The organism is Fusicatenibacter sp. (genome assembly GCF_977045365.1).
In genome coordinates this window covers 1-51,940 of the sequence record NZ_CDRRUH010000015.1, presented here as the reverse complement: position 1 = coordinate 51,940, position 51,940 = coordinate 1, and the positions used below count along the sequence as shown (strand labels likewise).

Annotated in this window: 44 protein-coding genes and 2 tRNA genes; 38 read left to right on the top strand and 8 right to left on the bottom strand. The window is 48.6% G+C overall.

The annotated features are described in order from the left end of the window. Window positions 1-471: 471 nt before the first annotated feature. Window positions 472-2,475, top strand: a complete 2,004-nt coding sequence (gene uvrB / locus ACY2VW_RS05450; protein ID WP_461877341.1) for an excinuclease ABC subunit UvrB — start codon at window positions 472-474, stop codon at window positions 2,473-2,475. Between the two features lie 209 nt (window positions 2,476-2,684). Here the strand turns inward: uvrB and ACY2VW_RS05445 are convergent, their stop codons facing one another. Beyond that, the gene (locus ACY2VW_RS05445; RefSeq protein WP_055218399.1) at window positions 2,685-2,903 is read right to left on the bottom strand and encodes a helix-turn-helix domain-containing protein; all 219 of its coding nucleotides are present in this window, start codon (window positions 2,901-2,903) and stop codon (window positions 2,685-2,687) included. A 172-nt stretch (window positions 2,904-3,075) separates the two neighbouring features. On the opposite strand from ACY2VW_RS05445, the gene ACY2VW_RS05440 reads away from it, so the two are divergent. Then, window positions 3,076-3,441, top strand: a complete 366-nt coding sequence (locus tag ACY2VW_RS05440) for a hypothetical protein (protein ID WP_461875066.1) — start codon at window positions 3,076-3,078, stop codon at window positions 3,439-3,441. A 77-nt stretch (window positions 3,442-3,518) separates the two neighbouring features. Here the strand turns inward: ACY2VW_RS05440 and ACY2VW_RS05435 are convergent, their stop codons facing one another. Further along, window positions 3,519-3,737 (bottom strand): helix-turn-helix domain-containing protein, encoded by a 219-nt coding sequence (locus ACY2VW_RS05435; RefSeq protein ID WP_055218403.1) that lies wholly within the window; start codon window positions 3,735-3,737, stop codon window positions 3,519-3,521. 284 nt (window positions 3,738-4,021) lie between these two features. On the opposite strand from ACY2VW_RS05435, the gene hrcA reads away from it, so the two are divergent. The 13 genes from hrcA to ACY2VW_RS05370 all read left to right on the top strand — a co-directional run bounded on the left by hrcA (window position 4,022) and on the right by ACY2VW_RS05370 (window position 20,208). After that, window positions 4,022-5,080, top strand: a complete 1,059-nt coding sequence (gene hrcA / locus ACY2VW_RS05430) for a heat-inducible transcriptional repressor HrcA (RefSeq protein WP_461875064.1) — start codon at window positions 4,022-4,024, stop codon at window positions 5,078-5,080. A gap of 49 nt (window positions 5,081-5,129) precedes the next feature. Beyond that, a complete protein-coding gene (gene grpE / locus ACY2VW_RS05425; RefSeq protein ID WP_461877340.1) occupies window positions 5,130-5,741 on the top strand; it encodes a nucleotide exchange factor GrpE in 612 nt (203 codons plus the stop codon). A gap of 66 nt (window positions 5,742-5,807) precedes the next feature. Beyond that, window positions 5,808-7,682 carry a molecular chaperone DnaK gene (gene dnaK / locus ACY2VW_RS05420; protein ID WP_461875062.1) on the top strand — a complete coding sequence of 625 codons (1,875 nt, stop codon included), beginning with the start codon at window positions 5,808-5,810 and terminating at the stop codon, window positions 7,680-7,682. Window positions 7,683-7,907: 225 nt separating this feature from the next. Further along, window positions 7,908-9,116, top strand: coding sequence for a molecular chaperone DnaJ (gene dnaJ / locus ACY2VW_RS05415; protein WP_117761695.1), 1,209 nt, complete (start codon window positions 7,908-7,910; stop codon window positions 9,114-9,116). A 167-nt stretch (window positions 9,117-9,283) separates the two neighbouring features. Then, window positions 9,284-10,060 (top strand): phosphoribosylformimino-5-aminoimidazole carboxamide ribotide isomerase, encoded by a 777-nt coding sequence (gene hisA, locus ACY2VW_RS05410; protein ID WP_461877339.1) that lies wholly within the window; start codon window positions 9,284-9,286, stop codon window positions 10,058-10,060. 458 nt (window positions 10,061-10,518) lie between these two features. Then, on the top strand, window positions 10,519-11,046 hold the full coding sequence (gene hpf, locus ACY2VW_RS05405) for a ribosome hibernation-promoting factor, HPF/YfiA family (protein ID WP_055218411.1): 528 nt from the start codon (window positions 10,519-10,521) through the stop codon (window positions 11,044-11,046). A 190-nt stretch (window positions 11,047-11,236) separates the two neighbouring features. Next, entirely contained in the window at window positions 11,237-13,807 is a 2,571-nt protein-coding gene (gene secA / locus ACY2VW_RS05400) for a preprotein translocase subunit SecA (protein WP_461877338.1), read from the top strand. Between the two features lie 141 nt (window positions 13,808-13,948). Continuing rightward, a protein-coding gene (prfB, locus tag ACY2VW_RS05395) for a peptide chain release factor 2 (RefSeq protein ID WP_461877342.1) occupies window positions 13,949-15,056 on the top strand; the annotation gives its coding sequence in 2 pieces (ribosomal slippage) (window positions 13,949-13,999 and window positions 14,001-15,056; 1,107 coding nt in all). 97 nt (window positions 15,057-15,153) lie between these two features. After that, complete coding sequence (locus ACY2VW_RS05390; RefSeq protein WP_461877337.1) at window positions 15,154-16,407, top strand: SPFH domain-containing protein; 1,254 nt, start codon at window positions 15,154-15,156, stop codon at window positions 16,405-16,407. A gap of 58 nt (window positions 16,408-16,465) precedes the next feature. Continuing rightward, entirely contained in the window at window positions 16,466-17,575 is a 1,110-nt protein-coding gene (locus tag ACY2VW_RS05385) for a TFIIB-type zinc ribbon-containing protein (RefSeq protein ID WP_461877336.1), read from the top strand. Next, entirely contained in the window at window positions 17,572-18,420 is an 849-nt protein-coding gene (locus tag ACY2VW_RS05380; RefSeq protein WP_461877335.1) for a TPM domain-containing protein, read from the top strand. The genes ACY2VW_RS05385 and ACY2VW_RS05380 overlap by 4 nt, the downstream gene beginning before the upstream one ends. A 93-nt stretch (window positions 18,421-18,513) precedes the next feature. Further along, a complete protein-coding gene (locus ACY2VW_RS05375) occupies window positions 18,514-18,960 on the top strand; it encodes an ACT domain-containing protein (protein WP_022461318.1) in 447 nt (148 codons plus the stop codon). Window positions 18,961-18,990: 30 nt separating this feature from the next. Further along, window positions 18,991-20,208 (top strand): homoserine dehydrogenase, encoded by a 1,218-nt coding sequence (locus tag ACY2VW_RS05370; protein WP_461877334.1) that lies wholly within the window; start codon window positions 18,991-18,993, stop codon window positions 20,206-20,208. Between the two features lie 101 nt (window positions 20,209-20,309). Here ACY2VW_RS05370 and ACY2VW_RS05365 read toward each other — a convergent pair whose 3' ends face one another. Together ACY2VW_RS05365 and ACY2VW_RS05360 are read right to left on the bottom strand one after the other, a co-directional pair. After that, entirely contained in the window at window positions 20,310-21,128 is an 819-nt protein-coding gene (locus tag ACY2VW_RS05365; protein ID WP_461877332.1) for a DUF975 family protein, read from the bottom strand. A 19-nt stretch (window positions 21,129-21,147) separates the two neighbouring features. Further along, window positions 21,148-21,627 (bottom strand): hypothetical protein, encoded by a 480-nt coding sequence (locus tag ACY2VW_RS05360; RefSeq protein ID WP_055218430.1) that lies wholly within the window; start codon window positions 21,625-21,627, stop codon window positions 21,148-21,150. A gap of 209 nt (window positions 21,628-21,836) precedes the next feature. On the opposite strand from ACY2VW_RS05360, the gene ACY2VW_RS05355 reads away from it, so the two are divergent. From ACY2VW_RS05355 to ACY2VW_RS05340, 4 genes are all read left to right on the top strand, one after another. Continuing rightward, window positions 21,837-23,981, top strand: a complete 2,145-nt coding sequence (locus ACY2VW_RS05355; RefSeq protein WP_022461314.1) for a Tex family protein — start codon at window positions 21,837-21,839, stop codon at window positions 23,979-23,981. A gap of 66 nt (window positions 23,982-24,047) precedes the next feature. Beyond that, entirely contained in the window at window positions 24,048-24,812 is a 765-nt protein-coding gene (locus ACY2VW_RS05350) for a YlmH family RNA-binding protein (RefSeq protein ID WP_461877331.1), read from the top strand. A gap of 163 nt (window positions 24,813-24,975) precedes the next feature. Continuing rightward, a complete protein-coding gene (trpS, locus tag ACY2VW_RS05345) occupies window positions 24,976-26,061 on the top strand; it encodes a tryptophan--tRNA ligase (protein ID WP_022461312.1) in 1,086 nt (361 codons plus the stop codon). A 102-nt stretch (window positions 26,062-26,163) separates the two neighbouring features. Further along, window positions 26,164-26,859: an anaerobic ribonucleoside-triphosphate reductase activating protein gene (locus ACY2VW_RS05340; protein WP_118666412.1), complete on the top strand. Its 696-nt coding sequence runs from the start codon at window positions 26,164-26,166 to the stop codon at window positions 26,857-26,859. A gap of 8 nt (window positions 26,860-26,867) precedes the next feature. Here the strand turns inward: ACY2VW_RS05340 and ACY2VW_RS05335 are convergent, their stop codons facing one another. Next, on the bottom strand, window positions 26,868-28,049 hold the full coding sequence (locus ACY2VW_RS05335; protein ID WP_461877330.1) for a DUF6128 domain-containing protein: 1,182 nt from the start codon (window positions 28,047-28,049) through the stop codon (window positions 26,868-26,870). A gap of 107 nt (window positions 28,050-28,156) precedes the next feature. Here ACY2VW_RS05335 and tadA point away from each other — a divergent pair, with 107 nt between their 5' ends. From tadA to ACY2VW_RS05245, 18 genes are all read left to right on the top strand, one after another. Next, window positions 28,157-28,705, top strand: a complete 549-nt coding sequence (tadA, locus tag ACY2VW_RS05330) for a tRNA adenosine(34) deaminase TadA (protein WP_461877329.1) — start codon at window positions 28,157-28,159, stop codon at window positions 28,703-28,705. Window positions 28,706-28,873: 168 nt separating this feature from the next. Next, window positions 28,874-28,959 (top strand) — tRNA-Ser (locus ACY2VW_RS05325). 114 nt (window positions 28,960-29,073) lie between these two features. Further along, window positions 29,074-30,507 carry an RsmF rRNA methyltransferase first C-terminal domain-containing protein gene (locus tag ACY2VW_RS05320; RefSeq protein ID WP_119221711.1) on the top strand — a complete coding sequence of 478 codons (1,434 nt, stop codon included), beginning with the start codon at window positions 29,074-29,076 and terminating at the stop codon, window positions 30,505-30,507. Window positions 30,508-30,697: 190 nt separating this feature from the next. Beyond that, window positions 30,698-31,987, top strand: a complete 1,290-nt coding sequence (locus tag ACY2VW_RS05315) for a PcsB-like coiled-coil domain-containing protein (protein ID WP_461877328.1) — start codon at window positions 30,698-30,700, stop codon at window positions 31,985-31,987. Window positions 31,988-32,223: 236 nt separating this feature from the next. Then, window positions 32,224-32,297, top strand: a tRNA-Pro gene (locus ACY2VW_RS05310). Between the two features lie 145 nt (window positions 32,298-32,442). Next, entirely contained in the window at window positions 32,443-33,228 is a 786-nt protein-coding gene (locus ACY2VW_RS05305; protein ID WP_461877327.1) for a Cof-type HAD-IIB family hydrolase, read from the top strand. A gap of 226 nt (window positions 33,229-33,454) precedes the next feature. Further along, window positions 33,455-34,345, top strand: coding sequence for a hypothetical protein (locus ACY2VW_RS05300; protein WP_461877325.1), 891 nt, complete (start codon window positions 33,455-33,457; stop codon window positions 34,343-34,345). A gap of 22 nt (window positions 34,346-34,367) precedes the next feature. Then, entirely contained in the window at window positions 34,368-35,216 is an 849-nt protein-coding gene (locus ACY2VW_RS05295; RefSeq protein WP_461877324.1) for a hypothetical protein, read from the top strand. Between the two features lie 39 nt (window positions 35,217-35,255). Further along, window positions 35,256-36,119, top strand: a complete 864-nt coding sequence (locus ACY2VW_RS05290) for a hypothetical protein (RefSeq protein WP_461877323.1) — start codon at window positions 35,256-35,258, stop codon at window positions 36,117-36,119. After that, a complete protein-coding gene (locus tag ACY2VW_RS05285) occupies window positions 36,116-36,904 on the top strand; it encodes a hypothetical protein (RefSeq protein ID WP_461877322.1) in 789 nt (262 codons plus the stop codon). The genes ACY2VW_RS05290 and ACY2VW_RS05285 overlap by 4 nt, the downstream gene beginning before the upstream one ends. A gap of 34 nt (window positions 36,905-36,938) precedes the next feature. Further along, window positions 36,939-37,718, top strand: a complete 780-nt coding sequence (locus tag ACY2VW_RS05280; protein WP_461877321.1) for a signal peptidase I — start codon at window positions 36,939-36,941, stop codon at window positions 37,716-37,718. Window positions 37,719-37,742: 24 nt separating this feature from the next. Next, window positions 37,743-39,476, top strand: a complete 1,734-nt coding sequence (locus ACY2VW_RS05275; RefSeq protein WP_461877320.1) for a hypothetical protein — start codon at window positions 37,743-37,745, stop codon at window positions 39,474-39,476. A 21-nt stretch (window positions 39,477-39,497) separates the two neighbouring features. After that, window positions 39,498-41,609 carry a hypothetical protein gene (locus tag ACY2VW_RS05270; RefSeq protein ID WP_461877319.1) on the top strand — a complete coding sequence of 704 codons (2,112 nt, stop codon included), beginning with the start codon at window positions 39,498-39,500 and terminating at the stop codon, window positions 41,607-41,609. After that, window positions 41,606-42,220, top strand: a complete 615-nt coding sequence (locus tag ACY2VW_RS05265) for a signal peptidase I (RefSeq protein WP_461877318.1) — start codon at window positions 41,606-41,608, stop codon at window positions 42,218-42,220. Before ACY2VW_RS05270 ends, ACY2VW_RS05265 begins: the two co-directional genes overlap by 4 nt. Then, window positions 42,220-42,903, top strand: a complete 684-nt coding sequence (locus ACY2VW_RS05260) for a PilZ domain-containing protein (RefSeq protein ID WP_461877317.1) — start codon at window positions 42,220-42,222, stop codon at window positions 42,901-42,903. The genes ACY2VW_RS05265 and ACY2VW_RS05260 overlap by 1 nt, the downstream gene beginning before the upstream one ends. A 9-nt stretch (window positions 42,904-42,912) precedes the next feature. Beyond that, the gene (locus ACY2VW_RS05255; protein ID WP_461877315.1) at window positions 42,913-43,920 is read left to right on the top strand and encodes a hypothetical protein; all 1,008 of its coding nucleotides are present in this window, start codon (window positions 42,913-42,915) and stop codon (window positions 43,918-43,920) included. A 265-nt stretch (window positions 43,921-44,185) separates the two neighbouring features. Further along, window positions 44,186-45,001 (top strand): hypothetical protein, encoded by an 816-nt coding sequence (locus ACY2VW_RS05250; RefSeq protein ID WP_461877314.1) that lies wholly within the window; start codon window positions 44,186-44,188, stop codon window positions 44,999-45,001. A 117-nt stretch (window positions 45,002-45,118) separates the two neighbouring features. After that, window positions 45,119-46,111, top strand: coding sequence for a hypothetical protein (locus ACY2VW_RS05245; protein WP_461877313.1), 993 nt, complete (start codon window positions 45,119-45,121; stop codon window positions 46,109-46,111). A 271-nt stretch (window positions 46,112-46,382) separates the two neighbouring features. Here the strand turns inward: ACY2VW_RS05245 and ACY2VW_RS05240 are convergent, their stop codons facing one another. Further along, complete coding sequence (locus ACY2VW_RS05240; RefSeq protein ID WP_461877311.1) at window positions 46,383-46,745, bottom strand: Abi family protein; 363 nt, start codon at window positions 46,743-46,745, stop codon at window positions 46,383-46,385. Continuing rightward, window positions 46,718-47,167: an Abi family protein gene (locus ACY2VW_RS05235; RefSeq protein WP_461877310.1), complete on the bottom strand. Its 450-nt coding sequence runs from the start codon at window positions 47,165-47,167 to the stop codon at window positions 46,718-46,720. Before ACY2VW_RS05235 ends, ACY2VW_RS05240 begins: the two co-directional genes overlap by 28 nt. Before the next feature lie 650 nt (window positions 47,168-47,817). Here ACY2VW_RS05235 and ACY2VW_RS05230 point away from each other — a divergent pair. Continuing rightward, window positions 47,818-49,890: an ATP-binding protein gene (locus ACY2VW_RS05230; protein ID WP_461877309.1), complete on the top strand. Its 2,073-nt coding sequence runs from the start codon at window positions 47,818-47,820 to the stop codon at window positions 49,888-49,890. 296 nt (window positions 49,891-50,186) lie between these two features. Here the strand turns inward: ACY2VW_RS05230 and ACY2VW_RS05225 are convergent, their stop codons facing one another. Further along, window positions 50,187-51,509, bottom strand: coding sequence for an RNA-binding domain-containing protein (locus tag ACY2VW_RS05225; protein WP_461877307.1), 1,323 nt, complete (start codon window positions 51,507-51,509; stop codon window positions 50,187-50,189). Window positions 51,510-51,940 lie beyond the last annotated feature (431 nt).

Sequence of the window (51,940 nt, the reverse complement as noted above, 5' to 3'; positions counted from 1 at the left end):
AGATACGCAGGAAATCATAGAAGACTGTCTGGATGTATTGGAACCATTTATTGAAGAAGTTATTCCAAAAGAGCGGAAAGATCAGTATTATGATTATTCAGAAGTGATTGAAATAGACTTAATCCTGGAGGAATATTTCCACGCAGCATGATAAAAAATAGAATAGTAGTAAGAGAGAAAAGTACAAATAAGAATCGAACATTTGTACTTTTTTCTTGCCTTCATCTATATACTTTCAAAAAAATGTCTGATATAATAGGGACTGTTACAAGAACAAACAGTAAAAATATGACAGAACCGGAGCCTAGTATCATCAGGTATTTCCGGGTGCTGTTTTATCCGCAAAAATCAGTTTTGTGACTTTTATTCGTAACGAGGTGAGAAACACATCTATTCACCATAAAAATGAGCTTTTCGTTACGAATCTGGATACGAATTTTTGGCTGATATTGGTCATAGTAAAAGTCACAAATGGAGGGATTTACCATGAATGAGTTCAAATTAAAAGCCCCATATAAGCCAACCGGAGACCAGCCACAGGCAATTGCAGAGCTTGTGAAAGGGTTCAAGGAAGGCAATCAATGCCAGACTTTACTAGGGGTTACGGGTTCTGGAAAGACTTTTACGATGGCAAATGTGATTCAGCAATTACAGAAGCCGACACTTGTCATCGCTCATAATAAAACACTTGCAGCTCAGTTATACGGAGAGTTCAAGGAGATGTTCCCCGATAACGCAGTGGAATATTTTGTATCCTACTACGACTACTACCAGCCGGAGGCTTACGTGCCGTCTTCGGATACGTATATTGCGAAGGACTCTGCGCGGAACGATGAGATTGATAAGCTGCGGCTTTCCGCGACTTCTGCACTGAGTGAGCGGAACGATGTCATTGTGGTTTCCAGTGTTTCGTGTATCTATGGAATCGGAAGCCCGAAGGACTACATGGAGATGATTATTTCGCTCCGCCCGGGAATGGAAAAGGACCGGGACGATGTGATCCGGCAGTTGATTGATATTCAGTATGACCGGAATGATATGGATTTCCACCGCGGTACGTTCCGCGTGCGCGGTGATGTATTGGAGATTTTTCCGGCGGAGGAGACGGACAAGGCGGTGCGCGTCGAGTTCTTCGGGGATGAGATTGACCGTCTGGTGCAGATCGATACGCTGACGGGTGAAATCTTATGTGAACTGAACCATATCGCAATCTTTCCTGCCTCCCACTATGTTGTGCCGATGGACACGATCCTGAAAGCAACAGGCGAGATTGAAAAGGATATGGAAGAGCAGGTGAAGTTCTTCAAGCACGAGGGAAAACTGATCGAGGCCCAGCGCATCGAGGAGCGGACCAATTTCGATATTGAGATGCTCAAAGAAACCGGCATCTGTTCCGGCATCGAAAACTATTCGCGTTACCTCTCCGGATTAAAGCCAGGCGAGCCGCCCTACACACTGATGGACTATTTCGGAGATGATTTCCTCATCATCGTGGATGAGTCGCATAAGACTGTTCCGCAGATCCGCAGTATGTATGCCGGCGACCAGTCGCGGAAATCGACGCTGGTGGACTATGGATTCCGTCTGCCGTCCGCAAAAGACAACCGCCCGTTGAACTTCGGCGAGTTCGAGGACCGGATCGATCAGATCCTCTTCGTATCTGCCACGCCGGGCGACTACGAGGCAGACCACGAGCTGCTGCGCGCCGAACAGATCATCCGCCCGACCGGCCTTCTCGACCCGGATGTCGAAGTGCGCCCGGTGGAGGGACAGATCGACGATCTGATTTCGGAAGTAAAGAAAGAAACCGCAAAACACAACAAAGTTCTCGTGACGACGCTGACGAAGCGTATGGCAGAGGATCTGACCGACTATATGAAAGAGGCCGGCATCCGCGTGCGCTACCTGCACTCCGATATCGACACCCTGGAACGGACCGAGATCATCCGTGATATGCGTCTCGATGTCTTCGATGTGCTCGTCGGCATCAACCTTCTGCGTGAGGGTCTCGACATCCCGGAAATCACACTCGTGGCGATCCTGGATGCCGATAAAGAAGGTTTCCTGCGTTCCGAAACCTCTCTGATCCAGACCATCGGCCGTGCCGCACGAAACAGCGAGGGCCATGTTATCATGTACGCCGATGTGATGACCGATTCTATGCGCCTGGCCATCGACGAGACGAAGCGCCGCCGTGCCCTGCAGGAAGCCTACAACAAAGAACACGGCATCACTCCGACCACCATCAAAAAAGCCGTCCGCGATCTCATCAGCATCTCGAAAGAAGTGGCAAAGACCGAAGACAAGATGGAAAAAGACCCGGAGTCCATGAGCCGCGAAGAACTGGAAAAACTGATCGGTCAGGTACAGAAACAGATGAAAGCCGCCGCCGCCGAACTCAATTTCGAAATGGCCGCCGAGCTGCGTGACAAAATGATCACACTGAAGAAGAGCCTGGATGACATGGAAGAATAAAAAATCAGAAATAAAAAAGAAGAAAAGAGCATGAAAAAAGCGTGCCGGAAAAGCGACAGAAAACTTTCCGGCACGCTTTTTTGCGTCCGATTTTGATTCCTTCTTGTTCAGAATTGACGCAAAATAAGAATACCATTATAATATAAAATACGACCAAACAGTCGTATCAAAACGCAAACACAAAAATAAAAAAGACAACAATAAAAAAATCAATCGCCGAATTTTCTCTTTTTACTGGAGACACCCAGCAGATAGTCGACCGAGCAGTCATAGAACCGTGCAAGCTGGATCACATAGTCGATCGGGATGTCGCGGATTCCTTTTTCGTAGCGGGAATAGACGTCGCGGTTGCATTCGAGCAGGGCAGAAATCTCTTTGATGGTGAGATCCTGATCGATCCGCATATCTTCAATTCTCTGGTATTTCATACGTTGTACCATCCTTTCAGATTCAAACCCATACTACCAAACGGTTGGATGGACAAAGTTAAATCAGATCATATGGTCGCAAATTGGAGAATGGGGCAGGAGAGAGAAACGGCGGGTGAAGACAGCCTGTGCAGAAAACAGAAAAATATGTACGGCAGAAATGGGGGAACGAATGGGAAAAGCAGAAAGAATAGAAATAGAAGATTTTGTCCAGAATATAGTGGAACGGATGGAGACGCCGGAAGCGTTTGAAAAAATGATCAGCCGGGAGGAAGGCTGTGAAGCGCAGGGGCAGGAGAACCGTCTGAGGGATGTGCTGAAGAAGGAATGGCCGGTGGACGAAAAGGGAGAGCGCATCTATCAGATCACTAATATATATGAAGAAAAAGCGGAAGAACTCCTCATTGTAGAACTGTATACCGGCATCCACCTGGAAAACGGAGTCCCGTGCGGGCATTTTACGCTGTATCTCTGCGGGGAGCCGGACGGATGGAAACTCAGCGAAACGCGGATGATGGAATATCTGCAGAATCTGTAAACGAAAAAGCAAAACAGGGAGGACAGGGAAAAGAAAAACTGTCCTCCTGCTTTTGCTGCGGCGGAGACACCGGAAAGTCAGGATCCATACGGCCGCTTCTCATCGCTGATGCCGACCAGATAATCCAGACTGACCTGATACAGCTCCGCCAGACGGATGGCAATGGAGATCGGCAGCTGCCGGACGCCTTTTTCATACCGGGTATACACATCGCGGTTGCAGCCGAGATAGTCGGCAACCTGGCGGATCGTCAGATCGTGGTCCGTGCGCAGATCCTCCAGTCTCTGATATTTCATGATTCATCACCTCTGAGAAAATGCTACTAAATGGTCGTATCGAAATGGCGGAATCCTACCATACGGCTATAGCGCCTTTGAAACAGCAGAATGCAATAAAAAAGAAAAGTCAGATTCCTTTTCAGAAAGAAAACGGTTTATACTTTTTTCACAATTTCTTCATAGAAAAACCGGGAAAAGGTGTTGACAAACAAAAGGCAGAGTGCTATCTTAAGAGCATAGATGTTAGCACTCCACTGAAACGAGTGCTAACAGGACTATACAACAGGAAGGAGCTTATCTTAGTGGATACAGAATTGGATGAAAGAAAAAGAAAAATATTAAAAGCGATCATCCAGACGTATCTGGAAACGGGCGAGCCGGTCGGCTCAAGAACGATTTCCAAATACACGGATTTGAATTTAAGCTCCGCCACAATCCGGAATGAAATGTCCGATCTGGAAGAGATGGGTTACATCTTACAGCCCCACACTTCTGCAGGACGCATTCCTTCCGATAAAGGCTACCGCCTCTATGTAGATGAGCTGATGCGGGAAAAAGAACAGGAAGTTGCAGACATCAAAAACATGGTCATTGAAAAAACGGACCGCATGGAGAAAGTTCTGCAGCAGGTTGTCAAAGTCCTCGCTTCATCTACCAACTATGCAACGTTGATTACGGGACCGGAATATCACAGAAATAAAGTGAAATTCATCCAGCTCTCAAAAGTCAATGAAGAGCAGCTCCTGGCCGTCATCGTCGTAGAAGGCAACCTGGTGAAAAACCAGATGATCGACCTCGATGAGACCATCAACGATGAACAGATATTAAAGCTGAACCTGCTTCTGAACACACAGCTCAATGGCCTGACCATTGAAGAAATCAATCTTGGCATGATCAGGAAAATGAAAGAGCAGGCAGGCATCCACTCCGGCATCATCAGCAAAGTGGTCGATACCGTAGCGGAAGCCATCGCAGTCAGCGAAGAAGATGTGCCGGTGTACACCAGCGGCGCAACCAACATTTTCAAGTACCCTGAGCTTTCCGACAGCAGCAAAGCCAGCCAGCTGATCTCCACATTCGAGGAACGGCAGAAACTGGTCGATATGATCAAAGGAGCTGCCGAGGAGCAGGATGGAGAGGAAAATACCGGTATTCAGGTATACATCGGAAATGAATCTTCGATGGAACCCTTACGGGACTGCAGCGTGGTCACCACCACATACGATATGGGAAACGGTATGCGCGGAACAATCGGTATCGTGGGACCAAAGCGGATGGATTACGAAAATGTGGTAGATAACCTGAAAACATTAAAAGTTCAACTGGACGCCGTCTTCAAAAAGCCGGACACAGGTGAGTAGAAAGGTGGAATGATCCGTGAGCGAAGAAAATAGAAAGAAAGAGGAAACCATGGAAGAACCTACACGCGAGATGGAAAAAGAAACCGGAGCAGAGACCGATCTGCCGGAAACCGAACCGGCTGCGGAGCAGGAAGAAGCAAAGAAAGCAGCAGAGGCAAAAGAAGCGGAAGCTGCAGAAGAAACTGCTGAGGATGGCAAAGAACGAAAGTTTTTCAAAAAGAAAAAAGATAAAAAAGATGAGAAAATCGAAGAGCTGACTGACCGCCTGACCCGTCAGATGGCAGAGTTCGATAACTTCCGCAAACGCACCGAAAAAGAAAAAGCAAATATGTATGCCATTGGAGCAAAAGACATCATCGAGAAGATTCTTCCGGTTGTTGACAGCTTCGAGCGCGGACTTGCAACGGTGGAAAAAACGGAGGAAGATCCGTTCGCAGACGGCATGAATAAAGTATACAAACAGTTTACCACAGCACTCGATGAACTCGGTGTAACCGTGATCGAGGCCGTTGGAAAGGAATTCGATCCGAACCTGCACAACGCAGTGATGCATGTGGAGGATGAGGAAGCCGGCGAGAACATCGTCGTAGAAGAGTTCCTGAAGGGCTACATGTACAAAGGTTCCGTAGTCCGTCACAGTATGGTCAAGGTGGCTAACTAAGCCTTGAAGATAAATAAATAGAAATTAAACCATTTTTTAGCATAATTCATTGAGGAGGAAACAACAATGGGCAAAATTATTGGTATTGACTTAGGAACAACAAACAGCTGTGTAGCCGTTATGGAAGGTGGAAAACCAACCGTTATCGCAAACGCAGAAGGTGAAAGAACAACTCCATCTATCGTAGCATTCACAAAAACAGGTGACCGTCTGGTCGGCGAGCCGGCAAAACGTCAGGCTGTAACAAACGCAGACAGAACCATCCGTTCCATCAAACGTGAGATGGGTACTGATTATAAAGTAGACATCGAAGGAAAGAAATACTCTCCGCAGGAGATCTCCGCTATGATCCTTCAGAAACTGAAAGGTGATGCAGAGAACTACCTTGGCGAGAAAGTAACAGAAGCAGTTATCACAGTTCCGGCTTACTTCAATGACGCACAGCGTCAGGCAACCAAAGATGCCGGTAAAATCGCAGGTCTTGATGTAAAACGTATCATCAACGAGCCTACCGCAGCAGCTCTGGCATACGGACTGGATAACGAGAAAGAGCAGAAGATCATGGTATACGACCTTGGCGGCGGTACTTTCGATGTTTCCATCATCGAGATCGGTGACGGTGTTATCGAAGTTCTTTCCACAGCAGGAAACAACCGTCTGGGCGGCGATGACTTCGACCAGAAAGTAACAGATTACATCCTCGCTGAGTTCAAGAAACAGGAAGGCGTCGATCTTTCCAATGATAAAATGGCTCTGCAGAGAATCAGAGAAGCAGCAGAGAAAGCAAAGAAAGAGCTTTCCAGCGCAACCACAACCAACATCAACCTGCCATTCATCACTGCAACGGCAGATGGCCCGAAACATCTCGATATGAACCTGACAAAGGCTAAATTCGATGAGCTGACCCACGACCTGGTAGAGAAAACCGCAGAGCCGGTACAGAGAGCACTCTCTGATGCAGGCCTTCAGGCATCCGAGCTTTCCAAAGTCCTTCTGGTAGGCGGATCTACCCGTATCCCGGCTGTACAGGATAAAGTAAGACAGCTGACCGGACACGAGCCGAGCAAGAGCCTGAACCCGGATGAGTGCGTAGCACTTGGTGCTTCCGTACAGGGCGGTAAACTTGCAGGAGATGCCGGCGCAGGCGACATCCTTCTTCTGGATGTAACTCCGCTGTCTCTGTCCATCGAGACCATGGGAGGTATTGCAACTCGTCTGATCGAGCGTAACACCACAATCCCGACCAAGAAGAGCCAGATCTTCTCCACCGCAGCTGATAACCAGACAGCAGTAGATATCAACGTAGTACAGGGTGAGCGTCAGTTCGCGAAAGACAACAAATCCCTCGGCCAGTTCCGTCTGGATGGAATCCCGCCAGCAAGAAGAGGCGTTCCGCAGATCGAGGTTACCTTTGATATCGATGCCAACGGTATCGTAAATGTATCTGCAAAAGACCTGGGAACAGGAAAAGAGCAGCACATCACCATCACCGCAGGCTCTAACATGTCCGACAGCGAGATCGACAAAGCAGTCAAAGAAGCTGCTGAGTTCGAAGCTCAGGATAAGAAACGCAAAGAAGCAATCGACGCAAGAAACGATGCAGACTCTATGGTGTTCCAGACCGAGAAAGCAATCGAGGAAGTCGGCGACAAGCTGGATGCAAACGATAAGACAGCAGTAGAAGCTGACCTGAATGCACTGAAAGACCTCATTGCAAAATGCAATCCGGAAGAGATGACAGATGCACAGGTAGCTGACCTGAAAGCAGCTCAGGAAAAACTGATGACAAGCGCTCAGAAACTGTTCGCAAAACTGTATGAGCAGCAGCAGGGCGGCGCAGCAGGTGCCGGAACAGCTGGTGCAGGCCCGGATATGGGAAATGCAGGAGCAGCAGGCGGCCATGACGACGACGTCGTAGATGCTGACTACAAAGAGGTTTAATTTTCGGCATGTCACACTCCGTGAAAATACCGACTGTGAGTTGAAACAATAAGTAAATAAACGCAAAAAGCCCTGTGAGGCGAATGTTTGCAGGGGACGGAAAACACATTCCGCCCCCTGTATTTATGCTGGTATTGCTTTCGGAAAAGTGCTATACTGGAGCGTGCGGAAAAACATTTCTGCAAAGATGAAATTTGTGGAACAGAAATGAAAAGGTGAACATAAATGGCAGAAAAAAGAGATTATTACGAGGTCCTCGGCGTAGACCGCGGAGCGGACGATGCAACATTAAAAAAAGCATACCGTAAACTGGCCAAGAAATACCATCCGGATATGAACCCGGGCGACAAAGAGGCCGAGGCAAAATTTAAAGAGGCGACAGAAGCCTATGGCGTGCTGAGTGATCCGGACAAACGGCGTCAGTACGATCAGTTTGGCCACGCTGCATTTGAAAACGGCGGTGGCGGCGCAGGAGCCGGTGGATTCGGCGGCTTCGACTTTGGTGGCGGAGATATGGGTGATATCTTCGGCGATATTTTCGGCGACCTGTTCGGTGGCGGCGGAAGCAGAAGAAGAGCAAACAATGGACCGATGAAGGGAGCAAACCTCCGCGCTGTTGTCCACATTACGTTTGAGGAAGCTGTTTTCGGATGCCAGAAAGAGCTCGAGATCAACCTGAAGGATACCTGTACAACGTGCCACGGAACCGGCGCAAAACCAGGAACTTCACCGGAGACATGTTCCAAGTGTAACGGAACCGGTCAGATTACGTACACGCAGCAGACCATGTTCGGCTCTGTGAGAAACGTGACGACCTGTCCGGACTGTAACGGAACCGGAAAGATCATCCGCGATAAATGTACCGCATGCCATGGCACAGGATACACATCCAGCAGAAAACGCATTCAGGTCAACATTCCGGCCGGAATCGACGATGGACAGAGTATCCGGATCCGTGAAAAAGGTGAGCCGGGCGTAAACGGCGGACCGAGAGGAGATCTGCTTGTCGAGGTTCAGGTAACCCGTCATCCGATCTTCCAGAGACAGGATATGAACATCTTCTCCACTGCACCGATTACGTTTGCCCAGGCAGCACTCGGCGGCGATGTGAAGATCAGCACCGTTGACGGAGACGTTCTCTACACTGTAAAACCGGGAACCCAGACCGATACGAAGATCCGCCTGAAGGGAAAAGGCGTTCCGTCCCTTCGTAACAGCAATGTGCGCGGTGATCACTACGTAACACTCGTAGTCCAGACTCCGACGAAACTGAATGAGAAAGCAAAAGAAGCCCTCCGTGCCTTCGATGAAGCCTGCGGAAACCGCCCGGCAGCAGAAGAAAAAGCAGCCGACGGCGAAACCGCAGAGCAGCCGAAGAAGAAAAAAGGCTTTATGGATAAAGTGAAAGAGGCCTTTGAGGACATCGATAAATAAAGAACGGCGGCAAGCCGGAAAAGAAAGAAGAATCTGTGGAAAAAGCAGGTTCTTCTTTCTTTTCTATGAAAGAACCATGAAAATTCGGTGAATTTATACACAGAATGGTCGGATTTTGATATAATGTGGAAAACTTAAGGGGAGAGAAAAGAAAGGAAACGGGGAAAATGAGATTTCGACCATGTATTGATATTCATAACGGAAAAGTAAAACAGATTGTCGGGGGATCGCTGAAGGATCAGGGAAATCAGGCGAGCGAGAATTTTGTCTCGGAGCAGGATGCGTCGTACTATGCGCAGCTGTATGGAGAGCAGGGCATTACGGGGGGCCATGTAATTCTGTTGAATAAGAAAGGCACCGAGTTTTATGAGGAGACCAAGCGGCAGGCTTTACTGGCACTCTCGACGTATCCGGGCGGACTGCAGGTCGGGGGCGGCATTGATGCGGAGAATGCGTGCGAGTTTCTGACAGCGGGGGCAAGCCATGTGATTGTGACTTCGTATGTGTTCCGTGACGGCCATGTGTTCTATGAAAATCTGGACAAGCTGGTGACGACGGTAGGAAAGCAGCGGCTGACACTGGATTTAAGCTGCCGGAAGCAGGACGGAAAATACTATATCGTGACGGACCGCTGGCAGAAGTTCACGGACGAAGAAGTGACAGAGGAACTGCTGCATCACCTGTCAGAATACTGTGATGAGTTCCTGATCCATGCCGTGGATGTCGAGGGAAAGGCTTCCGGCATTGAGATGGAGCTGGTGGAACTGCTTGCGAAGATGAAAGATTTTCCGGTGACGTACGCCGGCGGTGTGGGAAGTTTTGAAGACCTGGAGCTGCTCAAAAAACTGGGAAACAACCACGTCGATGTGACAATCGGCAGCGCACTGGATCTGTTCGGCGGCAAAATGAAGTTTGAAGACGTGCTGGCAGTATGCCGCCGGTAGTGGAAACGGACATTCACCCGCGCCATTCGCAAAACCGCGCTTTCAGCGCTCTCCGCTGCTGCGCAGCTCCTTTTTGCTCATAACTATAGCAATCCCCGAAAATAATGCAAAAAATTCAGCACCGCAGAGCGTGAATTACTGCGTCACAGATTTTCGTCGTACCCCGGTACGCCTTCAAATCTGTTCCTTGCAATTCGCGCTCTGCAGCACTGCCTTTTTTGCATTATTTTCGGGTCTTGCTATAGGCGCTCCCTTTGTATCTTATTCTCGACAGATTTTCATGCGAGCATGAAATCTGTCAAAAATAAGATACAAGTGAACTGTAACAGAAAAAACTCTAAAATATTCATGAATTTTCTAAATACTATTGCAAATATAGACAACTATTGCTATAATTAGAGTTACTTACAGGGGAAGTGAAAAACCTGTAAAATTTGAAAGCAAAGGGGTTGGGCATAATGAAAATTACCATCAGCGGAAAAAATATTGACGTGACAGAGGGATTAAAAGCCGCGGTCAATGAAAAACTTGGCAAACTGGAGAAATATTTTACGCCTGACACAAATGTCATTGTAACCTTAAGTGTAGAGAAAGAAAGACAGAAAATTGAGGTTACCATTCCGGTAAAAGGAAACATCATCCGTTCCGAGCAGGTAAGCAACGATATGTACGTATCCATCGATCTGGTAGAAGAAGTCATTGAACGCCAGCTTCGCAAATACAAAAACAAAATTGCCGACAAACAGCAGGAAGCAGGAAACTTCCAGAAAGAATATCTGGAGCATGACTATCTGGAGGACGAAGATATCCAGATCATCCGTACCAAAAAATTCGGCATGAAACCAATGTATCCGGAAGATGCCTGCGTACAGATGGAACTTCTTGGACACACCTTCTTCGTATTCCGCAATGCAGAGACCGACGAAGTAAACGTTGTTTACAAGAGAAAGAACAACACCTACGGTCTGATCGAGCCGGAGTGCTAAAAGTAAATAAAGAGTGAACAGTCACCCTGTTTTCAGCTTAGAAAAGCTGTGAAACAGGGTGATTTTTTCGCGGAAAGGGCCGGGCGGGGAAATGTTTACGAAAAATTCATTGTTATCTTGTGCCAGAAGTGGTAGAATAATACCATATGTTAATATGGTAATTAATAGAGAAAGCAGGAGCAAACATTCTATGAAATTCACAGAAAAACTTTTTGGTACGCACAGTGAGCGCGAGCTGAAACGAATCTATCCAATCGTAGACAAAATCGAAGCTCTCCGCCCGACCATGCAGGCACTGACCGATGAAGAGCTGCGTGCCAAGACAAAGGAATATAAAGACCGCTACAACGGAGGCGAATCCCTGGATTCCATTCTTCCGGAAGCATTCGCAACCGTCCGCGAGGCAGCAAAACGTTCCCTCGGTATGGAGCACCACCGCGTACAGCTCATCGGTGGTATTATCCTCCATCAGGGCCGTATCGCCGAGATGAAAACCGGTGAAGGTAAAACCCTCGTTTCCACCCTTCCGGCTTACCTGAACGCACTGACCGGACGCGGTGTCCACATCGTTACCGTCAACGACTACCTGGCAAACAGAGATGCTGAGTGGATGGGCAAAGTTCACAGATTTCTTGGCCTGACCGTCGGTGTTGTCTTAAACGATATGAAGAACGATGAGCGTCGCCAGCAGTACGCATGCGACATCACCTACATCACCAACAACGAACTTGGTTTCGATTACCTGCGTGACAACATGGTCATCTACAAAGAGCAGCTCGTACAGAGAGAGCTTGCTTACTGCATCATCGACGAGGTTGACTCCGTCCTGATCGACGAGGCAAGAACACCTCTGATTATTTCCGGACAGAGCAGCAAATCCACGAAGCTGTACGAGACCGCGGATATTCTGGCACACCAGATGCAGCGCGGTGAGGCAAGCGGCGAGATGACCAAGATGACCGCCATCATGGGCGAGGAGATCGAGGAGACCGGAGACTTCATCGTCAACGAGAAGGACAAATTTGTTACCCTGACCGATGACGGTGTGAAGAAAGTCGAGAACTTCTTCCATATCGAGAACCTTTCCGATCCGGAAAACCTGGAGATCCAGCACAATGTGATCCTGGCGCTGCGTGCCAACTATCTGATGCACCGCGACAAGGACTATGTAGTCAAAGATGACGAGGTTCTGATCGTCGATGAGTTCACCGGACGTATCATGCCGGGCCGCCGTTATTCCGATGGTCTGCATCAGGCAATCGAGGCAAAAGAGCACGTAAAAGTAAGAAGAGAGAGTAAGACTCTGGCAACGATCACGTTCCAGAACTTCTTTAACAAATACGAGAAAAAAGCCGGCATGACCGGTACTGCCCTCACCGAGGAGCAGGAGTTCCGTGATATCTACGGCATGGACGTTATCGAGATCCCGACCAACCGTCCGGTCATCCGTGTGGATATGGACGATGCCGTATACATGACGAAAAAAGAGAAATTCCACGCAGTCGTAGAGGAAGTCAAAGAGGCACATGCTGTGAACCAGCCGGTTCTGGTTGGTACCATCACCATTGAGACTTCTGAGCTGATCAGCAAAATGCTTCGCCGCGAGGGAATTCCGCATCAGGTCTTAAATGCGAAGTTCCATGAGCTCGAGGCAGAAATCGTAGCCCATGCCGGCGAGGCAGGAGCCGTTACCATCGCGACCAACATGGCCGGCCGTGGTACCGATATCAAGCTGGACGATGTGGCAAAAGCTGCCGGCGGCTTAAAGATCATCGGCACCGAGCGTCATGAGTCCCGCCGTATCGACAATCAGCTCCGCGGTCGTTCCGGCCGTCAGGGAGACCCGGGTGAGTCCCGTTTCTACATTTCCCTGGAAGACGATCTGATGAGACTCTTCGGTTCCGAAAAACTGATGGGCATTTTCAAATCCCTCGGCGTACCGGAAAATGAGCAGATCGAGCACAAGATGCTTTCTTCTGCAATCGAAAAGGCGCAGAAGAAGATCGAGGGCAACAACTACGGAATCCGTAAAAACCTTCTTGACTACGACCAGGTCAACAACGAGCAGCGAGAAATTATTTATAAAGAGAGACGCCGCGTGCTGGACGGCGAGAGCATGAGAGATACCATCTTCAAGATGATCGCCGATACCATCGACAATATCGTAGATCTCTGCATCGGCGAGAATACCGAGCAGTCCGAATGGGATCTGACGGAACTGAATGAGATGCTGCTTTCCGTCATACCGGTGAAGGCAGTGACAAAAGAGCGCGTAGAGAAGCTGTCAAAAAACGAACTGAAGCAGAAGCTAAAAGAGGAAGCTGTCAAGCTCTATGAGGAAAAAGAAGCAGAATTCCCGGAGGAGGAGCAGATTCGTGAGCTTGAGCGTGTCGTTCTCCTGAAAGTAATCGACCAGAAGTGGATGGATCATATCGATGATATGGATCAGCTCCGCGAGGGTATCGGTCTGCAGGCATACGGTCAGAGAGACCCGAAGGTTGAGTACAAGATGGCAGCTTACGACATGTTTAACGAAATGCTCGAGTCCATCCAGCAGGATACCGTCCGTCTCCTGTTCCATGTACGTGTTGAGCAGAAAGTAGAACGTGAGCAGGTGGCAAAAGTGACCGGAACCAACAAAGACGAGTCCGGCCCGAGAAAACCGGTACAGCGCGCAGAGCGTAAGATCTATCCAAACGATCCATGCCCGTGCGGAAGCGGCAAGAAGTACAAACAGTGCTGCGGAAGAAAACCGGTTTGATAAAAGCAGAACAGCAGTGAGACGGATGAGCACGATCCGTTTGACAAAGCACGCAGCTTCCCTACCAGAAGCTGCGTGTCATACAAAATATAAAACAGAAAGCAGGTGAAGCTTGTGGTAGTTGAATTAGACCAGTTCAAAATGGAACTTGGCACATACGATAAACCATTAGTGGAAGTGAGGGATTCACTTTGACCTCGCTAACAAAGAGCAGAGGATCGAAGAATTAGAGCGTAAAATGGAGGAACCCAATTTCTGGGACAACCCCGAAGAAGCGCAGGAGCAGATGAAACAGCTGAGCAGCATGAAAGAGGACAGAGATACGTATCAGAAACTGATATCCGCCAAAGAAGATATGGAAACTCTGATCGAGATGGGACAGGAGGAGGATGACGATTCCGTTGTTCCGGAAATTGCGGAAATGATGGAAGAGTTCAAGGCATCCTTCGATGCCATCCGCATCAAAACCCTGCTGTCCGGCGAATTTGACAAGGACAATGCGATCATCAAACTGAACGCAGGTGCAGGCGGAACCGAGGCGTGCGACTGGTGCGGCATGCTGTACCGTATGTACACCAGATGGGCAGAACGCAAAGGCTTTACGATCGAGGAACTCGACTTCCTGGACGGTGATGAGGCCGGTGTGAAGTCCGTGACATTCCAGGTCAACGGCGAAAACGCTTACGGTTATCTGAAATCCGAAAAAGGCGTTCACCGTCTCGTCCGTATTTCACCGTTCAACGCGGCAGGAAAACGCCAGACATCGTTCGTATCGTGCGATGTTATGCCGGATATCGACAAAGAGATCGATGTTGAGGTTCGTGATGAGGATATCCGTATCGATACGTACCGTTCCAGCGGTGCCGGCGGACAGCACATCAACAAGACGTCATCGGCGATCCGAATCACGCATATGCCGACCGGCATCGTGGTTACATGCCAGAATGAGCGTTCCCAGTTCCAGAATAAGGACAAGGCAATGCAGATGCTGAAAGCAAAACTGTATATGCTGAAACTCCAGGAGCAGGCAGACAAGCTGAGTGACATCCGCGGCGAAGTAACCGAGATCGGCTGGGGCAACCAGATCCGTTCTTACGTTATGCAGCCATACACCATGGTCAAAGACCACCGTACCAACGCAGAGACCGGAAACGTCGATGCAGTCATGGACGGCGGAATTGATCTGTTTATCAACGCATATCTGAAGTGGATTGCACTCGGAACCGGAGCAAAAGAGGAAGAAGCATAATTCGGCTGTGGGCAGAGCACAGTGACAAGTAAAATAAGGAGCATTTTCACCAATGGGGACGGAAATGCTCCTTTCATGTTTACAGGAGGTAAAACATATGGGTATTATCAGAGCAGCAGTCAACGCAGTGCACGGCGGTCTCGCCGATCAGTGGCTGGAGACCGTGGAGCCGTATGAGATGGGGGAACATACGGTATTTACAGAGGGAATTCTGGTCAGAAAAGGCCAGAACAGAAAGGGAAGCCAGACGATTTCCAACGGATCGGTGATCCATGTCTATGACAATCAGTTCATGATGCTGGTGGACGGCGGAAGGATTATTGATTACACCGCAGAGCCGGGCTACTTTACCGTAGACCAGTCATCGTCTCCGTCGATGTTCAGCGGATCGCTTGACGCAGCCGTAAAAGATACGTTTGAGCGCCTGAAGTTCGGCGGCCAGACCCCGCATGAGCAGAGAGTTTTCTATATTAATCTGCAGGAAATCAAGGGAATCAAATTCGGAACGAGAAATCCGGTCAACTATTTCGACCAGTTCTACAATGCCGAGCTGTTCCTTCGGGCACACGGTTCCTATTCCATCCGCATCGTCGATCCGCTCCGCTTCTACGCAGAGGCTGTGCCGAGAAACGCATCCCGCGTGGAGATCGAGGATATCAACGAGCAGTATATGAACGAATTTTTAGAGGGCCTGCAGTCCTCGATCAATCAGATGGCAGCCGACGGCATCCGCATTTCGTTCGCAGCATCCAAGAGCGCAGAGCTGTCCCGCTACATGGCAGATGCGATGGATGAGAGCTGGCGGGCAATGCGCGGCATGGAGATCCAGTCCGTGGCAATCGCAAGCCTTTCCTACGATGAAGCCTCCCAGAAACTGATCCAGATGCGCAACGAAGGTGCGATGATGTCTGATCCATCAATCCGTGAGGGCTATGTACAGGGAGCGATGGCACGCGGTATGGAGAAAGCAGCAGCCAACCCAAACGGAGCCATGAACGGCTTTATGGGTGTTCAGATGGGCATGAATGCCTTCGGTTCCTCGTTTGCATCGGCGTCCGCTTCGAATCAGCAGCAGATGCAGCAGCAGGCGGCAGCCAAGGCACAGCAGGAAGCTGCAAAAGGAGTATGGAAATGCGCATGCGGAACGGAGAACACCGGCAATTTCTGCTCAAACTGCGGAAGTGCAAAGCCGATGGTGTGGATCTGCGGCAAGTGCGGAACGGAGAACAGCGGTAAATTCTGTTCGAACTGCGGCAGCCCGAAACCGGAAGCGGCAGGAAAATGGGTCTGCGCATGTGGAACTGAGAATACCGGCAAGTTCTGCTCGAACTGCGGAAAACCAAGACAGTAAAAGAAAAAACAGATAACCATCCAATACAACAGCGGCTCCGGGGAAGGAGGGATAGAATATGGAGGTTATTACATACAAATGCCCGAACTGCGGAGGCGATCTGACCTTCGATCCGGCAAGCGGAAAGTATAAATGCGAGTACTGCCTGTCCTCGTTTACACAGGAAGAAGCCGAAAAGGCGAACCCGAAAGCAGCGGAAGCGCTGAACGGGGAGGACGATGCTGCCGGTGCACAGGAAGCATCCGATGCACAGAAGGAAAGCAGTACGGAGGAAACAAAAGGGGAAACAGAGCAGGGCGAAGCAGTTGTCTACACCTGCCCGAACTGCGGCGCCGAGATTGTGACCGATGCGACGACGGCAGCGACATACTGTTTCTACTGCCACAACCCGGTGGTGCTTTCCGGCCGGCTCTCGGGAGAATATATGCCGGATTTCGTGCTGCCGTTTAAGATCAGCAAGGAGCAGGCAATCGGGAAATTTTTGTCATTTGCGCGGAAGAAACGCTTTATTCCGAAGGACTTTTTCGAGAAAAACCAGGTACAGAAGATGACGGGTGTCTATTTCCCGTACTGGATTTACGGCGGAGACTTTGAGACGGATTACATGGCACGCGGCCGGAAGGTGAGAGTCTGGCAGACCGGTGATGTGGAGTACAAAGAGACCAGCATCTACGATGTCCGCCGGGAGGGCGAGGTCCGCGTAGACGGTCTGTCGCGCAATGCACTGAACAAGGCCGACCGCGATCTGATCGAATGCGTGCAGCCCTATCGTCTGGAGGAGATGCAGCCGTTTTCCATGGGCTATCTTTCCGGATTTCAGGCGGAAAAACGTGATATCGAACAGGCGCAGATCGCACCGGAACTGAAAAAAGAACTGGAACAAATGGCGCGCGGCGCAATGCGGAACGAGGCGAATGAGTATCTCTCCCTCGAGCAGGAGAAAATGAAGCTTTCTCCAAAGCGGGAGGACTGGCGTTACGTACTGTTTCCGGTCTGGACACTGACGTATCCGGGAAAAGACGGAAAGGTTTATTACTATGCGATGAACGGCCAGACCGGCACGATCAACGGTGATTTTCCGTTTGAGCGGAAAAAAGCGCTGCTGACGTCGGTTGTGAGTGCACTTTTTGTACTGATCTTTATGCTGGTGGGAGGGTATTTCTCATGAGAAGAATGAAAAAAGCGAGACAATATCTGCTCGGCATTTTTGCAGCCCTTCTGCTGTGCGGGATTTTTTCTGTGAATACCGTAAAAGCGGACACCCAGTATGTCTATGACAACGCATCGCTTCTTTCGGATGAGGAGGAGCAGGATCTCGAGCGGTCCTGTGCGGAGTTTGAGAGCAATACGGACATTCATATGGTGATCCTGACCGAGTACAGCAGCGGCTCCGAGGACTGCCAGGCGATTGCGGATGATTTCTATGATAAAAAGTATCCGAAGGAGCCGAACGGTGTCTGCTTCCTCATCGATATGGGACAGCGCCAGATTGTGATTTCAACGTCGGGCATTATGCAGTATTATATGTCGGACGCGGAAATCGACGACATTCTGCAGGCTGCGCAGAGCTATGCCAAAGAGGGCGACTATGCGGGGACGTTTGCAAAAATGATTACGATGACGCAGGAGTGCTTCGAACGAGGTGTTTCCGATGCGGACTATCTGATTACAGAAGACGGCTCGATCATTCATTACCGTAAAATTAACAGTACCGAGGCAATGATTGCTGTCCTTTTAGCTGCTGTGACAGGATTTGGTGTTTATTTTGGAATCAGGAAGAGCTACAGACGAAAGAAAAACCGCGGTGCAAAGGGCTATGCGGATCTGAAACGTGTAAAAATCCGGGACAGAAGGGATGCACTGATTGACCGCCATGTGTCGATGCACAAGATCCCGAGGGACGATGGAAACCACGGAGGCGGCGGTTCCGGCGGCGGAGGAGGCGGTGGCGGAAGCCACGTTCACACATCCTCCAGCGGAAACAGCCACGGCGGCGGAAGTATCGGATTCTAAAAAATCCCTTGCGTTCTGTGTCGGAATATGGTACGATCTTTCCTGTGAAAACAAATGTATTTCCTGGAAAGAATGTAAAGATAGAGGATTGCCATGAGAGAAGAGAAAACAAAGTATTATGTTATTAAAGAAAAAGCGGTTCCCGAGGTCCTTTTGAAGGTCATCGAGGCCAAGCGGCTGATGGATATGCAGGAGCTTACCGTGCAGCAGGCAACGGAAAAAGCAGGAATCAGCAGGAGCTCTTTCTATAAATACAAAGATGATATTCTTCCTTTTCATGACAATGCAAAAGGAAAAACGATTACGTTTATTCTGCAGATGGACGATGAGCCGGGACTGCTTTCCGATGTGCTGAAGATTATCGCCGAGTTTCACGGAAACATTCTGACCATTCATCAGACGATTCCGTTAAACGGCGTGGCGTCACTGACGATCAGTGTGGATATCGCGGAAGACCGGGGAGACGCCTCGGAGATGATCAACGAGATTGAGTCCAGACAGGGAGTTCATTATTTTAAAATCTTAGGACAGGAGTCCTGAAAAAGAAAAAGCAAGAGAGGAACAAAAGAGATGATTCAGATTGCAGTATTAGGATATGGCACCGTTGGTTCCGGCGTGGTAGAAGTCATCAACACGAACCATGACAGCATCAACAAGAGAGCAGAGAACGAGATTAATATCAAATACGTTCTGGATTTAAGAGATTTCCCGGGAGATCCAGTAGAAAAAGTGCTGGTACACGATTACGAAGTGATCGCAAACGATCCGGAGGTTGATATTGTTGTCGAGGTCATGGGCGGCGTTGAGCCGGCTTACACCTTCACAAAACGTGCGCTGGAGGCTGGAAAGAGCGTCTGCACATCCAACAAAGAGCTGGTGGCAAGACACGGTACCGAGCTTCTTGCAATTGCAAAAGAGCACGGCGCAAACTATCTGTTTGAGGCAAGCTGCGGCGGCGGTATCCCGATCATCCGTCCGTTAAACTCATCCCTGACTGCAGATGAGATCGATGAAGTAACTGGTATCTTAAATGGTACCACGAACTATATCTTAAGCAAAATGGCAAGCGACGGTTCCGATTTCGCGGATGTATTAAAAGAGGCACAGCGCCTCGGATACGCAGAGCGCAACCCGGAAGCAGATGTAGAAGGCTACGATGCGTGCCGTAAAATTGCGATTCTTTCTTCTCTTGCTTATGGAAAAGAAGTCAATTACGAAGAGGTTTACACCGAGGGAATCACCAAGATCACCGCAGAGGATATCAAATATGCGACCTCGATGGGAACCGCAATCAAACTGCTCGCAACAAGCCGCAAGGTGGGTGATCAGTATTACGCCATGGTAAGCCCGGTGATGATTGACGCGAAAAACCCGCTGTACAGCGTAAACGGTGTATTCAATGCCATCTTCATCCACGGAAATGTACTGGGTGATGCCATGTTCTACGGAAGCGGAGCAGGAAAACTCCCGACCGCAAGTGCCGTTGTTGCCGATGTTGTAGACTGCGCAAAGAACAAAGGCAGAAACATCATGATGAGCTGGAGCGGGGAGAAACTGAACCTGCTGCAGATCGACGATGTGAAGAGCCGCTTCTTCGTCCGCGTATCCGGCCACGCCGCAGAGCGCCAGAGTGAGATCGAGGAGCTGTTCGGAAAAGTAGAAATCGTAGCAGTTCCAAGCCTGGCTGAGGAATTTGCATTCATCACAGGCGAAATCACAGAGCAGGAGTACAGAGAAAAAGCAGAGAAACTCGACGGAATCCAGAGCAGAATCCGTGCGAGAATCTAAGATCCCGGAATAGACATAAATAAAAGAAAGACGTTTCACAGCCGTAAAGCAAATGGTGTGAAACGTCTTTTTGATTCGTATTAGATTGATTTAAAAACTTTTTAAAGATCGGTACCGCTTCCAAAGGAATCCCTGTCATATCCCACCGGTTCCGATGCCGGATACAGGACATCCTTCCGTTCCTGATAGAACGCAGCCATCGTGATCTGCATATACGGCATTACCCATAAAAAGCCGATGGCGCAGGAGCAGGATGCGAGGATCTCAAGTCCTAAAAAGCTCAGGAGCAGCAGAATGTAGCGGAAGAAGTTCTTCTTCATCAGCACAAAGCTCTGACGGATCGCCTGGATCGGGCCGATGCCGGGAGCGTCGTTCATCACGAAGGTGGAAAGGGAAAACGGAACCAGCACCAGCGTGGAAACGAGAGAGCCGATCAGCTTATAAACGTAAACATTCATGAGCGAAGAAAGCTCGGCATCAATGGAAAGTGCTGTTCCAAGCGTCAGTTCCGCACTCGGGGAGGAAAGATACTGGAAGCCCGGAATGCTGGAAATCAGGGCGATCACGGAGCTGATGCCGTTGATGATAAGGAACATCAGCACGTACTGGTCCGGGTGGTGATAGAAAGCGTAGAGCATATCACCGACGGAAATCGGTTCCCCGCGCAGCGTCGAGAGGCAGATTTTTAAGTAGCCTGCCTGGAAGAGGCTGAGGAGCAGGGAAAACAGGAACAGCGTCAGATTCAGGAAAATGATATCGTACAGCGTTGTGCCTGAAAAAATCAGCGTCGGGATGAGGGAGCAGGAGAAGGTGAGAAACAGGTTGATCGCGGTTGCGCCCACCAGCGTGCCGCATCGGCCTGCCATGGCCTCACGGGCCTGCTTTTTCAGTTCTGAAAATTTCTGTTTTTGTCCGTTCATGAAAAATCCTTTCTGGTACCTAGATGGTATTTCCGTCGGTGGTTGTTCCGTTGTCCGGTGTCATCTGGTATTCCTGCATGTACTGATTGTAATACCGCTCGAGCAGGTTGGTGCTGCCGCCGCTGACCATGTTGAAAAGCAGGAAAGAAGCATACATGCAGATACCGACAATTATGCCGATGGTACAGCCCGCCAGACCGGCTTTTGCCGTGCCGCTCATGCGTCCTGCGCCGCGGCTTAAAAGGGCGAAGATCACGCCGAGCGAGCCGAAAAACAGGGAACCCATGTTGAGCATGAACAAAAAGGAGCAGATCGCCATGACCATCGAAGCGGCCGCAAGGGCCTGCGAACCCGTCCTGCGCGGCGGCTGTACGGGAGGCTGCTGCTGGTAATGCTGATACGGTCCGGGACGCTGGCCCTCAGGCACGCCGTACGGATGGGAGGACTGATAGGAATCTCCGGACTCATTGGTGTTTGGATCGTAATTTTCTGGTGTCATAAAATGTCCTTTCTTCTGCAAAAAAGCGCGGTTTCACACGCAGTCTGTCAAAAAAGCTATAGTAAAGATTTTATCATGTAAGGTTGACAAAAACAAGACCTATTGATAAGGTAATAGAGTGGCTGTTCCGCCAAGGGTCCCGCTTTTTATGCGGGAAAAACAGAGAAGGAACAGCGTGTTTTGGAAGAGACAACAGGAGGAATTTACCTATGGATATGAATCAGGTATTGGCAGCCGAGCTGAACGTCAAACCGTGGCAGGTAGAAGCTGCAGTGAAACTGATTGACGAGGGAAACACGATCCCTTTTATTTCACGATATCGAAAAGAAGCAACAGGTTCCTTAAACGATGAGATACTGCGAAATCTGTACGACCGTCTGATGTACCTGCGCAGTTTAAATGACCGCAAGGCCGTTGTCCTGGCGAGCATCGAGGAGCAGGGCAAGCTGACCGCAGAACTGAAAAAATCCATCGAAGAGGCCGCAACTCTCGTGGTTGTAGAGGATTTATACCGCCCGTACCGCCCGAAACGCCGGACGCGTGCGACGATCGCAAAAGAAAAAGGATTGGAGCCGCTGGCGAATATCATTCTTCTGCAGATGACAAAAGAGCCGCTCGAAAAAGAGGCAGAGGCTTTTGTTTCAGAAGAAAAGGAAGTCAAAACGGCAAAAGACGCCATTGCTGGTGCCTGCGACATCATCGCCGAGAGCATTTCCGATGAGGCCGATTACCGTATGGAGATCCGCCGCAGAACCGAGGCGAAGGGCCTGATCGTCTCGACAGCAAAGGATGAGAAAGCAGAGTCCGTTTACGAGAATTACTATGAGTTTTCCGAGCCGGTATCGAAAATTGCCGGACACCGTGTGCTGGCACTGAACCGCGGTGAGAAAGAAAAATTCCTGAACGTCAAAATTGAGGCGCCGACGGAAGAAATCCTGCGTTATCTCGAGAAAAAAATCATCACCAAAGAGAATCCGCAGACAAAGCCGGTTCTGCAGGCGACCATCGAGGATGCCTACAACCGTCTGATCGCTCCGGCCATCGAGCGTGAGGTCAGAAATCAGCTCACCGAAAAGGCAGAGGACGGTGCGATCAAGGTCTTTGGAAAGAACCTTGAGCAGCTTCTGATGCAGCCGCCGATCGCAGGCCAGGTTGTCCTTGGATGGGACCCGGCGTTCCGTACGGGATGCAAGCTGGCCGTTGTCGATGCGACTGGAAAAGTGCTCGATACCACCGTGGTTTACCCGACCGCGCCGACGAACGAGAAGAAGATTGCGGCAGCGAAAGCCACTGTAAAAGATCTGATCCACAAATACGGCGTCACCCTGATTTCTGTCGGAAACGGAACTGCAAGCCGTGAGTCCGAGCAGATCATCGTCGAGATCTTAAAAGAGATCCCGGAGAAGGTTGCGTATGTGATCACAAACGAGGCAGGAGCGTCCGTTTACTCCGCAAGCAAGCTGGCAACCGAGGAATTTCCAAACTTTGATGTCGGACAGCGAAGCGCCGCTTCCATCGCACGCCGTGTGCAGGATCCGCTGGCAGAGCTTGTCAAAATCGATCCGAAATCCATCGGTGTCGGCCAGTATCAGCACGATATGAACCAGAAGAAGCTCGGCGAGGCGCTCGGCGGTGTCGTTGAGGACTGCGTGAATAAAGTCGGTGTCGATCTGAACACGGCATCCGCGTCGCTGCTGGAATACATTTCCGGTGTCAGCAAGGTGATAGCAAAAAACATCGTGGCATACCGCGAGGAGAACGGCCGTTTCGAGAGCAGAAAAGAGCTCCTGAAAGTGGCAAAACTCGGACCGAAGGCGTTTGAGCAGTGCGCGGGCTTTATGCGCATCACCGGCGGCAAAAATCCGCTGGACGGCACAAGCGTTCATCCGGAGAGCTATGAGGCAGTAGAGAAGCTGTTTGCAAAGTTAAATATGAAGACAGAGCAGATCAGCGAGGGACCGACGGCGTTCTTCATCAAAGATTACAAAAAGATGGCAGAGGAGATCGGTGTCGGCGAGATTACGCTGCGCGATATCATCAAAGAGCTGCAGAAGCCTGGCCGTGACCCGCGTGACGAGATGCCGCGCCCGATCCTGCGCACCGACGTGCTCGATATGAAGGACCTGAAGGTCGGCATGATCTTAAAGGGAACCGTGCGCAACGTCATTGACTTCGGTGCATTCGTCGATATCGGCGTGCATCAGGACGGACTCGTCCACATTTCCCAGATGACGAAACGCTTCATCAAGCATCCGCTGGAGGCTGTGAGCGTCGGCGATATCGTGGAAGTGAAGGTCATCAGCCTTGATCTGGCGAAGAAGCGGATCGGGCTGTCGATGCTGCTGGATAAATAAAGTGTGATACGTGGGCTGCCCGAAAGAAAACAGGGGCAGCCCGCGGTGTATCAAAGGGGGATTACCATGAATGAGGAAGAAGTGCTGGTCGGACGGATTCAGGATCTGGCAGAGCAGTGTTATCACAGGGATGTTCCGTCACACACGGAGTTTCTGACGCTGGCGGAGCAGGATCTGTTCTACCGTACGGTAAATAAAATCCCGGGCGTGCGTTACGTGCTGTCCGGCGGATACGAGGCGGCAGAGCGGAAAGCGGCGCTGTTTCTGCCATCCTATGCAGAGGACGGTGATGCGTCGATGCTTTCGATCGCAGTCGTGCGCATCAGCCCGCTGAATGAAAAATTTGCGGATGCGCTGTCACACCGTGATTTCTTAGGATCACTGATGAATCTCGGCGTGGAGCGGTATAAGCTGGGAGACATTCTGATCGATGGAAACCAGGCGTATCTGATCTGTATGGCGGATATGGCGGACTACATCTGTGCGGAGCTGAAAAAAGTGCGCCATACGAGCGTGTACTGTGAAGTCGAGGCGGGACTGCCGGAGGAGCTGACGGAGCCGAAAACCGAGCGGAAAGAAGGCTCCGTCGCTTCCGTGCGGCTCGATGCGGTGCTGTCGCTGGCGTTCAGCAGTTCGCGGAGCAAAATGGTGCCGCTGATCGAGGGCGGCCAGGTGTTTATTAATGGAAAACTGGTGACGTCGCCGAGCGCGTCATTAAAAGAGGACGATCTCGTGACCGTGCGCCATATGGGAAAATTCCGCTATGTTGGCGTGCAGAATCAGACGAAAAAGGGAAGGCTGTACGTGGCTGTTGAACGATTTGTCTCATAATAGATATTTTGAGGGATTTTACCGGAAAAGACCATTGACAGTGTTTGTAAAAAGACGGTATTATAGAGGGTATGTAGAAGGTCCGCAGTTATGAGAATTTTCATGAAATTTTTCATACAGAAGCGGACTGCGAAGATTACGTATCAGGAAGGCAGGAAGAAAAATGGGAAAAATTATACTGACCGGTGACAGACCGACCGGCAAGCTGCATGTAGGACATTACGTTGGTTCACTGCGCCGCCGCGTAGAGCTGCAGAACTCCGGTGAATTCGATAAAATTTACATCATGATTGCAGACGCACAGGCGCTGACCGACAATGCGGACAACCCGGAGAAGGTGCGCCAGAACATTCTGGAGGTAGCACTGGATTACCTTTCCTGCGGACTTGATCCGGAAAAGAGCACCATCTTTATCCAGTCTCAGATTCCGGAACTGTGCGAGCTTTCTTTCTATTATATGAATCTCGTTACGGTTTCCAGACTGCAGAGAAACCCAACCGTAAAATCGGAGATCCAGATGAGAAACTTTGAGGCGAGCATCCCGGTTGGATTCTTCACCTACCCGATCAGCCAGGCAGCCGACATCACTGCATTCAAGGCAACGACCGTTCCGGTTGGAGAGGATCAGATGCCGATGATCGAGCAGACACAGGAGATCGTCCACAAATTCAATACAGTTTATGGCGAAGCACTTGTGCAGCCGAAGATTATGCTGCCGGAGAATGATTCCTGCAGACGTCTGCCGGGTATCGATGGAAAAGCGAAGATGAGTAAATCGCTCGGAAACTGCATTTACCTGTCCGAGGAGCCGGATGAGATCAAGAAAAAAGTCATGAGCATGTACACCGACCCGGATCACATCAAGATCACCGACCCGGGCAAGATCGAGGGAAATACTGTATTTACCTATCTCGATGCATTCTGCCAGCCGGAGCACTTCGAGCGCTATCTGCCGGATTACGCAAATCTCGACGAGCTGAAAGCACATTACCAGAGAGGCGGCCTTGGCGATGTCAAAGTGAAGAAGTTCCTGAACAATGTACTGCAGGAGACCTTAGAGCCGATCCGTAACCGCAGAAAAGAGCTGGAAAAAGACATTCCGGCGATCTACGAGATGCTGAAAAAAGGCAGCGAAGAGGCAGAAAAAGTTGCCGCTCAGACACTGGCGGATGTCAAAGCAGCCATGAAAATCAACTATTTTGATGATCTGGACCTGATCCGTTCCCAGGCAGAGCGTTACGGCAAATAATTACCAATAGAAGATGAATGGAAAAAGCGGACATTATGGTTCCGCTTTTTCTGTTGCAGGGCGGACGAAAGTTCGAAGTCCTGTGGTCGGAGAGGATAGCATATGGTCATACATGGATTTCAAAAGCTGACGCTGCTGGATTACCCGGGCAAGGTGGCGTGCACATTGTTTTCGGGCGGATGCAATTTCCGCTGCCCGTTCTGCCAGAACGGAAATCTCGTGCAGCATCCCGAATGGGAGCCGGTGATTCCGGAGGAGGAGATTTTTGCAGTGCTCGAAAAGCGGCGCGGCGTACTGGACGGCGTCTGCGTGACGGGCGGTGAGCCGACGCTGGATCCGGATCTGGAGCAGTTCGTGACGAAAATTAAGGAACTGGGATATCTTGTGAAGCTCGATACGAATGGATACCGGCCGGAGATTTTGAAAAAGCTGGTGGAAGAGAAGAAAATCGACTACGTCGCCATGGACATCAAAAACGCGCCGTCCCGGTACGGCGAGACGGCGGGCGTGAAAAAGATCGATGTGATGCGGATCAATGAGTCGGTCGAGTTTTTAAAGAGCGGCGTGGTGGACTATGAGTTCCGGACAACGCTCTGCAAAGAGCTGCATGGAAGGGAAGAGATCGAAGCGATCGGAAAGTGGCTTTCCGGGGCAAAACGGTACTTCCTGCAGAATTACCGGGAATCGGATTATGTGATTGATCCGAGGTTCTCGGGGTATGCGAGGGAGCAGCTCGAGCGGTTCTGCGAGATCCTGCGCGGAAAGATTGAGACGGTGGAGATCCGCGGCGTGGATTAAAAAACGCTTTAAAGCGTGCGGTACCAGTAGCCGAAGCGGGCATCGGGCGCGAGCTCGGAGGGGCGCATCGCCTGCTTGAAGTGGAAAAAGCCGAAGAGGCTTGCCATGAACTGCTCATTCGGCGTGTAGACGCCGGGGACGCCGAAATACCAGAGTTCCTGCTGGTCGCGGTTCCGGGCGAGGAGCAGATGGCGATAGGACGAGGAGCCATGGAGGACGAAGCGGTTCGCATCCACCGAAAGACCGGCGGCGCGGAGCTGTGGAAGATCGTCGAGTGAGAGGCGCAGGCAGTCGGTCAGATCATCATCTGGGAACGGATGGAACTCCGGGAACTGGTCCTGAAGCTGGAGATAGAGAGCAGCCCGGGACGGCGGCACGGCTGCTGCGGCGGGAAAATCGGCGGAAGTCATATGTAGCGGCTGGGCGGCAGAATCCGGGATGGGCTGCGGCGGTTCCGGGTTGGCAGAGGGATAGCTTTCTGCGGTTTTCACAGATTCCGCGGATGCGGGATGGAGTGTGTTGGCGGATGATTGCGTGATCCTGTCTGCAGGAACGGTGTTTACCGTGTCAGTTGATGTGGATTCTGTGGAGACGGTGGATTCCGGGTTGGAATTTTGTGGATAAAGTTCGGAATTGCTGCTGAATTCTGTGGAAAGTTCATCGAACTGTGCTTTTGAAGCGTCTGATGATGGCAGGGACTGCGCAGGTACGGCGGGATCCAGAGGTTCGGGTGTTTCGGCAGTTTTCTCTTCGGTCGGTCTGGTACCATTGTCTGCGGATGTTTTGGGCTCCTGCGGGAGCGTGGGCGAGAAAAACTCCGGCTGAATCGGAAGATCGTCCCACTGGGTGGCGATGACGCCGGTCTGGCGGCAGAGCAGGATCAGACCGCCAAGCTCGTCGAGCGTGATATCCGTCTGCCCAATGGCATCGGAGTGCGTGAAGAGTTTTCCACTCGTAGAAGAGCGCCCCGCAAGGAGATTTCCGAGCGGAATGCCGTACATCCGCCCTGACCGGCGGATAAATCCGTAGACCGTGACCGAGGTCTCCGGCGGAAGCGACGGCGATTTGATCTGGAAGTCCATGCGGCAGAAACCGTTCTGCGACTCCACGCGGACAAAGCCGCAGCATCCGCCCTTGCGGTTGTTCGGGTATTCGTATAGATAGGCAATGAAACGCCGGTAATCAGACATAAAAACCTCCTGCATAGAAGTAAAAAGGGTAGAAAAAGATACTGCGCTACAGTTCACGATATGCTGGAAGGACAGAAAATATACGCAGAGAAGAAAGGAAGTGCACAATGGAAGAAGAAACAAAGCTGGAAACGCCGGAGGAAAAAGCGCACCGGAAAGAACGGGAACGCTTTATGCGCCAGGCGATTACGCAGGCGAAGAAAGCGGAAAAGCTGATGGAAGTGCCGATCGGCTGTGTGATTGTGTACGAGGGAAAGGTGATTGCGCGGGGGTATAACCGCAGAAATACGGATAAAAACACGCTGTCCCACGCAGAGCTGAATGCGATCCGGAAAGCCAGCAAAAAACTCGGCGACTGGCGGCTGGAGGGCTGTACGCTGTATGTGACGCTGGAACCGTGCCAGATGTGCGCCGGCGCGATTGTGCAGGCGAGAGTCAGCGAAGTCGTCATCGGCAGCATGAACCCGAAAGCGGGCTGCGCGGGATCGATCCTGAACATGCTGGAAATGCAGGAATTTAATCATCAGGTAAAGGTCGAGCGCGGGGTGCTGAAAGAAGAGTGCTCGGAGATGCTGAGCGCATTCTTCCGGAGACTGCGGGTGGTGAAAAAGAAGAAAAAAGAAGAGAGGAAGAGGGCGGAAGAAGGGAAAGAATAAAAGAAGAGGCAGCATCGGGGTGGGATGCTGCCTGGGAAAGGTATCTTCAGCACCGCTCGCCGCATAAACCCCTTCTGCCATCCCCGCATTTCCAGCAGAAACCATCGAAAAAATCATTGACGAATCCCCAAAAAAGCACTATAATATATGATGTGTTTGACAAAATACGGAGAAGTACCCAAGAGGCTGAAGGGTCTGGCTTCGAACACCAGTAGGTCGGAAACGGCGCAAGGGTTCAAATCCCTTCTTCTCCGCTATGCAAAAAAGAGACAGCAAAAAGATTGAAAAATCGAAAAAGCTGTCTCTTTTTCTGTGAGAAATTATGAAACCGATGCACAACAAAGCAAAATAAAAAGGAGAGACAATACATGGCGCAGTTACCACAGGAATTTCTGACCCGCATGCAGGACATGCTGGGCGATGAATTTGATGCATTTTTAACTTCCTACGACGCACCCCGCACAGCCGGGCTGCGTGTGAATACAAAAAAATGCCGGACCGAAGATTTCCCGCCGCTTGTTCCGGGAACGTGGAAGAAAATTCCGTGGATTCCAAACGGCTATTTCGTGCCGGACGGCATGCGCATGGGCCAGTCCCCGCTGTATGCGGCAGGCGTTTTCTATCTGCAGGAGCCAAGCGCCATGACCCCGGCATCCCGCCTTCCGATCGAACCGGGCGAGCGGGTGCTCGATCTCTGCGCCGCACCTGGCGGCAAGGCAACCGAGCTGAATGCGCGCCTGAAAGGAACCGGCCTTCTCGTTGCAAATGACATCAGCAACGCCCGCGCCAAAGCACTGCTGCGTAATCTCGAGCTGTTCGGAAGCGAAAACGTGCTTGTCACCAATGAGACACCGGCAGGCCTTGCAGACGTCTTCCCGGGCTTCTTCGATAAAATCCTCGTGGATGCACCGTGCTCCGGCGAGGGCATGTTCCGGAAAGACGAGGCAGTCATCGGCACCTGGACCCCGGAGAGGCCGGATTTCTTTGCGGATCTGCAGCGCGAGATCACCTCGGATGCTGTCAAAATGCTGCGTCCGGGCGGCCTCATGATGTATTCGACATGTACCTTCGCCCCGCAGGAGGACGAGGGAACCGTTTCTTTCCTTCTGGAAAACTTCCCGGAAATGGAACTGATCGAGATGGAAGGCTACGAAGGTTTTTCAAAAGGCAATCCAGTCTGGGGAAACAGCGATCCGGAGATCGAAAAGACCGTGCGCATCTGGCCGCATAAAATGAACGGCGAGGGCCATTACCTTGCCCTGTTCCGCAAAAAAGGCGAAGCCATTCCTTATGAGACAGAAGAAAAACCGATCGAAAAGAAAAACAAAAAACAGAAAAACCGGAAAAAAGACCGCGGAACGGAAGCACCGGGTCCGTCGAAAGCAGAAAAACAGATCCTTTCCGATTTCCTGTCCCGGATGACAGCACCGATCCCGGTGGAGGAACTGGAAGTCCGCGCCGGAAAAGTATACCATTCCCCGTCCCTGCCGGATGGCGTGCGGAATCTTCATTTCCTGCGGAACGGTCTGTATCTCGGTGAACTGAAAAAAGACCGTTTCGAGCCGTCACAGCCGTTTGCCGTGACACTCTCCGCGGACAAGTTCAAAGATTACATGAATTTAAAGGCAGATGACGAGCGTACCGAAAAATATCTCCACGGTGAGACAATTTCCGTAGAGCCGGGAGAGACCGCATCGCCGTCGGGCTGGAAGCTGGTCTGCGTCGATGGATTCGGCCTTGGATGGGGCAAACTGGTCAATGGAACCTTGAAAAATAAGTACCCTGTTGGATGGAGAAAGTAGAAAAATCATGCCAGTTTTTGCAGGAAAAATGTCGAAATATTACAAAGTTATTAACAGAAATTAAAAAAGACTTTCATTTCAGACATACTTGTGTTATAATGGCAAAGTACGGCGGAAAAAAAGACCCATTTTCCGCAGTAACTTGGAGTGACAATCAGCAACAGAACGTAATAAGTATGAGGTGTACGACATGAAAAAAAAGAAATTATTCAGCCTGGTTTTGGCCACAGTGCTTACGGCAGCGACCGTTCTGCCATGCTATGGTGCCAGTACAAAGGAGAAAATTTCAAATGCTCAGGCAGAACAGGCTGCCGCACAGTCTCAGCTTGACAGCATACAGAGCAGGATTGACGAACTCAATTCCAAAAAGGGACAATCAGAAGAATATCTTTCCGAACTGAACCAGCAGCTGGACGATCTGCAGAACCGTCTGCAGGAGCTTCAGGATCAGTATGATGCGAAGCAGAACGAACTGGTACAGATTCAGGCAGATCTGGAAGATGCAAAAGCAAAAGAAGAAGAGCAGTACGAGGCGATGAAGCTCCGTATCCAGTATATGTATGAAAATTCCTCCGGAAACGGATACATGGCAATGCTCTTTTCTTCCAAAAGCATTTCAGAGCTGATCAGCCGGGCAGAATACATACAGAAAATTTCCGATTTCGACCGCGATCTCATGCAGGAGTATGAGGACACGGTAGACCAGGTAAAAGAAAAAGAAACACAGGTGCAGGAGGAGCAGGCAGCGATCGTGGAACTGCAGCAGCAGAGCAGCGATCAGCAGGAAGCTATCCAGGAGCTGTACGCAGCAGCTTATCAGGAACTCCGTACCTACTCCGCAGAGCTGGACGATGCAAAATCCAGCGAGAGTGCACTGGTAGATGAAATCAACAGCAAAGCAGATGCAATCAACGACCTGATCCGTCAGGCGAAAGAAGAGGAGATTGCAGCGCAGAAGAAAGCAGAAGAGGAAGCCGCCGCTGCCGCCGCAGCACAGCAGGCCGCAGCAGAAGCAGCAAGAAAACAGGCAGCTGAGGCAGAGGCCGCAAGAGTCGCAGCCGCAGAAGCAGCAAATGCCGCAGCGAAAGCAGATACCGATACAAGCAGCAGCTCCGGAAGCAGTTCTTCGGACAGCAGCGCATCCTCTACGACAACGGAGAGTCCATCCGCGTCAGATACTTCCAGCAGCTCCTCCAGCGGAACATATCTTGGAAGATTTAAACTGACAGGCTATTGCTCCTGTTCCATCTGTACCGGACAGTGGTCCGGCGGATCCACCGCAAGCGGAACCACACCGACCGCCGGCAGAACGATCGCCATGGGCGGTGTACCATTTGGCACAAAACTGCTGATCAACGGCCAGGTTTACACGGTAGAAGACCGCGGAACCGCTTACGGCCACGTAGACATCTTCTGCAGCAGCCATTCCGAGGCGCTGAGCTTCGGCGTGCAGTATGCAGACGTATATCAGCTGAGCTGAGAAACAAAGATAAGAGATATGCCGGAACAGAACTTCCAGCATATCTCTTTTTTTGACTTTTTCAGAAACTGTCATTTCAAAAGAACATCCAAAACGCCGCAAACCCGCATAAAATGTACCTTTTGAAGCAATAATAAAAAAAATTAAAAAAATTTCAAAAAAGGTGTTGACATTCCTATAGACATCATATATAATAGCTATTGTTGACGGACGAGAGTTCAGAAAACAAACAAAATCGAAGCGTGGCTCAGTTTGGTAGAGCGCTGCGTTCGGGACGCAGAGGTCGTGGGTTCGAATCCCGTCGCTTCGACTGAAATGAAAATGCCGAAAGCCTTGACAATCAAGAGCTTCGGCATTTTTTCGTATGTCAGAAAGAGAACAGGAAAACAGGGAAAAATATCTGGTCACGAATTTATCAGACCGATAGGAAAAGAGTACATGAGGAGGAAATTTTTGTGAAAGCATTATTTTTTGATATTGATGGAACGTTACTGAGTGAGATTACAAAAGAAATTCCGCAGAGCGCGCTCGATGCATTGAAAAAGACGGCGGAAAAAGGAAATCTGACGTTTATTAATACCGGCCGCACCTGGTCGGAGCTGCCGGAGGAGATGAAACAGCTTCCGTTTTCCGGATTCCTGTGCGGCTGCGGTACCTATCTGCGCCAGGGCGATGAGATTCTGATGCATCACACCGTTTCCGGAAAGCGATGTGAGGAAATCCCGGTGATTTTAAAAGAGTGTAATGCCGGTATGATCCTGGAAGGCACGGACAACGTTTATTTCACAGCTGAGCCATCCCGTTTCAAAGATCTCGAGCAGACCCGTGCGCATTTTGCAGCCGTCGGTGTCGGCCTTGCGGAGACGGCAGAGACGAAAGGCATTATCTACGACAAATTATGTATCGTAACTGACACGCAGTCCGACGTAGAACGCATGTATCGGGAATTTGAGCAGGAGTTTGACATCATGGACCGCCGCGGCGGTTTCTACGAGCTTGTCCCGCTCGGATACAGCAAGGGAACCGCAGTAGAGTATGTACTGAAACAGTACGGCCTGACGAAGGAAGATGCCTACGTCTTCGGCGACAGCAGCAACGACCTGGCCATGTTCCAGTGCGGCGCACACACGATTGCGCTTGGAAAGCATGACGAGATTCTGGATCCGTACACCGAGTACGTAACCGACACCGTCGAGCAGGACGGCGTGGCGAAGGCGATGGAGTATTACGGATTGATCTGACAGAAAAACAGAAGAAAAGAAAGCGAAAGGGCGCATTTGAAAAGAAATTTTCAGGTGCGCTCCTTTTGTTGCAATTTTCTGAAAAAGGAAATAAGAAAATCAGCGTCTGAAAAGGTATGTGCATTGCAAAGTAAAAAATTTCGTGGTAATATAAAAATGAATTTTTACGCATATTTGTAATAGTTAAGAAATCAAAATACCAGGGAGGTGAGCATTCAGAGGTTTTATGGAGGCAGAAAAAAATCAGACAAATAAAAAAAGCCTCAGATACCGTTTCACAGCGGGAGCGGTCGGAGTGCTTCTTACGCTGGGTGCGGTTGTTGTTTCCACATATGCCTGGTATGTGTACAACACGGGACGTCATACAACGAAAGTGCGTATGGCAGCCGGAGCAGGAATCAATCTGCAGATCAGCAATGCCTACAATGGTGTTTACGGTTCTGCGGCCGTATTGGACAGCTTTTCCGGCCAGCTCAATCCGGTATCGACGAACCGGATCAGCGGAGGCTTTCAGAAAGTGCTCGGTTTCACAAACGGAACGGAAAACCAGTCCAATCTGGTGGCGAATCTGTTTGGAAGAGGCGACTACAGCGATTATTATAAAACCAGCCTGTTCCTGCGGAGCAATGGAAAATCCACCGACATCTATCTTTCCGATATCGGCTTTGAGGACAGCGATGAAAACAATCCGATCTCATCAGCGATTCGTGCAGGTTTCGTAATACACCAGGCCGGACTGGACCAGCCGACAGAAAATGAGTATATCTTTGAAATCAGCGACAAAAAGAATCCGCAGGCGGAGTACAACACGGCGACCGGAGAAGAGGGTTACGTTCTGGACAGCACAAAAACGGACGGAACGACCGTACCGTTTCAGCCTTATAAGGAAGAAGCTTACTGTATTTATGATAAAGATACCGGTGAAGTGACAAAGAAAGAGGGATCGTTAAAGCTCTGCACCGTAACCGGCACATCGGATGGAAAGCCGGGAACACCGGTACAGATTGATCTCTACATCTGGCTGGAAGGCTGCGACGAGGACTGCACCGGAAATCTGGGCAGTCAGACGCTGAAAAACCTGGCAGTTTCCTTTGCGGGAATTTCAGATCAGAACTAAAAACGAGAGAGAGGAGTGCCGCGTGGAAACAGAACAAAAACAGTTAAAAAGCTCGCTGGCGCGGGCAGTTGCCGGGATTCTGCTGCTGCTTCTTGCTGCGACGGGAACCACGTATGCATGGTTCACCCTGACCGGGCAGGCCTCCACCAACGTTACGCCGACGGGCGGTACCATCAGCAAAGGCGATACCGTTCTGCTGATTTCAGCCAGCGAGAACGGTCCGTTTGAAAAAACGTGCGATCTCGTGCTGAGCGGTAATCCGGAAAGCTTAAAGCCGCTTTCAACGGCGGACCTTGACCACTTTTACCGCGCAACCGCACAGAACCAGGACGGAATTTCCGTGCTGTATGCAAGTGCCGACAGCCGTGTGGACACCGATGCCATTCACGGAACCGTCTATCTGAAATGCGAAAACGCACCGTGCAGAGTATATTTCAACCAGTCAGAATTAAACCTGGGAAGCGATGCACAGGCACTTGCCGCGATGCGTCTCGGGATGAAAATTACATCCCACACAGGCACGACAACGTATTTCTGGAAACTGGATGACTTAGGCAGCGCCGGCAGCGCAGAGTCCCAACAGACAACAGCACGCAGCTCTGCCGTGGTTTCCTCTGTTTCGGAAAGCGGCCAGCCCGTTTATACCGATGATCCATCCCAGAATCTTTCGGGATTTTTTGCAGGACAGGCAAACGGCAGCTACAGTGCCGGATCGGAGCCGGTTGTGGAATTAAATGCGGATGAAGTGGCAGCCGTAGAATACTGGCTGTATCTGGAGGGATGCGATGAACAGTGCATCAATGCCGTACAGAGCCGGTCCTCGGAAATTCAGTTTGCTTTTGTCGGTGTCGATGCCGACGGAAATGAATAAAAATAGAAAGAAAACGAAAAAGAAAGGAGCGCAGAACAGATGAAACACAGCTTCCGGGCATGGTATCTTGGGGTTACAACCGTTTTTGCGTTACTGGCTTTTTCGGCAGCAACTTATGCCTGGTTCACTTCTAACCGGGAAGTTTCAACCAGCACCGCGACCGCGCGGACAGGAGACGAAACTCTGGAACTGCAGATCAGCAGCAGCGGAGGCGGCAGCTTCCAGAGCGAAGAGACCGCATCCATTACCCAGGTCAATCAGACGGACGCTTCCTATCTGATGCCGGTTTCCACCGCAGATCTTGTGAATTTTGTGTATTCGCCGTCCACCGAAAATGGAATGGCAGCGGCATTCAAAAGAGTAGACAACGAAGCGTATTATTATCACGGCCGCATTTATCTCCGCGCCGTGGGCGAGGGATGGTCCGATGGAAGCCGCATGGCGCTCTATCTGGATCAGACTGATGGAGTTTTAGGAGAAACAGTTTCCGGTCAGCTGCTGCATGCGGCGCGGCTCGGAATGGTCTTTGATGACGACGCATCAAGCCGTGTGATTTTAAGACTCAGCGAAGAAGAAAATGCGCAGAGTCAGCAGACTTATAATACGGTAGTAAATGGAAGAACCCTTGGAAACAACGAGGTTCTCACCTGGCAGAACGGAACGGCGGCAGCGGCACAGGATCCGTCCGCTTCGATGGAATCCTACATGATTCAGTTTGGAGAGAGCGATATCACCCTCCCCGAACAGCCTTTAGTGACGATGGACTTAAACCGGATTTATCCGGTGGACATATATTTTTATCTGGAGGGCTGTGATCCGGACTGCTCAGACGATCTGAGCTTTGACATCGCGGATCTGCATCTTGCCTTTTATGGAGTATTACAGCAGGAGGAGGCAGGATGAAAAATAACAAAACCCTGATTTCGGCAAGAAGCCGCCTGTATACATCCGTATTACTCGTCCTTCTTGCACTCGTCGCCGTCACGGCGGCAACCGTTGCCTGGTTTTCCATTGCAGACAACACCAAAGTAAAGTCCATGAGCCTCGATATCGTCTCCGGTACCGATCTTCGCATGGATCTCGACCCGCATGAAACGCTGGAAGAGTATGTAAAAACACTGTCCTTTGACCAGATTGCCGAACGAATCCGGCAGGAAAAAGGTTTCTCCATGCAGGAAACCCCACTGGAACCGGTGACAACGCAGGATGAAGAAACGTTCACCTTCGAAAATGGAACAGCAGCAGACAGCGCCAGCGGCGTCTATCTGGAATTCACCCTGCATTTTATGGCAGCAGCGGACATGGTAGTGCACCTGACGAGCGCAGACAGCAGCAGCGGAGCGGGAGACGGAACCGAAGTTACGTCTGAAAACGCAGCGCTTCCATCATCCATGCGAATCTCGTTTGCGACGGATGGAAAAACCTGGATTTACGATCCGGGGATGGGAAACATCAGTGTAACAGAAGGAAATGCCACAACGTTTGGACTTCCCGCAAAAGATGCCATGGATCTCAACGATGACAACGCCATGTTTTCCATGAAAGAGGGCGTCAACAAAGAAGTAAAAGTACATATCTGGATGGAAGGAACCGATCCGGCCTGTACGGACGGGTTAAAAGGAGCCGATTATGCAATTCGTCTCCGATTCACAGGAACAGACGAAAACGGGCAGCCGTTTTCTGAGTAAATAGATTAAAATAACAAAACCAGGAGAAGAAGAGATGAAAGCAGTAAAAAAAGCAGGAACTATTGTAATCAGTGTTTTGTTGTGGATTGTAATTCTGATCGCAGCACTGTATGCCTTTACCACGATGGCAACGAGAGATAACCAGAACGTGTCCAGCCTGCTGGGCTATACCCCGCTGGTCGTAAAGACAAATTCCATGTCACCGACCTTCGATGCAGGCGATCTGATCTTTATCAAGAAGTGCGATCCGGATACATTAAAAGAGGGAGATATCATCTGCTTCCACACCATCATTGATAATGAATATGCACTGAATACCCACCGTATTGAAAAAATTGATGAAAGCAACGGTGTCCGCAGCTACACCACCATGGGTGATAACAACAACGGCATCGCGGACCGCCATATTATTTCCAATGGCGACATCGTCGGAAAATATACAGGTCACCTGAAAAAAGCCGGACATGTCATGGACTTCCTTTCCAGCAGCACCGGATTTCTGATTGTCATTGTGATCCCGATGCTTCTGTTCTTTATTTATCAGGTTTACAATTTAATCATGATTTCCATCCGTCTGAAAAAAGCAGTTGCTGTTGAAGCAGCAAAAGAAGCCGCGGCAGCAGCAGAAGAAAGCAAAGAGAAAAACAGCGATGCAGAGGCTGCAAAAGCAGCGCTGGAAGAGGCAAAGAGAATGCGGGAAGAAGCGGAATCCATTCGTGCGAAGGCACAGCAGGAGCTGGAAGAAGCAAGAAAAGGACAGAAAAGCCAGCAGGCAGATACACCGGATGAAAAAGAAAAGCAGGATGCTGAGTAAAGAAAGCGTGGAGGGAGCAGAGCTTTGAGTGAATTTCTGAAATTTGCATTTGAAATATTATCCAAAATAGTTTACAATCTGGCAGCCTGCGCAGCAGCATTTATAAGACTGTTCATTACCGGCTGGGTGGAGTATTTCCTGATTTTCAGAACATATTTTCCGACCCTTGACCTGGTGGGAAAAGTACTCTCTGTTTTGCTGGTACTTCTCCTGCTCGCAATTCCTGTTGTTATCATTCTGATTCTGGTGCGCCGTGCGGTTCTGCATCACCAGTTAAAAACAGACAAGTCCGATAATGCGGCGTTATACCGGGAAATCGGACGATTGAACAAACAGGTTCTGCAGCTGATGGATGAGAAAAACAGCATTCTCGCCCTGAAAGTAAACGCCATGGGCGGAACAGAGCGTATCCCGTATGTGGGAGCCTCTGCCCTGACGGATGATCAGATTCCGACGGTAGAAAATGTAACAAGCCCGGAGGCAGCAGCGGCCGGTATGGCAGCGGCAGCAGCGGCAAGAGTTGCGACGGCAGCTGTAGCGGCAGGCGCATTGGGAGAAGAGGCAGCGACACGTGCTGCGGAAGGACCAAGTGCAGAAGGAGCGGCAGTACCGGGAGCAGCAGCCCTTGCAGGTGCTCCGGTCATCAATGCCGTTCTCTCCGAAAACAAGAAAGGTGTCGAACACCGTTTCCCGAAGCTTACGCTTGTGGATGAAAAATACGCGAATTATCAGGTGCCGGCATACGATAACGAAATCACACTCGAAGATTTTGTCGAAGGCTATCGCCTGTTTGCAGCAAGCCAGATGCATCTGTACTACACACCGGAAATTATACGCCGGTTCGTTGCCGGTATGGCGGCCAGCAAGCTGCTGATTCTGGAAGGTATTTCCGGTACCGGTAAAACGAGTCTTCCGTATTCCTTCAGCCGGTATATGGAAAACCCGGCGACCATCGTCTCCGTACAGCCGTCTTACCGTGACCGTACCGAGATCCTTGGTTACTTTAACGAGTTCTCCAAACGATTCAACGAGACCGAGTTTCTCCGTGCCCTGTATGAGGCAAATTACCGCGAGGATCCGACGCTTATTGTTCTCGACGAGATGAACCTTGCCCGTATCGAGTATTATTTCGCAGAGATGCTTTCCGTCCTCGAAATGCCGAGCAAGGATGAATGGGTGCTTGATCTGGTTCCGACCGAATGGCCGGGCGACCCGAAGAAACTGGAAGGCGGAAAAATCCACGTATCCGACGCGACCTGGTTCGTCGGAACCGCAAACAACGACGACTCGACCTTTACCATCACCGATAAGGTATACGACCGTGCGATGCCGATCGAGCTGAACGAGCGTGCCGATGCCTTCGAATGCGAGCCGCATCCGCACTGCGATATCACGGCGGCGCATCTGCAGTACCTCTTCGCAAAAGCAAAAGTCGATTATCCGATCAGCGAGGAGCTGCTGGAAAATATGCAGAAGCTGGACAACTATCTGATCACCCGATTCAAGCTTTCCTTTGGTAACCGTATTATGAAGCAGATGTACGACTTTATTCCGGTCTATGTTGCCTGCGGCGGTACCGAGGTGGGCGGTATGGATTACATTGTAGCGCGTAAGGTGCTCAAGAAATTTGAGAGTATGAACGTCACCTTCGTGCGGGATGAAATCACGGGTCTGATCAACTACATTGATAAAACATTTGGAAAAGCGGAGATGCAGGACAGCAAGAATTATCTGAGAAGAATCCAGAACCTGTACTAATCAGAGAGGGAAAACGAAAGTATGGCAGAAGATATCACAATCAGCGATTTATATTCTCAATATACGAGTCTGGCAGAGTCCCTGGAGGACGACCGGTATTTCCAGTATCTCTTTGAGATGATACAGGCGGGCGACAATACGCTGGAGCAGAAAAACCGCATTCTCCACAAGGTCATTGATGAGCGGTGGCTGACTGTTGTGGAAGAGGGTATCGAAGCCATTTTCAACATTGTCGATAAGCCGCGGCGTTTTATTGCGACGACCGAGGAGGTTGTGCCTGTTGCACTTGCCAAAAAGATCACGGCGGACAGCGTACGGCATTTAAGCCAGAATACACAGTTTATCGCCTCGAATGAAAATGGAGAGATCCAGCCGACCAGAATTTTGAATGTCACCAGCGAGGAAAGCTTCGATCTGTACGAGAACCGGTTCGTCTACCACCTGATTCAGCGGCTGTTCGCATTCGTAGATAAGAGAACGGATGTCATCTTCTGGTCGACCGGAGATGAGACATGCAACGTTATGAGCATGGAGAGTAAGATCGACGACGCGTATGAAGAGATTTCCTACAAAGTCGAGATGACGATCAAAAACCGGCAGAGCTACGTGGAAAATGATACCGACCATATGGAACTCTTTAAAAGAATCGACCGTGTGCGCCGTCTGTCGCGGACGCTGCGCACCAGTTCCTTCTGTGACCTGATGAACGGCTGCGCCAAAGTGCGGAGCCCGATTCAGAGAACGAACCTGATGATGAAGGATCCGAACTATCGAAAATGCTACCAGCTGTGGCAGTTTATCGAGAGTTACGATGAGGTGGGCTATTCCATCGAGGAACAGGATTCCGCGCTGCAGTTCGACGAAGAGTACCTGCTGCAGATGTACATCAACTTCATTACGAATTATACGGTGTTTAAGAGTATTCTGGAGTCGGATCAGCGGAATGTGACCGAGCTTGCGAAAGAAGTCCGGGAGCCGGTCAAACCGAAGTTTGTCAAAGAAATCAAAGAAGAAATCGTAGAAGACCGGGATATTCCGGAGGTCGAAATCCGCAAAGTGTTTGTGGAGAAAGTGACTGAGGCACAGCTGAAAGCGGAAGCCGATCTCGCAGAAGAGAAACAGCGGAGCCAGGATCTGGAAAACCAGCTGTCCGAGACGGAATTCCAGCTGGATTCCGCAACACAGCAGATGGATTTTCTGGAGCAGATGAGAATGCAGCTGGAGCAGGAAAAAGAAGAACTCCAGACGGCGGTGAACCAGGAAACAGAGACAAGAAAAGCGGCAGAAGAAAATGCAAAAGCGCAGATTGCCGCTCTTGAAAAAGAAAAAGAAGAAGCGCTTGCAGCGGCCGAGGTGAAAGCAAATGAGGAGCTGGAAGCACTGAGAGAAAAAGCAAGAGAAGCCATTGAAAATGCACAGCGCGAGCTGGCGGAGGCAGTGGCACAGGCAGAGAAAGAAAAAGCGAAAGCACTCGAAGAGATCCGGAAAGCAGCACAGGCCGAGATTGCGGCAGAGCAGGAAAAAGCCGCACAGCAGGTGCAGGAAGCCCGCGAGAAGGCACAGAAGCAGGTTGCAGAGGCGGAAGCGAAAGCAGCCGAAGAGACTGCAGTGGCGCAGAAAGATGCGAAAGAGCAGATTGCGGCAGCCGAAGCAAAAGCGGCGGAAGAAGTCACAGTGACGCAGAAAAACGCCGGAGAGCAGATTGCAGAGGCCGAGGCGAAAGCAGCCGAGCAGACAACAGCCGCACAGGAAGAGGCGGCAGCGCGGATCGCGGAGGCAGAAGAAAAACGCCGGATGGCGGAGAATGCCGAGCAGGCGGCAAAGCGCGAATGCGAAGAGTGGAAAGCAAGATCCGAGAAAGCGCATCAGGAAGCAAAAAAAGCAAAAGAAGAAAAAGAGAAGAAACAGAAAGCGGCGAGCGAGGCCATCGAGAAAGCTGAGGCGGAAGTAAAGCAGATTCAGAAAGAAGCACAGGAAGCCGCCGAGAATGCGAAAAAGCAGCTTGAGGCTGTTCAGAAAGAAAAGGACAAAGCACTGGCAAAAGCCGAGGCAAACAGCCTTTCCCATTACCTGGTCAATGCACTGAAAGAGCGCAGAAAAGACCGCAAAAAAGAGGATGGAGACGGCGAATGATTCAGAAAATAATTCTTCATCTGATTAACTTCATTTCCGTTGTAACCATTGCGGGAGCCGTCGTAGTGCTGTGCATCGTACTGTTCACCAAACCGGGCGAAGCGCCGAGCATCGCTGGCTATACCGTATTCCGCATCACGACAGGCAGTATGGAGCCGACGTACCCCGTTGATACGCTGATCCTCGTAAAGAAAACCGATCCGTCAGAAATCAAAGTGGGAGACGTCATATCATTCTATTCGTCCGATCCCGCACTGGACGGTGCCGTCAACACACACCGCGTCACAGAAGTGCAGGTCGATGGGACACAGCGAACATTCAAAACAAAAGGAGACGCCAATAACATCGTAGACACTTACGATACCGATGCAAATGCCGTACTTGGAAAAGTAGTTGGTTCATCCATAATTCTCGGAAAGCTCGCAAGACTGATGGCAAATCCACTCCTTTTCATTCCGGTTATCCTGGTTCCGCTGGCCGTGATGCTGGTCGGAAATACCATAAAAACCGTCAAGCTGGCAAAGCAGATTGCAGAAGATGAAGAAAAAGCGGCAATCGAGGAGGCTTTGCGTGAAATAAGAGAACATAAAAATTCTGGAGGTCAAGAATAATGGCAGGAAGTTTACAGGCAAAACACGGGGCAAAAATGCAGCTGGCCTATGATGTGCCGCCAGGACAGGAACCACAGTTCAATATGATCTGTACTTTTAATAAAGCACTGGATGAATCCGCATTTCTGGTTTCCATCCCCATGGTGGACGGCAAACTGCTGATCCCGGAGGAGACACAGAAGTTGCTGTTCCGGTACGGAGAGGGCGATGCACAGAGCCTTGTCGCCGGTTATGTAGACGATGTAGTAAAAGAAGGAATCCGCCGCTACTGGAAAGTACGCCGTGTCACGGAGCAGAGACAGTTCGTCCAGCGCCGCGATATCCGACTGAAAATCCAGCTTCCGGTAACTTACATGCAGGACACCTGGGAATTGAATTCCGATGGCCAGATTGAAAAAGAAACCGGAGAAACGATGGATATTTCCAATAACGGTATGGCGGTATGCATGAACCGCTGGTTTCAGGTCGGAGAGAGTTGTATCTTCACACTTCCCCGCCTTGGAAATGCAGGAGAAGGACAGGAATCGCGTGATGCGGTCGGTGTCATCTGCTGGATGCGGGAACTGCCGAAAGGCGGCTCATTCCGCTTCGCAGCCGGTATTCAGCTCCGCTTCTCCACCGTCGAAGAAGGACGGGAAATGCAGGATTACGTAGCTTATGTGAAACAGAGATACAAACTGTAAAAACGGCTTATGAAGAAAAAAGATACTAAAAAACAGGAAGAGAAAATTGAAAAGCTGAAACAGAAGAAAAAACGTTCCAGATTTCAAAAACGAAAAGAAAAAACGGATCAGGTCATCCGAATTGAAGAGCTGGAAAACCTGATGGCAAAATACGGGGACGATATTGACCCGGAAAAGGTTGTCAGCATGTACCGGCCGCACCGCCGCCGCCGTCAGATCGGTGCCGCACTGCTCCGGCTGGATCGCCTGCAGTTAGCACTGCTCGGCATGCTGCTGCTGGTGTGCATCCTCTTTATCACCGCATTTATGCAGGAGAAGATGGGTAACTTCACCATCAACCTGGACCGACTGGAGCTGTACCGGAAGGGAATCAGCATCGCTGACAATGGAAACTTTGACGGAGCAACCGCCCGCCTGATGGCAGCCAATGTAGAAGATGCCACCAACATTTCCATCGACGATCTGCCGGACGATCTGGATGAGCAGGAAGGCACGCACAACGGAAAGAACTATATGGCCTACACCTATTACGTGCGGAATGCGGGAAAAGAGGATTTAGGCTACGTCGCCAGCATCACACTGGATTCCTGTGCCAAAGGAGCCGAAGACGCTGTCCGCGTCGCCATATGGCGGAACGGAGAACGCGTCGTCTATGCCGAGCCGTCCAAAACCGGCGAACCGGAGAGCGGATGTACCAATTTCGTGGACAACGACATCGTCTGCCAGTATGAAGAAAAAGATTTCCTCGTAGGAAACGTCGACCGCTACACCATCGTCATCTGGATGGAGGGCGACGACCCGGAGTGCGTCGATAAAATTATCGGCGGAAGCGTGGAATTCAGCATGCACATCGACGCCGACTACGACGACGATACCAGCCTGCTGTGGAAATTCATCACCGACATCAAAGATACCCTGACAGGAAATAAACCAATCAGCGCCGCCGGAAACGACGTTCCGAATGACGCTTACTATACAGACCAGGAGATTACCTGGGAAAACAGACGAAATAAATAATTTACTTATGTTATAAACTGTGCCACAACCGCCGTTTATATAGATACCAATTAACCAAAACAGAAGCCGGCTTTTTCAAAAAAGAGGGCATGAAAATGACAGCACATACTGTGCAGTTAGATGAGATCCTCACCGGAAACGGTGAAGAAGAAAAACTCTTTCAACCGGGCCCGGTGAGAGTTTGATCTAATTATTGAAAATGCATAGCGATTTACAACAAAACCTCCAAAAGAAAGAGCCGAACTGTACAAAGGAGAGAAAGAATATGAAAGATAACAAAAGCATCAAAGCGCTGAAAAAGCAGATGGCAGCAGCAGTTGCCATGGTATGCGTTGCCGCTGTAGCGCTGGGATCAAGTACGTATGCTTGGTTTGTAAGTAATAATACGGTAAAAGCAACAACAAGTAAAATTAGTGCACAGAGTAATGCACCGTTCCTGAAAATTGATAAGACTGCGATTACAGCGGGATCTACAACATCTATTTCTTATGCAGATGAAGCAGATGTAAAGCTGTATCCTGCACAGGTTGTAAAGAATACAGATAATAAACCATTATTCAAATCTGCATACGCAAGTGCATCTACTGCGACAACAGAATTAACAAACTCTCGTTATGATGTTGGAGATGCAGCAACAGCAGTAACAGGCGAGTTCGCAATTAAGAAGAGTTTCAAAATTGGTACTGCAGATGCAAAAGCAGGATCCTTTAAAAACTTAAAAGTAGCTGGTGTTGAACTTACTTCAAAAGGTACTGATGGACTTGAAGATGCTCTTTCTGTATTAGTAGTATGTGGTGATAATTGGGCAGTTTACAAAAAAAGTGCAGATGGCACTGTATTAACAGAATACAAGGACAAAGTTTCAGCGGCAGGTAACAATACAGATGGAGTTCTTGCTGATACAATTGCAGCTAACAGTTCTGTAGATGTAGATGTTTACGTATTCTATGATGGCTCAGAGACAAATGTCTATACAGACAACTTGAATAAACTGACTGCAATCGGAGCAACCGTTACATTTACAGCAACACCTGTTAATACACAGAATCAGGAAGTAAATGCACCTAATGAAAGCAAATAATACATAAAGCAATATGTGGTTTGTTCCCCACGGTTGTGGCGTGGGGGATATTCCGAAAAGCAGGAACATAATCCTGCTTTTCGGAATATCAGCAATTTTGAGAAAAGGAGATTATGAATGAATACTAATAACACCATTTCAATGCTGAAAAAACAATTAATCGGCGCGGCAGCAGGTGCATTAACTGCTTTGGTTGCACTTTCTTCTGCTACTTATGCCTGGTATGTTGCAAATAACACAGTAAAAGCAACTACAAATACAGTAAGTGCCAAAACAAATGGATTTGTTCTGCAGATTAATGATGCTGCTTCTGGAGCTGATCATGGTAGCGGCACGAAATCATTGGAGGCATTTTCAAATGGAGGTATTCTAAGTCCGGCTTCTTCCGACGATATAACAAATTGGTATATTTGCCAAGGTATGAATGATGCAGGAAAAGTAGTTAATTATAAATCTCCTGACTTTGATACAGGGGTGGATGCAAAACCGGGACAATATACGTTAGATAAAAAATATTTTGCCTTTATCAAGAGTGACTATATCGTTTACACGATTTCGCAAACAGGTTTAGCAGACGTATATCTGGAAGATGATGGCAATGAGCCACCAATTGTGATTACTGCAAAAAATGGTAACGGAGTTTCTACATTTACAGATTCGCTTCGTGTTGCAATTACTACTGAGCCAGTAGGTACAGATGGAAAGGGAACAGGAACAGAAACGTTAAAGGTTGTTTATGCTGTAAAAGACGAAACAGGTAAAGGTAATGATTTTGCTGCAATTAATGGCTGGACGAGTATAAAGAATGATAATGGAAATCCTGTATTAGTTGCATCTTCTTACAATCATATATTTGGAACAGGTGATGGGAAATTTATAGATCAAAGTGGAAAAAACTGGGTTGCCAGCAAAAATGGCGATAATTATACAGTGCCAGATGGTTCTATGCCAATCGCCGAAAAAGTAGACTACAATGGAACAATTATTCATGTATATATTTGGATGGAAGGTACCGATGCTGATTGCATCAATGGTAAAGCAATTGAAAATGATACAACGACATATGATGTTACCGTCAAACTTGCAGGTGTAGCGACAAGCGGACAATAAAGAAAGGTCATGGCACAAGCCATGGCTTTTCTTTTATCCCAATATTTCCCCTATTGTCTACTATTTCCAATCTCATCCACACATTTTCGGTACATCTGATGAATTGCTATTTCCCCGACTTCTGGTATAGTCATGTAACTGAAAAGAGAACTTCAGAAGGGAGAAATGCAATATGCGAAAAAAGCAGGATATTATATGGGGACAAAGCACACTAATAACAAAGCATATACAAGCAAAAAAGGAATTCCTTGAACCAGAATTCCAAGTTATATTATTTCTTCAATTGTGTTGTCCAGTCTCTTGGAAAAGCTAAATGATATAGATCAATATCTTCTTTGTATTCTTCAAAAAGAGCGTCTATTCTTGGCATAAATTCAGAATTCCATTTTTCGGCAGATGGGTATAATGCTCTTACAGAAAGTATTGCACACCAGAGTCTTCGTTTTGCAGCTTCGGAGATTTGAAATCCGGAAGGCATTGCAGAGAAAATTCTAAAATAAAGTCTGCCATAATGTGCACATATATTCCGTAGATCGGTGCAACAGCGCATCCAACTGATCATATTTTTATAATCGGCACCTGCAAATGCTTTCTTATCTGCGGTTGTCAGGTCATTATAAAAATACGAAAGCATACAAATGTAAATAATTCAGATATTACCCATAACGGAAACTGACCATCGTAATTATCTATATGGTGCTTTACAAACAGAACTTTCTTGTTGTTTTCAATTTCACGGTCAATGTTCTGTTTAAATTTATCAGTATTATGTTTTGAATTGAATGAAGAGGCATCCAAATATCCAAGAGAACCATATTTTTCTGAGTGAAAATGTGCAAGTCTCGTGCGAAAGCGTACTTCAATAACTTCAATGGCAGAGAATAATAAATTGCGGAGCTTTCGGTCAAATTCATAAATTCGATATACTCTTTCAAATGAAAGATTGTCCATATAGGTTCCATCAAAATTTTTAAATGGTAAAAAATAGGCAGACAATCTGTAATAACCGATGTTGACTAAAACATCTCTGCAAAAGGAACATCGTCTATAATACATCCCTTTTCACGCAACTTATTTATTTGTTTCTCGTAGGACAGGTGTGGTTTTACTTCATTCATAAAATATCTCCGTATAAAAAAATGTCTCCCCTGGGGCACATCGTTGAGAGGTGCGGGGAGTCCTGTTAGAACTATTATATGTATAACAGATAAAAAAATCAATGTGCAAAATAGCCAAAATTTATCCTAATCCCTCCGTAAGGGGTCAGTCTCCCCTCACGGAACGTAGCTGGAAAAACTGCATAAAACAAATTAGATTTATGTTGTAAAAAGAATCTCCCCAGGCGGTTGTGGCGTCTGTGGTTTCCTTTTTCCTAGATTGTTATTGCCAGATACCATTAAATTTTTTTACTCTGATTTCCCACCTATTGTCTACTATCCCCAATCTCCTCTACGCATTTTCGATACATCTGATGAATTGCTATTCACCGACTTCTGGTATAGTCATGTAACTGAAAAGAGAATTTCAGAAGGGAGAAAGCAATATGCGAAAAAACAGGATATTATATGGGAGCAAAGTACACTTTGGGAGTCGGTAGAGAAATGGGTGACAAAGTATTTGAATAGGTACCACACACTTTTTTATTGACGGATACAAAAAAATAAAGATATAATTCTTGCTATAGAAGATTAACGAGGAGAAGTTGTATGAGTCAGGACATTATTAATAATCGTTTTTTGGAAGAGTCGGTATTTGCTATTGCCGATGGATACTGCGTGATCAATCTCACAAAGAATATCGTACGTGGTTCCATGTATCAGGTAGTTAATGGAAAAAAATATAATCTGAATGAACAATTAGGTTTACCGGAAAATTCAAGCTTACAGAGTCTGGTGGATGCATGGGCATTGACCATACCTGAAGAAGGTCTTCAAGATTTTCTGCACGAGTTTGACAGAGAACGACTTTTAAAGCATTTTGCAAATGGCGAACGTCATATATCGTTCCGATACTGGACCAGGACTGCTACTTTTGAGCCTATGCTTGCAGAAGATCACATGGCTCTGTATCGGGAAGAGGAAACTGGAGATGTCATTGCAGTTAATTATGTTCTTGACCGTACAGAACATTACCGCTTAGAGGAAAAAGAGCGGGCACTGGAAAAATCAAACAGAGAGTATGCGAAGCTTTTGGCAGAAGAGAAAAAGCATACGGCTATGATCGAGGAATTGACAAAGAAACTGCAAAGTCAGCTGGAGTTATTTACTGTATCCATCCCTGGCGGCGTCAAAATCAGTAATGATGACCCGGAATATTCCTTTAAATATGTTTCAGAACAATTTGCAAATATGCTCGGTTACGCAACACCAAAGGAACTGTTGGACGCTTCTGGCGGTAATATTATCGGTCTTGCTCATCCGGATGACGTGAAGGTCGGACTTGCAGATGCATTAAATCAATATACGCATTCTGATCATTATGCTACTATTTACCGGATACGCTGTAAGGACGGCACATACAAATACATCGAGGATCGTGGACAGAAAGTAATAAAGGAAGACGGAACCATTGAACATTGGAATCTCATGTTGGATAAAAATGACTTCATGCACAAATCAATTGCATTGGAAAGTGAAAAGAAAGCAAATAAAAGCAAGTCTGATTTTCTCTCCAGGATGTCTCATGATATGAGAACCCCGCTGAATGGTATTATCGGATTGCTGAAGATTGCTGAGAAGCATTTTGATGACAAGAAATTGGTTCTGGAAAATTTCAGAAAAATGCAGGTAGCTGCAGACTACCTATTGTCTCTGATTAACGATATCCTTCAGATGAGCAAAATTGAAGATGGAAATGTACCTCTGACGCAGGAGATTATCAACTTTGACGATTTAAGTCAGGATGTTCTGACTATCATAGAACAGCGGGCAAAAGACAGAGGTATTCAAATGCAGTTCCGTTCAAAAAAAGAAGGGATTCGATATCCTTTTATTTATGGAAGTCCGGTGCATTTGAGACAAATTTTTCTTAATATTTATGGAAATTGCATTAAGTATAACCGAATTGGCGGAAAGATAACAACTGTGTTAGATTATGCAGAAGCTGTTGACGGAATTACGACATATGAGTGGACAATTACTGATACTGGCATTGGTATGAGCAGGGAATACCAGGAGCATATATTTGATCCGTTTTCGCAGGAAAGAGAGGATGCAAGAAGTACACAGCAGGGAATTGGACTGGGAATGGCGATTGTAAAAGGTCTGATTGAAAAGATGGGTGGAACTATTGAAGTTAAAAGCGAAGAAGGCGTTGGCTCAACCTTTATCATCAGGATTCCGTTTAAGCTTGCTCCTGTACCAGATACAGTAAAGAAAACAGAGGCACAGATGGATATCAGCGGATTAAACTTATTGCTGGTGGAGGACAATGAACTGAATGCAGAAATTGCGGAAACGCTGTTGTCTGATGAAGGTGCAAATATGACAGTTGCAAATGATGGCTTGCAGGCGGTCAGAATATTTCAGGAGAAACCGGAAGGTTATTTTGACGCAATTCTGATGGATATCATGATGCCTGTAATGGATGGGCTTACTGCGACAAAAACAATCCGGTCACTGAAACATCAAGATGCTGATACAATCCCGATTATTGCCATGACAGCAAATGCATTCAGAGAAGATAAAGAAAAGTGTCTGGCAGCAGGAATGAATGCTCACTTGGCAAAGCCTGTAAAAATTGAAAACGTAAAGAGAATTTTGTGTGAATATTGTGTGTAGTGGTTGCAACTTCTCAAATCCGTACGCCCATTTTTCACGTTCTGTAGGATATTATAACGTAAATGTAAAACTGGCAGGTATTTCTGCTGAATAAGACTGCAAATGCGAATTGAAAGGTCATGGTTTCCAAGCCATGGCTTTTCTTTTATCCTAATTTTTCCTATTGTCTACTATCCCCAATCTCCTTCACGTATTTTCGGTACATCTGATGAATTGCTATTTCCCCGACTTCTGGTATAGTCATGTAACTGAAAAGAATACAACATTTCCGGCGTTTTGCATATCCTCTACATTTTTCAGCTGGTACTCAACTTATATTTTTTTGCAGCACCTCTTCCGATAATATCAATCAATCCATTTTCATTCATCTGACGGGCAAGCAGATAGGCTCTTGTCTTTTTAATATTCAAGAGCTCCTGTAGATCTTCTTCTGTCATTTCGCCATACTCATTCAAATAATCTATTACCATTTTCATTTGAGGAGTGATCGTCACGGGTGTTTTTTCAGATGTTTCTGGTACATGTTCTGTAATGGCACTGTGGGCATTCATGTTAGGCAATATCAGTTTGAAGGTATTTGCTGTAACCTCAATGCGTGGTTGCACAGCACAGTTTTTGTAAAGCGCATAGATTTTGCGGATACCAGTACCGTATGACTCGATCAGCCTTAAACGATGGAAGATTTCAGCCAACTTGCGATTGCGTGGCTGTGAAATGCCATTACGGATATCATCCGCAGAAAGTCCCGGAAGTAAACCGCCAATTGAAATAAATTCTATGCAAAAATCATTGACGTTGATGATGATGCTTCCGCTGTAGCTATAATCACGATGTACAATTGCATTGAGCAATGCTTCACGCAAAGCGGCTTCCGGGTAATCAGAAGTCTCAACTCTTTCCAGCCCCTTGAATGTGGCGGCAGTGCGATTGCATAGCGTCAGATATGCATAGCTGTCATCCAGCTGTTTGAAAATAGAACCGCAAAACTCCTTTGCATCTTTAAAAGTAATATTCGCTTCATCACCAAACACGGCAATTTTTATAGTATGTTGGCACTGATCTGACAGGAGCATGGCTAAGTTAGTATACTGATCGTCGTCGATATTACGCAATCCGAGTGCAATATATTTTTCTTCGGAGAAATCCACTTTATATCGCGCGAAGGTACGTTCTGCTTCCTCAAAGGACAGCTCCTGTACAACGGTACGCATTTCCTCAAAAACATCACCATCTGAATCTTTGATCATTCTGCGAATCTGTTCTGGAGATGCCTGCACACTAGATGCACCCTGGCGAACATAAACACCGTTCGACTTCATCCCCTTGGACTTCAAATAATAAGGCTTGTAACTTCCTTCTCCAACTTCAATTCGGATAACTTTATTATTTTCCAGAACATACCGCACAAACATGGTTACATCCGGTGCAATAGCATCACGAATGCCATTGGTCAGGCGAGTGTAAGTATCATCTACATTATGAATGCCGGTCACATTACCGTTATCATCAATGCCAATGTAGATAACACCACCGTTCGTATTCGCAAATGCTATAACTTCCTTATAGATGTCATCGACCATTTGCGATTTATATTCAATACGTTCGCTTTCATATTGCATACATCATCCCTCCTCGTAACAGTTTATCTAATGACATCTTATATTATACTTTCTTTTTTCACTTTTTTCAATACAGAATAGTGAAAGTTCACTTTGTTCACTGACTAAATGTGAAAATTCATAACTTTTAAAACAGGAACGCGGACTCTTCTATTGAAACTCCATGACAATGCAGGCTGGCATACGTAAACGACACTGTTTAAAAGATATAAAAACCTTCTACACCAGCCTCATCGGCAAATAAATCGTCTTCGTTTAAGAAATAATCCATGTCCAGAAGTTCATCGTCGTTCATGTTGCGAATGTCCTTATAGCAATCCCCGAAAATAATGCAAAAAATTCAGCACCGCAGAGCGTGAATTACTGCGTCACAGATTTTCGTCGTACCCCGGTACGCCTTCAAATCTGTTCCTTGCAATTCGCGCTCTGCA

Coding starts and splice junctions, on each gene's coding strand:
- uvrB (WP_461877341.1), top strand. CDS start 472: ATGGAGGGATTTACCATGAATGAGTTCAAATTAAAAGCCCCATATAAG.
- ACY2VW_RS05445 (WP_055218399.1), bottom strand. CDS start 2,903: ATGAAATACCAGAGAATTGAAGATATGCGGATCGATCAGGATCTCACC.
- ACY2VW_RS05440 (WP_461875066.1), top strand. CDS start 3,076: ATGGGAAAAGCAGAAAGAATAGAAATAGAAGATTTTGTCCAGAATATA.
- ACY2VW_RS05435 (WP_055218403.1), bottom strand. CDS start 3,737: ATGAAATATCAGAGACTGGAGGATCTGCGCACGGACCACGATCTGACG.
- grpE (WP_461877340.1), top strand. CDS start 5,130: ATGGAAGAACCTACACGCGAGATGGAAAAAGAAACCGGAGCAGAGACC.
- dnaK (WP_461875062.1), top strand. CDS start 5,808: ATGGGCAAAATTATTGGTATTGACTTAGGAACAACAAACAGCTGTGTA.
- dnaJ (WP_117761695.1), top strand. CDS start 7,908: ATGGCAGAAAAAAGAGATTATTACGAGGTCCTCGGCGTAGACCGCGGA.
- hisA (WP_461877339.1), top strand. CDS start 9,284: ATGAGATTTCGACCATGTATTGATATTCATAACGGAAAAGTAAAACAG.
- hpf (WP_055218411.1), top strand. CDS start 10,519: ATGAAAATTACCATCAGCGGAAAAAATATTGACGTGACAGAGGGATTA.
- secA (WP_461877338.1), top strand. CDS start 11,237: ATGAAATTCACAGAAAAACTTTTTGGTACGCACAGTGAGCGCGAGCTG.
- ACY2VW_RS05390 (WP_461877337.1), top strand. CDS start 15,154: ATGGGTATTATCAGAGCAGCAGTCAACGCAGTGCACGGCGGTCTCGCC.
- ACY2VW_RS05385 (WP_461877336.1), top strand. CDS start 16,466: ATGGAGGTTATTACATACAAATGCCCGAACTGCGGAGGCGATCTGACC.
- ACY2VW_RS05380 (WP_461877335.1), top strand. CDS start 17,572: ATGAGAAGAATGAAAAAAGCGAGACAATATCTGCTCGGCATTTTTGCA.
- ACY2VW_RS05375 (WP_022461318.1), top strand. CDS start 18,514: ATGAGAGAAGAGAAAACAAAGTATTATGTTATTAAAGAAAAAGCGGTT.
- ACY2VW_RS05370 (WP_461877334.1), top strand. CDS start 18,991: ATGATTCAGATTGCAGTATTAGGATATGGCACCGTTGGTTCCGGCGTG.
- ACY2VW_RS05365 (WP_461877332.1), bottom strand. CDS start 21,128: ATGAACGGACAAAAACAGAAATTTTCAGAACTGAAAAAGCAGGCCCGT.
- ACY2VW_RS05360 (WP_055218430.1), bottom strand. CDS start 21,627: ATGACACCAGAAAATTACGATCCAAACACCAATGAGTCCGGAGATTCC.
- ACY2VW_RS05355 (WP_022461314.1), top strand. CDS start 21,837: ATGGATATGAATCAGGTATTGGCAGCCGAGCTGAACGTCAAACCGTGG.
- ACY2VW_RS05350 (WP_461877331.1), top strand. CDS start 24,048: ATGAATGAGGAAGAAGTGCTGGTCGGACGGATTCAGGATCTGGCAGAG.
- trpS (WP_022461312.1), top strand. CDS start 24,976: ATGGGAAAAATTATACTGACCGGTGACAGACCGACCGGCAAGCTGCAT.
- ACY2VW_RS05340 (WP_118666412.1), top strand. CDS start 26,164: ATGGTCATACATGGATTTCAAAAGCTGACGCTGCTGGATTACCCGGGC.
- ACY2VW_RS05335 (WP_461877330.1), bottom strand. CDS start 28,049: ATGTCTGATTACCGGCGTTTCATTGCCTATCTATACGAATACCCGAAC.
- tadA (WP_461877329.1), top strand. CDS start 28,157: ATGGAAGAAGAAACAAAGCTGGAAACGCCGGAGGAAAAAGCGCACCGG.
- ACY2VW_RS05320 (WP_119221711.1), top strand. CDS start 29,074: ATGGCGCAGTTACCACAGGAATTTCTGACCCGCATGCAGGACATGCTG.
- ACY2VW_RS05315 (WP_461877328.1), top strand. CDS start 30,698: ATGAAAAAAAAGAAATTATTCAGCCTGGTTTTGGCCACAGTGCTTACG.
- ACY2VW_RS05300 (WP_461877325.1), top strand. CDS start 33,455: ATGGAGGCAGAAAAAAATCAGACAAATAAAAAAAGCCTCAGATACCGT.
- ACY2VW_RS05290 (WP_461877323.1), top strand. CDS start 35,256: ATGAAACACAGCTTCCGGGCATGGTATCTTGGGGTTACAACCGTTTTT.
- ACY2VW_RS05285 (WP_461877322.1), top strand. CDS start 36,116: ATGAAAAATAACAAAACCCTGATTTCGGCAAGAAGCCGCCTGTATACA.
- ACY2VW_RS05280 (WP_461877321.1), top strand. CDS start 36,939: ATGAAAGCAGTAAAAAAAGCAGGAACTATTGTAATCAGTGTTTTGTTG.
- ACY2VW_RS05270 (WP_461877319.1), top strand. CDS start 39,498: ATGGCAGAAGATATCACAATCAGCGATTTATATTCTCAATATACGAGT.
- ACY2VW_RS05265 (WP_461877318.1), top strand. CDS start 41,606: ATGATTCAGAAAATAATTCTTCATCTGATTAACTTCATTTCCGTTGTA.
- ACY2VW_RS05260 (WP_461877317.1), top strand. CDS start 42,220: ATGGCAGGAAGTTTACAGGCAAAACACGGGGCAAAAATGCAGCTGGCC.
- ACY2VW_RS05255 (WP_461877315.1), top strand. CDS start 42,913: ATGAAGAAAAAAGATACTAAAAAACAGGAAGAGAAAATTGAAAAGCTG.
- ACY2VW_RS05250 (WP_461877314.1), top strand. CDS start 44,186: ATGAAAGATAACAAAAGCATCAAAGCGCTGAAAAAGCAGATGGCAGCA.
- ACY2VW_RS05245 (WP_461877313.1), top strand. CDS start 45,119: ATGAATACTAATAACACCATTTCAATGCTGAAAAAACAATTAATCGGC.
- ACY2VW_RS05240 (WP_461877311.1), bottom strand. CDS start 46,745: ATGCTTTCGTATTTTTATAATGACCTGACAACCGCAGATAAGAAAGCA.
- ACY2VW_RS05235 (WP_461877310.1), bottom strand. CDS start 47,167: ATGTATTATAGACGATGTTCCTTTTGCAGAGATGTTTTAGTCAACATC.
- ACY2VW_RS05230 (WP_461877309.1), top strand. CDS start 47,818: ATGAGTCAGGACATTATTAATAATCGTTTTTTGGAAGAGTCGGTATTT.
- ACY2VW_RS05225 (WP_461877307.1), bottom strand. CDS start 51,509: ATGCAATATGAAAGCGAACGTATTGAATATAAATCGCAAATGGTCGAT.